A 57,671-nucleotide genomic window follows, 5' to 3' on the forward strand; every position below is an offset into this window, starting at 1 on the left:
GGCGAATCGCTCGTGGGACGTCTCCTCCTCGTGGACGCGCTCAACGCCACCTTCCGCACCGTCAAGCTTCGCAAGAATCCAAAATGCCCGGCGTGTGGCACGCGCGAAATCACCAAGCTGATTGACTACGAAGCGTTCTGTGGCATTCTACCGCCGGCACCGGTTTCCGACGAACTAGCGGAAATCACGCCAATTGAACTCGCCGATCGCCTGCGCGCTGGCACGGTGACGTTGATCGACGTCCGTGAGCCGTTTGAATGGGACATCGCACATATCAATGACGCGACGCTCATTCCGCTGGGACAGTTCCCCGCCGCCATTCCGACACTGGATCGGCACGCGTCGTACGTCATTCAGTGTAAGAGTGGCATGCGGAGCGCCAAGGCCGCTCGCCAGTTGCGTGAAGCGGGATTTGTGAACGTGGCAAATCTTACCGGCGGCATTCTGCGCTGGAGCGCAGACGTGGATCCGACCGTCGCGAAGTACTAGCCCCTTCTCTGCCCTGATCCGTTTACAAACGTCAGTTCCCTACGACCGAACGCTTACGCTCTCAACGCGCAAACAGATGACCGCAACCGCCACTCCATCCACGCTCCGCATTCTTCCGCAACGTTGCCGCTTGTGCGGCACGGAATTCGAAGCCGCTCCCATCGCGATTTGCGAGCAATGCCTCGGCCCGCTCGAGCCGCTCTACTCCAAGCATCGCGTGCTGCCGGATCGCGAAACCATCGAGCGTCGCGCCGCCAACCTCTGGCGGTATCGTGAGTGGTTGCCCTTCGAAGGTGAACCGGTGCACTCCCGGAACACCGGCTTCACGCCGCTGGTGGAAGTCCCGCGCCTCGCCGCCAAACTCGGCGTAGCTCGTGTATGGATCAAGAACGACTCGGTGTGTCAGCCCACACTCTCGTTCAAGGACCGTGTCGTTACGACGGCGATCAACGCCGCTCACGCGCTCGGCCTGAGTGCCGTTGGGTGTGCTAGCACGGGGAACCTCGCCAACGCTGTCGCCGCGCACGCGGCGCTCGCGGGGCTCGACGCGTGGATCTTTGTGCCGGAAGATCTTGAGCGCGAAAAGATTATCGCGACCTCCGTCTACAATCCGCATCTCGTGCGCGTGAAGGGACACTACGACGATGTCAATCGTCTGTGCGCGCAACTCGCCGACCGATTTGGCTGGGGCATGGTGAACGTGAACCTTCGCGGCTACTACGGCGAAGGTTCCAAGACTATGGGCTTTGAGATCGCCGAACAGCTGGGCTGGCGCTTGCCAACGGCCATTATTGCGCCGATGGCAGGTGGATCGCTCCTCACCAAACTCAAGAAAGCGTTCGGTGAATTTCAGAACGCTGAGCTCGTGCACGGCCCGTCGCCGCGGCTCTACGGTGCGCAGGCCAGTGGCTGCGCCCCGATCGTTCGCATGGTTGAGAGTGGGAGCACGCAGATTACGCCAGAGCTTCCGAACACCATCGCCCGTTCTATCGCGATCGGTAATCCGGCCGACGGCCCGTACGCCGCTAAGTCGATGATTGAATCTGGTGGATGGGGCGCCAAGGTCACCGACGAAGAACTCGTTGCCGGAATTCGCTTGCTCGCTGAGACGGCGGGCATCTTCACTGAGACTGCTGGCGGCGCCACAGTGGCCGGCGCCGTGCAGCTCGCACGCGAAGGCAAGCTCACGGCCGACGACGAACTCGTCATCTGCATCACAGGCAACGGACTCAAGACACCGGATGCCGTCGCGGGTTCCCTGCCGGAATCGCCGGTGGTGGAAGCCAAGGTGCGGGAGGTGGCTGCACTCGTGAAGTCACTCGGCGGCTGAGGACTCCGAGCATCACTTAACGCCAGATGAGGACAGCACGCTCATCTGGCGTGGTGCGTTCCGGTTATTGAATCCCGAGTACTCGGATCATCGTGACGGCGAGCACGATTAACACCACAAGCGAACCGCTCACCGCCATCACGACGGGGCGCCCCACGCGTCCGAGCACGCGGATGTCGACGCCGAGTCCGAGTCCGGCCATCGCCGCGACGGTGAGCCAGCCGGACAGCGTGCGGGTAGGATCCACCCACGTCGGCGGAATCATTCCCGCTGAGCGCACACCCGCCAGCACCAGGAATCCCACAATGAACCAGGGAAGCATTCGTGCGAGCTGCACGTGCGGCGCGGCGGTTGCCGCTCCGCGTTCACGGTGTGTCACGGCAAAGAACAGCACCACAGGCCCGAGCATCAGCACGCGCACGAGTTTTACGAGCGTTCCCACTTGCCCCGAGAGCAAACTCACAGGAAACGCCGCTGCCAACACCTGAGGCACCGCATACACGGTAAGCCCGGCCAGCACGCCGTACTGGTAGTGACTCAGGTCGAGCGGTCTAATCAACAATGGCAGGCCGAGTACCACCGCCACGCCGAGAATGGCCGTGAAGGCAATTGCAGACGCCACATGTTCGCGATTCGCGCGAATGACTGGCGCCACCGCGGCGATCGCCGAGTTGCCGCAGATGGAGTTGCCGCAGGCTACGAGAATCGCGAGTGGCTTCGGCAGTCCGAGTGCGCGGCAAATCGCGTAACTCGCCGCGAGCCCAAGCACCACAAGCAGTACGATGCCAATCGCCAGCGATGGCCCCGCGCGCAATAACAGGGGCAGGTCAACCGAAGCGCCGAGTAAGAACACAGCCACCTCAAGCACTTCGCGCGCGGTGAACTGAATGCCAGTTTCGAACCGCGCTCCGGGCGTCCACATCGTGCGTACGATTAAGCCGAGGAGAATCGCGACGACGAGCCCTTCGATGACCGGATGCCCGAGCCATCGCGTTTCGAGTGTGGCGACGCCGATGGACGCAATCGCCACCATCACACAGAGCAATACGCCGGGGCCGACCGCGCTGGCGCGGCGCACAATATTCATACTGATGCGCCTAGCGATCTGTCGGTGGACCGAGCGGACTCGGCGCACAGCCGGTGCGCTGGACCGTGTACGCAATGTGCGACACGCGCCATCCCTGCGGCGCGAGCTCGAGCGTAAAGGTATCTACGCCGCAGTGCGAGAACGTTCCGTCGATGTAAAAATCATACGGCGCGTAGACCAGTGCGATGGTGCCATTCACGTACGCCGTGGGTGCCCACATCCGTTCGAGGAGGCGATTCGGACGTGTCATGAGTCCGTTGAGAAACGCGGTGTCCGACTGAATCCGCGGCACGGCCGTGGGCGAAGCAGGGTCAGGAATGGAGGCCAGCGTGGCGCCCGGCACCATCACGCGCCGCGCGAGCGCGGTGTCGCGTGTCGAGATCGCCTGCAGCAACGCCTGTGCGGCGGCGATTGCGGCCGCGCCGGCTTTTGGTGAGTCCGGTGTCTGTGATGCAGCGCTCGTCGCCGTGAACAGGAGCAGCATGCAACAGGTGATCAGGGAACGCATGCGGCCTCGGTGGTTCTGGAGTGCGTCGCGTGTGCGACGAGCGCTTCGATTGAGCGTGGCTTACCCGCGCACCAACTTTTTGTACTTGATCCGATGCGGCTGATCCGCATCCGGTCCCTTCCGACGCTTCAAGTCCTCGATGTACGCCTGGAAGTTCCCCTCAAACCACACCACATCCGAATCACCCTCAAACGCCAGAATGTGCGTCGCCACGCGATCAAGGAACCAACGATCGTGCGAAATAATCACCGCACATCCGCCAAAATCGAGCACCGCTTCTTCCAGCGCGCGCAACGTATCGACGTCGAGATCGTTGGTCGGTTCGTCGAGCATCAACAGATTGCCACCCGTCAGCAACGTCTTGGCCAAGTGCAACCGATTCCGTTCGCCACCCGACAAGTTCGCGACCAGTTTTTGCTGATCGGGACCCTTGAAGCCGAACGACGACGCATACGCACGGGAGTTCATCTCTTTCTTCCCCACCGGCAGCAACTCGCGGCCGCCGGAGATCTCCTCCCATAACGTGCGCTTCCCTTCCAACGTTCGGTTCTGATCCTGATACGAGATGATGACCGTCTCGCCGACCTTGAGCGTGCCTTCATCCGCGGTTTCGTGCCCGTTGATCATGCGGAACAGCGTCGTCTTACCGGCGCCGTTCGGCCCGATAATCCCGACAATCCCCGCGCGCGGCAGGGAGAAGGTGAGGTTCTCAAAGAGCAGCTTGTCGCCGAACCCCTTCTTGAGCTTGTTCGCGACCACCACATCGTTGCCGAGTCGCGGCGCCGGCGGGATGACGATTTCATTCTGCACCACCTTTTCCTGCTGCGCCTCGCTCACCAGTTCTTCGTAGTTCTGCAAACGCGCCTTGTTCTTGGCCTGTCGCGCACGCGGCGCCAAGCGCACCCACTCGAGCTCACGGTCGAGTGTCTTTTGGCGCGTGCTCGCGACTTTTTCTTCCTGCGCCATACGCGCCGCCTTCTGCTCGAGCCAACCACTGTAGTTGCCTTCGTACGGCACACCACGTCCGCGATCGAGTTCAAGAATCCACTTGGCCACATTATCGAGGAAGTATCGATCGTGTGTGATCGCTACGACCGTGCCGGCAAAACTCTCGAGATGATGCTCAAGCCACGCCACCGACTCCGCGTCGAGGTGGTTGGTGGGTTCGTCGAGGAGCAACATGTCGGGCTCTTCGAGCAACACGCGACAGAGCGCCACGCGACGCTTCTCACCACCAGAGAGCGTGGTCACATCCGCATCCGGCGGCGGCAGGCGAAGCGCGTCCATTGCCACGTCGATCTTGTTGTCGAGATTCCACAGATCGTGGTGGTCAATGTACTCCTGCAGCTTCCCCTGCTTCACAAGCAAGGCGTCCATTGCCGCATCGTCCATTGGCTCGGCGAACTGCATCGCAATCGCATTGAACTCATTGAGCGCAGCACGCTGCTCTTGGAGCGCGAGTTCCACATTGCCGCGCACGTCGAGCGTGGGATCGAGTTCTGGCTCCTGCGAGAGGTAGCCGATCTTCGTTCCCTTATGCGCCCAGGCTTCGCCCTGAAATTCCTGGTCGATGCCGGCCATGATTTTGAGCAGCGACGACTTGCCCGACCCGTTTGGTCCGAGCACGCCGATCTTGGCGCCAGGGTAAAACGACAGCCAGATGTCGTCGAGAATGATGCGCGCGGGCGGAATCACCTTGCGCAGGCCCTTCATTACATAAATAAGCTGCGGCGCCATGCCCGATCAGTCCTTACACGTTGATGAATAATGACTTGCGGTGCGGATGGCCTAGCCGTATCGAGGGCTCCATCAGTACTTGGAGGACTCCATACTGCCGAGACCTTACGCTTCGCTATTTCCGAATGAAAGTTACCACACTGCGGAAGAATTGAGGATATTTGGGGTCTCTGAGGTTCCTCGGCTGGTAAGTGCCGGAATTCCCATCGCGTCGACGTCGTTCACGGAGTTTGCCAATGCCGTTCCGCCCGCTTCTTCGTGCCGCCGTGCGCAGTGCTCGGTTGGTGAGCTCCGTCGCATTGCTATTGTCTATCGCCGTCCCCGATCGGGCCGCCGCGCAGGGCACGCTCGCCGACTACAAACGCTCCGACGGGCTGCGCGCCGCCGTGACGGGGCTGGTGGTCGCGGCGCCGGAGCCAGCCAACTGGATCGAGCACACCAACACGTTTTGGTACCGCCGAGCCGTCCGTGGTGGCAGCGATTTTGTTCTCTACGACGTGGCGTCAGCGAAAAAACGGCCGGCGTTTGACCACGACAAACTGGCCGCGTCGCTCTCCCGCGTCATGAGTAAGCCGTACACGGGGCTCACACTTCCCTTTACCGCCTTTGCGTTTGCTGACAGCGGCCGCCGCATCGCCGTCCGGTTCGACAGCACAGCGTGGCTCTGCTCACTCGCCGATTACGCCTGTGCCAAAGATTCCACGGCTGCAGCAGGGCGCGGTGGCGGGGCAGCGCCAGGCTCCGGGACCGGCCCGAATGACCGGCCACGCCTCTCCCCGGACGGTCGGCTGGAAGCATTCGTCAGGAACTTCAACGTGGCGGTGCGCACGGTTGGATCTACCAAGGATTCGCTGCTCAGCACCGATGGCTCTGAGGGCAACGCGTATCGGATTCAAAGCATCGTGTGGGCTCCCGATTCCAAAAAACTCGCCGCCTTCCGCGTCAAGCCCGGCTACCAGCGCATGGTGCGCTACGTGGAATCGTCGCCAGCCGATCAGCTACAGCCCAAGACGTTTGAGCGATTCTATGCCAAGCCGGGCGACGTGCTCGACGTGCAACAGCCCGTCCTCTTCAATCTCTCCACCCACACCGAATCGGTCGTCGACGCGACACTGTTTCCGAATCCCTACAACCTCGCACGCCTCGCGTGGCGCAAGGACGGCCGCGCCGTGACGTTCGAGTACAACGAACGCGGTCATCAACTTTTCCGCGTGCTCGAAGCCGACGCCTCCACTGGGCGCGTGCGTGCCGTTATCGAAGAACGGATGCCCACGTTCTTTGAGTACTCGGCTAAGCTGTTCCGGTTCGACGTAGACGACGGAAAAGAAGTTGTTTGGATGTCGGAGCGAGACGGTTGGAATCACCTCTACCTGTACGACGGCATCTCGGGCCGCGTGAAACAACAAATCACCAAAGGCCGATGGGTGGTGCGTGGTGTGGATAGTGTGGACGTCACGCAACGGCAAATCTGGTTTCGCGCGAGTGGCATGGACGCCAAGCAGGATCCGTATTTCGTCCAGTACTATCGGATCAACTTCGACGGCACCGCACTCACCGCGCTGACGCAGGCCGATGGCAACCATGTGGTGCACTTCTCGGCCGATCACAGCATGTACGTCGACACCTGGTCGCGCGTGGACGTGCCGCCCGTCTCGCAGCTCCGTCGGACAAGCGATCAGGCGGTGCTACAAGAACTCGAGCGCGGCGACGCGAGCGCATTGCGCGCCACTGGATGGCAACCGCCGGAGCCCTTCGTCGCAAAAGCACGCGATGGTGTCACCGATATTTGGGGCGTCATCATCCGGCCCACGAACTTCGATGCGAGTCGACACTATCCGGTGGTTGAGAACATCTACGCCGGACCACAAGACTCATTCGTCCCCAAAACATTCGCGGCGTTCAATGCGATGCAAACGATCGCGGAGCTCGGATTCATTGTTGTGCAAATCGATGGTATGGGGACGTCGAATCGCTCCAAGGCGTTTCATGACGTCGCCTGGAAGAACCTCGGCGACGCGGGCTTTGCCGATCGTATTCTCTGGCACAAAGCGGTGGCGGCAAAGTACCCGTGGTACGACATCTCGCGCGTTGGAATTTACGGCACCTCAGCCGGCGGGCAGAACTCGCTCGGTGCCCTCCTGTTCCATCCGGAGTTCTATAAAGTCGCGTTCAGTGCCGCCGGTTGTCATGACAATCGGATGGACAAGATCTGGTGGAATGAACAGTGGATGGGATGGCCGCTTGGCCCGGAGTATGCAGCCTCATCCAATGTCGACCATGCGAAACAGTTGGAGGGAAAACTGTTACTGCTGGTCGGAGAACTCGACACGAACGTCGATCCCTCCAGCACGATGCAGGTCGTCAACGCCCTCATCAAGGCGGACAAGTTCTTTGACCTGTTGGTCATCCCGGGCGCGAATCACACGTCGGGCGGCCCGTACGGTGATCGCAAGCGCAATGACTTCTTCGTCCATCACCTACTCGGCGTCGAACCGCCGGACCGCAACGCGTTACCACTCAAGGCATCAGGTGATAACGATGATGCGGCGGCATCGTGGGATGCCATTTGGGCCGCCTGGGGGAAGGCGCGCGACTGATCGTCGCGCGCCTTGGTATGGCTTACGGCTTGGGCACTTTGTACAACGAGGCGATTGTCGCCGAGCCAAGCCGGAGCGAGAAGAGTTCACCTCGATCCGGCTTGGGGTCGTCCGCATACCGAAAATTCGTGATGAAGTAATCCGCTTCCTCGAGCGATTTTACGTATTGCAACCGTCGACGATCGCTCGGCACGAGCATCAGTGAGTTCGCCACGCCCGGATAGTTCTCGACGCGCACCTTGATGACCGCGGATGAGTCCATGCGCACCAACCGCTCCAACATCGGCCGGTACGACAGTCCCCAGTAGTCGAAGTCAAACCGACCGCGCGCGGTCGCAAGATCAGCGCCGGCCATCTGATTGAAATACAGATGCTCAAAGGGGTGACTCGTCGCCATGAAGTTCACCGAGGGCGCGAGACAAAGCGCCGCGCCGATCGCAGCGACTGCGGCGCGCCGACGCGCCGGCCATTCCGCAGTCCAGCGACGGCTCCACGCCCATATCGCGTCTGCACCGCACACGCTCAGATACAACAGCGCTGGATAGACGAAGTACAAATGCCGCCATCCGTCGTACAGAATCGGATGCAGGACAATCGTCATCAACAACGGCGCGGCAAACCAGCACACCACCACCAGATCCTGACTCGGTGCCTGCAGCACCTCACGCCACTCCGTGATGGCGCGACGCGCGACGACCGCCGCGCCAGCCACAAACAGCACGAGGTATGGAATCGGAATCGTGACCAGCATCCACGACGGGATGTAGTACCACGGCAACTGCTTCGGCGAGACAGACGCGCCCCACAACATCACCGACCGCGGGCTCAACGTGTTGCTACTCGCGTTCAGGACCGCCTGCGAAAACACGCCCCAGTAGTCAATCCGCAGCACAGGCCAGAACAGCGGCAGGAGCAGCGCGATCAACACGGCGTATGCGGCAAGGCGAATGAGCGCGGCGCGGTCACGGTGCCGAAGCAGTGTCAGTACGATCGTGAAGCCAACGGCCAGCAAGCCGAGGATGCGCGTACTCACCAACATCGACGTGAGCACCGCGTGACCGATCACGATCGGCCAGGAGGGTCGCTCCAACCACACGCACAACGTGAGCATCGTCGCCACGAACAGCGTGAGGAACGGGACGTCTTTCGTGTTGTAAAACGCGTGCGCAAAGAACAGCGGCGTCAACACGAGCATTCCAGAGGCAAAGAGCGAGAGTCCTGTTCCGAACCGGCGCCGGCAGAACGCATAGAACAGTGCAACGCCCAGCACGAACACGAGGAAGGTCGCGAAATGTCGCGCAAAGAATGCCGAGCGAATGTCGGAAAAGGCCGCGACGCGCTCCATAGTCGCCAGCCCGATTTCGAACACTGGGCCATGGCGCTCCCACGCAAATCCTTTTTCGGCGCGCAACGCTTCAAGCGCGTAGATGTCGGGAATCTGTTGCGCGACATACATCTGCCCAAACTCGCGTGTCGGTATCTCGTCCCACGAGATGCCGTAATCGCGGAACACGGACAACCCAATAATGAGTAGCGCGGAAAAGAACAGCGCGACCCACGGATTGACGCGAAATCGAGTAGAAGGAGCGGGCATTGAGCGCTAGGGAATCAGCCAGCCAGCGCGCACCAAGGCGCGCACGGATATTACGCTATTCCCAACGCCCGTGAAGGGGCGCGCCCCTCACCCCTTCTGAAAAACTGAGTCCGCCTGCCCCTGCCGACGCTCACGATCCCCATACGTCGCTTCGGGATCGAAGTGCTGCTCGTTCGTCGCGAGCTTGGCCGTCAGCTGGTTAATCGTCTCCGGATCGAGCGCCCGTACGAGCGAGTTGAACCGATCTTCCATGTCCGTCAACAGGCTCGCCGCATGCTTGATCTGCTGCGACGTGATGTCCTGAAACTGCACCTGATTGATCGCCGACATTAGCTCGTCCTTTATTCGTTCGCGCTTCTCCGCTTCCGCGGGGTTTGCGCCCCCGTCCATCTTCTCGAGTTCGTCTACCATCCCCAACGAACGATCGATGCCGTCCAGAATCCCGTGCGCGGCCTGTTCCGTTGCATGTGAGACTTTCTTGAGCTGTTGCATCGTCATGCGCAGTGTACTCACCGATTCCGCCTCCAGCTCACCACTCGTATCGCGCAACTGAGCAATGACCGAACTCACCTGCGCTTGCATCAGGCTCAAAATCGCCGGAAGCGATTCAATCCCCCGTACGCCATTTTGGAAAATGGCCTCTGGATCAGGGGGTGCTTGTGGCGCGTGGGGCGGAGCGGGCTGCGTCATCATGGTGGGTCTCCTTGCCTATCAGCTTCGGCCTGAGCCGGAACCGACTTGAACTATTGATCGTTCTGTCGTTGGTTAGCATATGAAAGCAGGACAACACCTTGTCTCAACCGGGGCTCCGTGGATATCACAAATATTGCTTCCAGACTCTCCGGCAACCCGCTAACGGCCATCCCCGTACTTTTCCTTGCCGGGGTCCTGACCAGCTTCACCCCGTGCGTCTATCCGATGATCCCCATCACCGCGGCGATCGTCGGCGGCACCTCCGTTGGGCGGCCAGGAAAGGCTCGAGCGCTGGCGCTCTCCCTCACGTATGTCGTTGGCCTGTCAGTAGTTTACGCCACGCTTGGACTGTTCGCAGGACTCAGCGGTTCGCTCTTTGGGTCGGTTAGCAGCAACCCTTGGCTCCTCTTTGTGATGGCCAATGTCCTCGTCTTGGCCGCCCTTTCGATGCTCGATGTGATCCCCGTTCGAGTCCCATCCGCCCTTCTCACCCGCGCCGCATCGGCAGGCGAGGGGGGGAGGTTCGCCGGCGCCCTCGTGATGGGAGCCATGAGCGGACTCGTCGCGGCCCCCTGCTCCGCCCCAGTTATGGCGGCGGTGCTCACCTGGGTCACCTCGACCAAGTCGGCCGCCCTCGGATTTGCCTATCTTTTTGCCTTCTCGCTGGGCATGTGCACGCTCCTCGTCGCGGTCGGGGTATCCAGCGGTAGCCTAGCTCGCCTCCCGCGCGCCGGCGCGTGGATGCTCTGGATCAAACGGGTGTTCGCCATCGTCATGCTCGGCGTTGCCGAGTACTACCTATTGAAGGCAGGCCAGCTGTGGATCTGATTCTCACGCACGGCGCTCGCACGCATCGCCTCGGACGTCTCTTGGGTTCCGCGCTCTTCGCGATGTTGCTCGCCGCGCTTCCGCTCGCCGCGCAGGAAAGTGGAATCGCCGTCGGCTCGGCCGCGCCATCTGCCACGGTCGAAACCCTCGACGGCAAGGCGAGCGACTTGTCGCAGTTGATCGGCAAGTCGCCAGTCGTCATTGAGTTCTGGGCCACCTGGTGCGAGAACTGCAAAGAACTCGAGCCAGTGTGGCTCGCGATGCAAAAGAAATACGTGGGCAAGGTGCAGTTCGCGAGCGTCGCTGTTGGCGTCAACCAAAGCGCAGAACTCGTGCGACGTTACGTTGACCGCCACAAACTCGGCGGCACGCAGTTCTACGATCGCACTGGCAAGGCAGTCGATGCGTACGACGTTCCCGCCACGAGCTACGTCGTGGTCATCAACAAGAATGGCAAAGTGGTCTACGGTGGCGTGGGTGGACGACAGGATCTCGACGCTGCCATCCGGAAGGCCTTCTAATGCATCCCGCACTGCGACGCGGTGGCATGTACGTGGGCGCCAGCGCGGTGCTGCTGTACATCGGCGCGATGGGGTACCTCAAGGTCAACGAAACAGACTTCGTGTATCACCCGAGCATTGAGCAGTACGAAAACGGCCGCATCAATCCGCCAGCGGACACACTCCAAGCGCGCCCCGTCACCTTTTCCAGTACGGATGGTGCCAAGCTCGCAGCATGGGTGATGCCTCCCATGCAAAATGATTCCACCGCGCTCTGGGTACTCATCAGTCACGGCAACGCCGGCAACATCACGCTCACCAAGCGACAGGACTTCTACACGCGTCTGCGTGCACTCGGCGTGGGCTTGTTCGCGTATGAGTACCGCGGTTTTGGCGCGAGCGAAAAACGTCCAATCACCGAAGCTGGTCTGTATAACGACGCGCAGGGTGCCTACGACTACTTGCGCAAAACACTCGGCGTTCCGTCGAACCGCATCATCATTTTCGGCCACTCGCTCGGTTCTGGCGTAGCGATCGAGCTCGCCACACACGCCGAAGCGGCCGGGTTGATTGTTGAGGGAGCGTACACCGGCGTGGATCGCGTGGCCGCCGAACGCTATCCGATTTTTCCGATCCGCGCGCTGATGGCAAATCATTTTCCATCGCTCGAACGCATCGATCGCGTGTCCATGCCCAAGCTCTTCCTCCACGCCAACAACGACGCGGTCATTCCTTTTGCGCACGGCCGCGCGCTCTACAACCGTGCGCGGGAACCGCGCGAGTTTGTGGAGACCGGCGGCGGACACGAAGATGCATATCGGTTGGACCCGCGCTACCTCGAATCCTTTGGCGCGTTTGTCCGTCGCGTCGCGCCGTCGCAGGGGCCGCAGGGCGAGTCACCACTGCGCCCACGCTAGCGCCGCACGTCAGCCTGTGAGCGTCACGTCAAAGAGATGTTTCGACGGCTGCGGGTCGCGGGTATGAAACACCCGCAAGGTGCGGAGCGTCCACGGTTCGCTCTCGCGCACCCGTAGCATCGCACGCAATGACTCGGGCGTGATGGTCGGGTAAAAACTGAGCGTGCAGTGCGGAGTGAATGGGTACCGCGCGGCCGAGTATCGAAGTCCGCTCTGCTTGAGTGCTTCGTGCAGTGCGCGCACTGGGCCGTGTGGATCGAGCGGCAGCGACACTATCTCGCGCTGCAGAAAACGCATGGGTGCGCCAAAGGTCAGCGTGAGTGGCGCTGTTGCCGCGGCAATGGGCTCGATCACGGCACGCAGTTCCGCTACGGTCGTATCGGGCGCGATCGGTCCTGCGCCACTCGATCCGAGAATCGTCACGTGCGGCGGCAGCTCAGCCGCGAGCTTTGGATCGAACCGTTCCTGCAGCGCGTGCACACGTTCGGCAATCGCGCCATCGAGTTCCGCAATAATAAAGATGCCGTTCATCGTGCGTGATCGAGGTGACGCGAGAGCAGCAACCCGCTGACGGTACCGATTCCCGCGCCAAAGAGCACGTCGCTCGCCCAATGCTTGTTGTCATACATCCGCGAAAATCCGGTGAGCGCCGCCGCCGAGTAGAGTACGGGGCCGAGCCACCGCGCGCGCGCTTCATCGCGACTCGCCACGCGCGCCGTGATGGCCGAGGCGAACGCGAACGCCGCGGACGTGTGGCCGGACGGAAAGGACTGATAGTCACTCCCGTCACGAAAGCCGCGTCCAAACGCGGTGTTGTGCGCATCAGCCGGACTCGCGTAGGGACGAGCGCGGCCCACGGCGCCTTTGATGAGATAGGTGATCGTGCCGCTCAACGCCACCGCTTCAAGGGCGCGCACTCCGTCGGTGCTCATGGTGGCATCACCACGGACTTGCCCTGCGGCCCAGAGCCCAGCGCTGAGCACAAGCGAGCCTGGATCACCAAAGAGTCGCGCGCCCGTGAGGACGTGGCCGGCGAGCGCACTTCGGTGCGCCGGCGCCTGTGTCCACTGCGCCATGCGCACATCCGAAGAAAGCAATGCCGCCGCCGCGGCGAGGCTTGCGCCAAAAATTATTGATTCACGCGCGGTGACCGCAGGTTCCGGTGGAGCGACGGCCGTCGTCGACTGTGCGCGCACGGAAGGCGACACTACCGCAAGCAACAGCAGTACGCGACGCAGCGTTCGTGCGATCATACTGTGGCGCTCCGCCCAGCAAGCGCACGGTCGAACGCCGAGTCGCCGTGCCGGAGGTGCCAACGCGTCAGCCACCAACTCACCGTCCCGCCAAGGAGGGCACCAAAGAGAACGTCCGTGGCCCAGTGTTGATCGGTGTACATCCGCGCGCATGCCACGAGCAGAGCGGACACCACCAAGAGGCCGCCGCTGATTGCCCGCGACCACCGTGAGGCACCTAGGGTCACCATGCAGACGGCAATCGCAAACGCGGTGGTGGCTGTGGTATGACCCGACGGTAAAGAGAAATAGTGGGCATCGGTCCAGCCGTTCAGCACACTGAACTGCCACGGCTCACCCGGCGCAACAAAGGGCCGCGCGCGGCCGGCCACACCTTTGATGATGCCGCTGATCGCACTCGCCACCGCGAGTGCTTCGAGCCCGCGCACGCCCACGAGTGCGAGTGCGCGTCGATTGGCCACGCGTGCCCCGATCCAGAGCAACACACCACAATAGATGACACCGTCCCCACCCCACCAGTTCAGGAGGCCGGCCATCCCTTGTAGCAATGCATCGTGCTGCAACGCCGGCGACTGCATCCAGGCCTGTACCGCACGGTCAAGGTCGCAGACGACGCCGACGACGTACGCACTCACCCCCACGCCCCGCGTTCTCCGCTGCGAGCGATCACACCGGCAAGGCGTTCGGCCGCGTTCTGCCAGTTCGCCTGCGCGGCGCGCTGGGCTTCGCTGGCATTGCCATCCCGAATCGCGCGGGCAATGCGATCGTGCTCCGTCACCGATGTGCTGAGCTCATTGGTCAAGAAACTCACATAGAGCCGCTCATAACGCTCTGCCTGCGGCTTCACGGCATCGTACAACAAGCGCAGTCGCGGGCCAGCCGCCGCGTGCACGTACGTGCGGTGAAAACTTTCGTCGAGCGCCACCAACGTGTGATGGTCTGGGCGGCGCGCTTTCGATGCGCTGCCCAGCGCGGTGTTGATGTCGCGCAGTTTGCGAAAGAGCGTGGCGCGTGCCTTGGTCGACAGTCCCGCCGCATCCCGTGCGCCCAGTCCGTCGAGCGCCGCCACAACGTGAAACAACTCGCGTGCATCTTCCCGCGTCATCGGCGACACCACCAGACGCGTCTGACGCGCCGTCGGTGTGCGAGTGACGTTGCCTTCTTGTTCCAATCGACGCAGCACTTCCCGCAGTGGTGTACGACTCACGCCAAAGTGTGCCGCAAGCTCTGCTTCTACCAACCGCGCGCCCGGAGCCAGTCGCCCCGACACAATCATATCCCGTATCTCGGCGTACACGGCATCGTTCTGACGCTCAACGGCAACGATCGGCGCAGCTTTGGGACGTGCGTTCGCCCGAGGTTTCCGAATAGCCGCGGTCACTTGGGGCTGCTCCAGCCGGTCCACGCGGCGCCACGCACCACTTGGCCAGGTTTGGCGCCGGTGTGTGCACCGTCGCGGATCACTTCAATACCGTTGACGAGCACGTATTGCATCCCCACGGAGAGTTGGTGCGGTTTTTCGAATGTGGCAATATCGCGAATCGTCGCGGCGTCAAAGACCACCACATCCGCGCGCATCCCTTCCTTCAACACGCCACGATCATGCAGTTGCAACCGCGTGGCCACCGCGGCCGACGCCTTGCGCACGGCATCTTCTAGCGGCACGACCTTCTCGTCGCGCACATACTTGCCGAACAGGCGCGGGTAGTTGCCGTACCCGCGCGGATGCGTCATCCCCTGCGCCGTGGCCGGATCTTCCGATCCCGCATCGGTGCCGAACTTCATCCAGGGCTGTGCAATCTGCATGCGGAGATTGTCTTCGCTCATTAAAAAGAGAATTTCGCCGAGGTTCGCCTTTTCGGCGATGTTGAGATCGATGATCACGTCGGCCCAATCCTTGTGCATGGCCGCCGAGATTTCCGATAGCCGCTTCCCTTCATACTGCTTGAGTTCGGGGCGCGTGAAGCCCGTCACCATGACGTTCTCTGGTCCGCCGGTGATGCAGAGGTTATCAAACCCCGGCATCTTGCGATGGAGATCGGCCTTGATCAGTTCGCGCGTGGCGGGATTGGCGAGGTTCTCGAGCAGCTTGCCATCTGCCGCGTACTTCGGTGCAATGCAGGCGTTGAAGCCATTACCACCGGCCACATAAAGATACATATCGGCCTGCACATCCTGACCCGCGCGGCGCGCGGAATCGATTTTCGCGATCGCCAGCGCCATCTTGGGCCAGTTGCCCGGACCGGCAGCCTTCAGGTGGTACACCTCCACCGGAACGCCGCCTTCCTTGCCAACGCGAATGGCTTCGTCGAGCGCTTCGAGAAACTCGTCGCCCTCGTTCCGCATGTGGGTGATATACAAACCGCCGTACGGCGCCATCGCCTTGGCGGTCTCAATGAGTTCGCGCGTGCTAGAGTAACTGTTGGGCGGGTATATCAGCGCACTGGCAATCCCAAAGGCACCGTCTTGCATGGCGTGGCGCACCATCGCGCGCATGGAGTCGAGTTCCGTGGCCGTGGCTTCGCCGGTCGCGAAGCCTTTTCCCCATTGCCGGACGGTACCGCTCCCCACAAACGACCCGACGTTTTGTGAGAGCCCGCGGTTGCCCATAAAGTCGAGCCAGCGACCAAAGCCGTGGTCGCCCGTGAACTGGGAGACCAGTTTGCGCTGCGTCGTGTCCGTCATACTGGCCAGCATCTTCGCATTGACCGGAGCCGGCGTATCCCCCTCACCGAGGATGGCCGTGGTAATCCCTTGGGTCACCATCGAGATGGCCTTGCCGTCCCCGACCATGAAGTTCTCGTAGGACTGCGCCTGGATGTCGATAAACCCCGGCGCCACCACCATCCCCTTGGCGTCGATGCGCCGGGTGGCTGGCACTGCCGCCAGGAGGCCGCGCGGTGCGATCCGGACAATGCGGCCGTTGGAGATGGCGAGATCCCCCCAGAACCACGACGCCCCGGTTCCGTCCACGATTTTGCCGTTCGCAATCACCACATCGTAGGGGGCACCCGCGGTCGCCAACGACGACCCGCGCACGAGGTTCGCCGTGCACCCTCCGAGCGGGGTGAGTGCGGCGGCGGCAAGAAACAAAGGGAGGAACTTGCGCATTTTGGGGCTCCGGAGACAATATTTGTATACAATCTTGTACATAAATTGTTCTCCTGTGACCATACCTGCAAGCCTTTCCGACGGTACGACCATCCGCGTTCTCTCCTCGCACGAGGACCGCGCGGCCGCTGTGCGCCTCCAAACGGAGACGTGGGGCGCCGACAATACAGAACGCGTGGCGGCAACTGTCCTGATGATCGCCGAGAAAATCGGCGGCGTGGCCAGTGGCGCTTTTGCGCCAGACGGCACCCTCTCCGGCTTCATCTTCGGCCTCACCGGCATCAAGGACGGCCATCTCGTCCATTGGTCCGATATGCTCGCCGTGCGACCTGAAGCGCGCGGCAATCGCCTCGGTGAAGCCCTAAAACAATACCAGCGCGAACGTTGCCGCGCCCTCGGTGTCGAAACCATGTTCTGGACATTCGACCCCCTCGTCGCCCGCAACGCGCATCTCAATCTCAACAAACTTGGTGCCGGTATCGCCGAGTTTGTCCCAGATATGTATGGCCACACCGGTAGTCATATCCACTCACTCGGCACCGACCGCTTTGTTGCGGCCTGGCCACTGCAACGAAATCCGGTCATGCTGTCGGATAACCCGCGCTTGCTCCAGGGTTCGCCGATCGTCGCCGACGGCAGTGGCACCCAGCTGCCGCTCCTAGATTCGCCAAATGTCGTCGTGGCGGTGCCGTACGACCTGCCCACGCTCGTCGCAGCCGACCGACCGCGCGCCCAGCAGTGGCAACTCGCGGTGCGCCGCGCCCTCTCGCACTACTTCACCGCGCGATACACCGTGACCGCGTTTGTTCCGGGCGCCGGTGGCGACGCCCATTATCTGTTCTCCAAACCCTGAGTTCAACCTCACGTGACTGACAACACTGCAAAAATGAGCCCGCGCGTCGGATCGACCGCGTCGGCACCCCTCTGCGTGGATCGCATCACGCTGCGGCAAATTGAGCTGCCGCTCAAGGAGCCCTTTCGAATTTCCTCCGGCGTCGTACACAATCGCCGCATCATGCTCCTCGAGCTGCATGACAGCTCCGGTGCCGTGGAATGGAGCGAGTGTGTGGCCGGGGAGTCGCCCAACTATTCGAGCGAGGCCATCGACACCGCGTGGCTCGCCGTCACTAAATGGGTCGCGCCGCGCGTCCTTGGGCGCACCTTCTCGCACCCGAGCGAAGTGCATCCGCTCCTTGAGCGAGACTTCCGCGGCCATGAAATGGCCAAGGCCGGCGTCGAAATGGGGATGTGGGGCCTCGCCGCCAAAATGGCGAACATGCCGCTCGCGCGATTCATCGGTGGCGTGCGTACAGAAATTGCCACTGGTATTTCACTCGGCATTCAAAAAGACCCTGCCACGCTCGTCGCGCGCGCCAGTGAGGCCCTCGCGGCGGGATATCGCAAGGTGAAAATCAAGATCGAACCTGGGAACGACATCGAATGGGTGCGCGCCGTGCGGAACGCCGTCGGGCCCGACGCCCACCTCATGGCCGACGCGAACAACGCCTATTCGCTCGAAGACGCCGACCATCTCGCCAAGCTCGACGACCTCGGCTTGATGATGATCGAGCAACCGCTCTCGCACAACGATTTGGTGCGGCATGCGGCGCTGCAACGCAAACTCCGCACGCCCATCTGCCTCGACGAAAGCATCACGTCGCTCGAACGTGCGCAAGACATGGTCACGCTCGGCAGCGGCCGCATCATCAACATCAAGGCCGGGCGCGTGGGTGGCTTCGCCAGTTCGCTCGCCATTCACGATTACTGCCTCGAACAGGGCGTGCCAGTCTGGTGCGGCGGTATGCTCGAGAGTGGCATTGGGCGTGCGTACAATGTGGCGCTCGCGTCGCTCCCGAACTTCGTCTTGCCCGGCGATCTGAGTCCGAGTGCGCGCTACTGGGCACAAGATGTGGTCACCCCAGAGTGGACGATGACCGACGGCATGGTGCGCGTCCCACTCGACGTGCCGGGCATCGGCGTGACGGTGGATCGTGCCCGCGTTGAGTCGATCACCACGCGAACCGAAGTGCTCTCCGCGTGAGCAACGCACTGCCGTTCACGGATGCCGAGATCGCGGCGCTCCGCGCGCTGCGTCGCGATCTGCACCAGCATCCGGAACTGTCGTGGCAAGAAACACGCACGCAAGACACGCTAGAGCGTTTCTTGCGTGCACACGGGGTGTCGCAGGTGGAGCGTATTGCGCGCACCGGTCTCGTGGCGCGCATTCCGGGGCTCAATCCCACCGCAGCGCCCATCGCGCTGCGCGGCGACATCGACGCACTCCCCATTCAGGAAGCCACCGGCTTGCCCTTTGCGTCCGAGCACGCCGGTGTGATGCACGCCTGCGGTCACGACGTGCACGCCTCGTGGGCGGCCGGCGCCGCAATTCTTCTAGCGCGGAATCCGGCGACGGCAGAAGTGCGCGTGATCTTTCAGCCTGCTGAAGAAGTGGGAGAGGGAGCGCGTGCCGTCATCGAAAGCGGCGCGCTTACCGGCGTCAGCGTCATCTACGGCGCGCATGTGGATCGGCGCTTTCCGGTTGGCGAAGTCGTGGCGCAAGCCGGACCACTCGCCGCCAGTACCGACTCCTTTTCCATTACACTGCATGGCTCTGGCGCGCACGGCGCGCGGCCGCAGGAATCCGCGGATCCCATCATTGGCGTGGGTGCATTGATTCTTGCGATACAGACGATTGTGTCGCGCCGTCTCGACCCTGCACTCCCGGGGGTCGTCACCGTCGGGTCGGTACAGGCCGGGCGCGCCGGGAATGTGATTCCGGAATCTGCGGAGCTCACCGGTACGATTCGCGCCACCACGCCAGCCTCGCGTCAGCTCCTCAACAGCGAGCTCGAGCGTATCGCGCACGCCGTGGCCGCGACGCACCGTCTGCGCGCCACCGTCACACTCACCGATGGTACGCCGCCTGTGGTCAACGACCCGCGCGCGGCTGACATCGCGGCCAACGCGGTGCGCGCAGTGCTCGGCGCGCAGGCGCTCATCCCGCTCGGCACCACCAATATGGGCGGCGAAGACTTCGCCTTCTATCAGGAACAGATTCCGGGGTGCTTTATGCGCGTTGGTGCGCGTGAGGCCGGCGGCGAGATGACGGCGGCACATTCGTCACGCTTTGTGGCCGACGAAGAATGTCTGTTCATCGGCGCAGCGGTGCTCAGTGAATGCGCACGCCTCAGCTGCGTCAGCGCCGCCGGATCTGCCGCGACCGCCTGAGATCGTCCTCGAACATCTGTTCGGCAGCAGCACCGACGACCGGGTCTTCGATCATCGCATCTAACTCATAGTTGATGGCCACGCCGAGTGGATTGAAGTCGGTGGAGCCCACGCGCGTCCAGCGACCATCAATCACGGCGGTTTTGGCGTGCATCATCTCGCCGCCCCATTCCCAGATGCGCACCTTGTTGCGCAACAACCGATCATAGTACCGGCGCGTCATGCCGTGAATCCACGGATGGTCATAGCGGCTCGGCACCAAGAGTCGCACGTCCACGCCATCGCGCGCCGCGCCGGCCAGCGCTTCGACCTCCGCAAACGACGGTACGAAATACGCGCTCGCAATCCAAATGGATCGCTGCGCCGCAGCCGCCTGCAGGTGCAACGCCCGCGCGACCCGCAACCGCCAGGGCTCCCCTTCAATTATTCCGACGAGTGAGGGAATCGCCGTCGCAGGATCGAGGTCTCCGCCGAACGCGCCGCGCACCAGCTTGCGCAGCTTCCGGCGCGGCTTTTTTTCACCACCGGCAATGGCCCATGTCCGGCGAAAAGCCGATTCGAGGTCGCGCGCAGCTGGGCCTTTGATGCGCACACAGGTGTCGCGCCACGGCTGCCGGTGGCGGCGGAGCAATCCGTACTGCCACTCTTCACCAATCCCGATGCCGCCCGTAAGCCCCACATGCCCATCGGCGACGAGCAGCTTCCGGTGATCCCGCGGCAGCAACCCAAACCACGACTTCCAGCCAGGGCGATTGAACACCCGTATGTCCACACCGCCACGGCGGAGCTCGTCAAAGAACTTGGCCGGTGTGCCGCGTCGTCCAAGCCAGTCCACCAGTAAGCGAACGTGCACCCCGCGTCGCGCCGCATCGAGCATCGCGCCGCTGAACCGTTTGCCCACCAGGTCGGCTTTGAAGATGTAGCTCTCCAGACTCACCGATTGCTGCGCGTGCTCAATGATGGCGATCATCGCGTCAAAGGTCCGCGTGCCATCAGAGTAGAGTTCCACGCGATTGCCCGGGGTCACCCGCGCCGACGCCAACCGCCAGAGGGCGCGCGCAAACGAAGGGCCGCCGCCCGCCGGTAACGCCGGTGGTGGCGGCGGCGGAACCGTGGGTTCCACCATCCGTCTCCGGCCAGGCCTCAAGGATCCGCTCATATGTGGAGATTGCCCATTCCCGCACCTGCGCGGAAGCCCCGTACCCACTTGCCTGCGCCACGCGCCTAGGTCATATCATTGTATGCTCAACATTGACCTTACGGGAAAGCGGGCGCTCGTTGCCGGAGTCGCCGATGATGGCGGGTTCGGATTCGCCATCGCCAAGAGCCTCGCCGAAGCGGGGGCCACCGTCTGTGTGGCCACCTGGCCGCCGGCGCTCAACATCTTTCTGAACCTCCTCGAGCGCGGCAAAATGGACGAGTCGCGTAAGCTCTCGGACGGCTCGCTCCTGCAGTTCGAACGCATTTATCCGCTCGACGCCGTCTTCGACACCCTTGCTGACGCGCCAGAGGATGTGCGCACGAACAAGCGGTATAAAGACATTGGCGACTTCTCCATTGACGGCCTGCGCCAGCGTCTGGTGGACGATTTTGGCGAACAGCCGCTGGATATTGTCGTGCACTCGCTCGCCAATGGGCCCGAAGTCAAAAAATCGCTCTTCGAAGTGAGCCGAGCCGGGTATCTGGCCGCGGTCAGCGCCAGCGCCTATTCGATGGTCTCACTCGTGCAACGACTTGGACCGATAACGCGGCGCGGCGGGGCCTTTGTATCGCTCTCGTACCTCGCCAGCCAGCGGGCGGTCCCGGGCTATGGCGGCGGCATGTCGTCCGCAAAGGCAGCGCTCGAAAGCGACACGCACCTCCTCTCGTACGAGGCTGGGCGTCGCTTTGGCGTGCGGGTGAACACGATCAGCGCGGGACCGCTGGCCTCGCGCGCGGCCAGCGCCATTGGGATCGTTGAGATTTTGGTGAACTACTACACCGCCAACTCGCCGCTCACCGATCCGCTCACCGCCGAAGAAGTGGCGTGGGCCGCCACCTTCCTCTGTTCACCGCTCGCAAACGGTATCACAGGTTCCACCGTCTACGTGGACAAGGGATTCCATGTGATGGGGATTGCCGTGGATCGCGGAACGCCAGGCACGCTGTAAGCACAGCGCGACCACGCTCGGTCGTAGGTCGCGCTTGGTCGCGCTAGGTCGCGCGCTCCATCATCGTCACGGCCTCGTGGCTGTCCGCGCTTTCGCGGATACCCACCTGCCGAAAGCCAACTTGTTCGTGAAACGCCGCCGACGCAGGGTTCGCTGGACGAAGGTTGACTTCGAGCACAATGCGTGGCCACTGCGCGCCGACCAGCGTCTGGAGGTCGTGGTAGATCGCCTGACCAACGCCCTGACCGCGAATCCGATCGGCAACGACCACCCGATCGAGATACAGAAAATCGTCGTACCGAGCGGAGAACCAGTGATAGTTCTCGCTCCAGTATTTTAGCCCACTTCGCAACGTGAGGACGAAGCCGGCAAGCCCGGCCTCGTCCTCACACACGCGAAAGTGTTCGGCGTGCTCCACCAGCCACGCAAACTTTACCGCAGACAGCGCATTCACGTGCGGTGTGGCGCTGTTGTTCAGCGCCAGCACCGCATCGTGATCGGCAGCGACAGCGTCGCGAATATGCCGCGTCACGCCGCCGTTTTGGGTTTCGGCTTCGTGTCGATCGCCGGCAACCCGTGCTTCTTCAACAACTCGTTGTACCGCGCGAGATCTTCGGCGTAGATCTTTCTCATCTTCTTCACCTGCACGTCAAGCTTCCCGTTGAGCTCGCCGAACACCGCTTGCGCCTGCGCCGTGGGACGCCCTGGTGCCGACGACACACTGCCCGTCAGCGCGGCGAGCTTGTTGTTCAGCTTGATTGGGAAGTTGAGCGGGTCCTGATTGCTCTGATTCTTGATCTGGTACACCTCGGCTTCAACGCCCGTGATGTTCCCCTTGAGCGGGTCGCCATTGGACGTCAGTTCGCTCTTCGCGGTGGCGTTCGGTGCCTGCTTGATGCGGGCTTCGACCTCACTCTTCACATGGCGCATCGAGAGCACGGCTTCGTTCGCTTCCGACACGCGATCACGCACCTTGAGCAAGAACTCGAACTGCGCCAACTGGTCTTCGGCACTCGCCGAGCTGCGCGGGTCGTTGACCAACTTGAACGTCTGGGTCTGCGCCTTGCCGCCAGCGATCAAGCGCACACTGAACGTGCCCGCCGGGGCGATCGGGCCACGCGTGTCGCCGGCCCACATAATCAGCCCTGGGAACGTGACGGCATCCGGAAAGCGAAGATTCCACGCAAAAACATTGAGTCCCACCTTATTGCCCGGACGGGGCGCCGGCGGAGTTGGACGACCACCGTCTTCCTCGTCACCGGTGATCGGCGCCGGCGCGGCCGCACTATCAGGCTTCGACGAGAACGACTTGATGAGCTTCCCTTTGGCGTCGAGGAAGTCGAGCGTCACATCCTGATTCGGCTGCGACAGCGTGTAGTACACGTTCACGCCACTCGGCGGATTTCCCGCCGCACCGCCACGTGCACCGCCGCCGCCACGACCGCCCCAGTCCACGCGGTACGTGTCGCGCGGCTTGTAGAGATGCGCTTCCTTGGCCACGGAGGCCGGCGTCACCTGACGGAGCGGCGAGAGGTCATCGAGCACCCAGAACGACCGACCGTGCGTCGCCGCAATCAAGTCCCCTTCCTTGATCGTCAGATCGTGCACGGGCACCATCGGCATGTTCATCCGCAGCAACTGCCACTTGGCGCCGTCATCGAATGACACCCACACGCCGCGCTCGGTGCCGGCATAAAGCAGTCCCTTACGCGTCGGATCTTCGCGAATCACGCGCGCAAAATCCGTAGCGCCAATGCCGGTCACGATCTTCGTCCACGTGGCGCCGTAATCGGTGGTCTTGAACAGCAATGGTTGAAAATCATCCTGCTGAAAACGGTTGGCGGCCACATACGCCGTGCCGGCATTGAAGTGACCCGCTTCAACCAACGAGATACGCGAGAAATCTCCAACGTCCTTTGGCGTCACATTCTTCCACGTCTTGCCGGCGTCGCGCGTGATATGGACAAGCCCGTCGTCGGTGCCAGCCCAGATCACACCCTTCACCAGCGGCGATTCGGCAATCGTGAACACCACGCCGTACGTCTCGACGCCCGTCTGATCCTTCGTAATCGGTCCGCCTGAGGCGCCGAGCGTCTTGGGATCATTGCGCGCCAGCGCCGGACTGATGATGGAGTAGCTCTGCCCTTCATCGCGCGTCATGAAGACGTTGCTGCCGCCCACGTACATCACGGTGGCATCGTGCGGCGAGAAAAGGATCGGGAAGGTCCACTGGAACTTGTACTTGATGTCTTCCGAGCTAATGCCCATCGGATTGTCGGGCCACGGATTCACGTCGCGCGTGAGACCGGTGCGCATGTCTTTGCGCGTCAGCAGGCCGCCGTAGCTGCCGGCAAAGATGATGTCCGGCTTCTTCGGGTTCGCGGCGATGTATCCCGACTCACCGCCGCCTGCTTCGACCCAGTCAGCAATCGAAATGCCGCCTGATTTGCGGCTTGGTCCGCACAGCGTCGAGTTGTCTTGCTGGGCGCCGCAAATCTTGTACGGAAATTCGTTGGTTGTTTCCACATGGTACATCTGCGCCGTGGCAAACGACTCAGCGGTCCAGGTGCGGCCATAGTTGACCGACACGTTCGCGCCACCGTCATTTGCCTCGATCATCCGATTCGGATCGTTCGGCGCAATCCACAGATCATGATTGTCGCCGTGCGGCACTTGAATGTTTTGCGGGAAAGTCTTGCCACCATCACGCGACCGGAACCACGACACGTTCAATGCGTACACCACGTTCGTGTCCTTCGGGTCGGCGTAGATCTTGGAGTAGTACCACGCGCGCTGCCGAAGTTTGCGCTCTTCGTTCACCTTGGCCCACGTCGCGCCGCCGTCGTCGGAGCGGTACACGCCACCCGCTTCCGCTTCGATCAACGCCCACAGGCGCGTGGACTTGGCCGGCGACACCGTAATGCCCACCTTGCCCCACAATCCCGTCGGTAGTCCGGCGTTCGTGGTCAGTTCGGTCCAGTTTTCACCGCCGTCGGTGGACTTGAAGAGTCCGCCACCTGGCCCGCCTGAGTTGAGCGACCAGGGCGTGCGGTACGCATGCCAGAACGCCGCGTAGAGCACGTTCGGGTCATTCGGATCCACAATAAGATCCGACACGCCGGTGCGGTCGTTGCGGTAGAGCACCTTCTTCCAGCTCTTTCCGCCATCCATCGTTTTGAACACGCCGCGCTGCTCATTCGCGCCAAAGGCGTGGCCGAGCACGCCAACCCAGACGATGTCCGGATTGGTCGGGTGAATACGAATGCGCGTCACATGATTCTTCACATCAAAGAACGTGATGCGCGTCCATGTTTTGGCAGCGTCCTTGCTGAGCCACACGCCATCGCCTGGCGCCGTGTTGCCGCGAATGTCGGTTTCGCCGCCGCCGACCCAGACGATGTCCGGATTCGAGGCCGCGACGCCAATCGAGCCGACCGTGCCACCGAAATACTTGTCGGTCACCGGCTGCCAGTTCATGCCACCGTCAGTGGTCTTGAACACGCCGCTGCCCGACGTCCCCATGTAGTACTCACTCGCGCGCGATGCAGAGCCGGCAACGGCCACCGATCGGCCACCACGAAAAGGCCCAATCTCGCGCCATCGCATCCCGGCAAAGGCCACGGTATCGATGGACTGCGCGGCGGCGGCGCCCGCGAAAGCGCTCAGGATGAGCGAAACTCGAGCGACGGCTTGAACGATGGACGGTACTCTCACGTCATTCCTCCGGATGGACTATGTCGATTGGAGCGCCGGCAGGTCGTTTGGACCGCCGGCGGACAATACATTTATAGCGTCTTCACCGGCTGGCCGCAGTACCCTTTGATTCTTTTCCGAGGTTTTCGTGCCCCGTTCCTTTTTGTTCGTCCTCCTCGCCCTCGTCGCCTGCCAGCACGGACCCGCTTCGTCCACGCCGGAAACCGCCACACTCGGCGTTGCTGGGCAGTTACCCACGGGCAGAACCCTCGATCCCGTCGGCACGGCGGTTGAGCTGGGCTCTATGCCGCTGGCATTGGTCGCCTCTCCGGACGGGCGGCAGATGGTGGCGCTGTTGAGCGGTTACCGCGAGCAAGGAATCCAGGTCATTGACCGCACCTCTGGGAAAATCACGCAAACCGTCGTCCAGCCGGCGGCCTTCCTTGGACTCGCCTTCTCCCCCGACGGCCGCACGTTGTACGCCTCGGGGGGCAATCAGGACGTGGTGTACCGGTATTCCTGGCGCGAGGGTCGCGCCACACTGATCGACAGCCTCGTCCTCGCCCCAAAAGCCGCGCGGGCCATCGGCGTGCGGTACCCAGGCGGGCTCGCCCCGTCGGCCGACGGACGGTTCCTCTACGTCGCCGAAAACCTCGCCGACTCGCTCGCTGTCATTGACCTCGCCAGCGCCAAGGTGGTGCAGCGTTTCGCCACGGAACGCTGGCCCTACGGCGTGGTGGTGGCCAAGAACGGCGCTGTTTTTGTATCGGCGTGGGGCGGCAACACCGTTTCCACGTTTTCCCCAACGGCCGACGGCTCGCTCACGGCAGGTCCGCGCATCCGCGTCGGACGCCACCCGTCCGCGATGCTCCTCAATGCCTCGGGCACGCGTCTCTTCGTCGCGTCCGGTAGCACGGATCGCGTCGCTGTGGTGGACGTCAAGCAACGGCGCGTGCTCAACGAGATCCTCGATACGCCGCCCGGCGGTCCAGGGGAAGGAAGCACCCCCAACGCCCTTGCCCTCTCCGCCGATGGTCGGCGGTTGTTCATCGCCGAAGCCGACAACAACGCCATCGCCATCGTGGCGTTGTCGACCGCATCCGCCGGCCTCGTCGCGGCCACGGGTGACGACCGCGTGATCGGACGCGTACCCACGCAGTGGTATCCGACCGCCGTTGTAGCGCGCGGCGACTCCCTTATGGTCCTCGCCGGCAAGGGCAAGGGAACCTTGCCCAATCGCGCCGGCCCGCAGCCAGGGCGCGGCCGCACCGATGATGGGTTCGACCCCGGGCAATACACCCTCGGCCAGACATCGGGAAGCCTCGTCACGTCGCTCACCGCAGCGGTGTCCGGCGCGGAACTCGACGCCCTCTCCGCGCGCGTGTCACGCGCCAATCGCTGGGGCGAGCCGCTCGTCACCGCCGCACTCCCCCCGTTCGAACACGTCATCTACATCATCAAAGAAAATCGTTCCTACGATCAAATACTCGGCGATCTCCCGCAGGCCGATGGCGATACGTCGCTAGTCTTTTTCGGCCGCGCGAACACGCCGAACCATCACGCCATCGCCGAACGGTTCGGAATTTTCGATCGCTTTTTTGTGAATGCCGAAGTGAGTCCTGATGGCCACAACTGGTCAACCGCTGCCTACACGACCGACTATCTCCAGAAGACGGTGCCGTCGAACTACTCCAGCCGTGGCCGTACATACGATTGGGAAGGCACAAACCGTGGCCGCCTCCCCGTGGACGATGACGACGTCAGCGAACCAGCAAACGGCTATCTCTGGAATCTCGTGCAACGCGCCGGCCTCACCTTCCGCAACTTTGGCGAGTTCGTGATGCCCGCCAACGCCGATCCTGACGATCCGCTTCCGGCTGGGTATCGCGGCACCAAACCGTTTTTGCGCGCACACACCAGTCCGGAATACCCAGCCTACGATCTCAATGTCCGCGATCAGCGCCGCGCCGACGTGTGGCTCGCCGAACTCGCACGCTACACCGCCAAGAACGAGATGCCGGCACTGCAGATCATGCGGCTGCCCAACGACCACACCTCCGGGGTCCGCGCCGGCGCACCCACGCCGCGCGCGCAAGTCGCCGACAACGATCTCGCGCTCGGTCGCATTCTCGCGGGACTCTCCACCTCCCCGTTCTGGAAGAGCACCGTCGTATTCGTGCTCGAAGACGACGCGCAGAACGGCCCCGATCACGTGGACTCGCACCGCTCACCGGTGTTGATCGCCTCGGCGTGGAACAAGCCTGGCGTCTATCATCGCTTTGCCAACACCACCGACGTGATTGCAACGATTGAACGCATTCTCAAGCTCGGAACGCTCTCGCAGTTCGATCACTTCGGCCGCCCCATCACTGAAGTATTTGGCACCACGCCCGACCTGCGTCCGTACACCGCGCTCACGCCAGCCATCAACCTCGGCGACGTGAACCCCGGCGGCACCCGCGGTGCGCGTGAATCCTCTCTCCTCGACCTGCGCATCGAAGATGCGGCCGATGAAGCGCTCTTCAATCAGATTCTGTGGCGGGCACTGAAGGGCGACCGTGTCCCATACCCCGGACCACGCCGCATCTCGACGCTCGATCTCACCCGCGCGCGGTGAGCATGGCGTGAGCCTCAAGCGTTGGCTCTTGGTGGCGGTGTCGTTCGCCGCTACCCTGAGCGTCTCCGCGTGGATTCTCTGGACGGGATGGGCCGTGGGTGGTGCGCCTTCCGTGATCCCGCTTGCGGCACACGGTCTCGCGTTCGCCGCCGTTCTCGCGGAAATCCTCACGCGCGCCGTAAAAATTCAATGGAGCGCAGCGGCGCTTCGCATTCCGCTGCGGCTGGGTACATCGCTCCGGGTCTGCCTCGGCGGTGACTTTGGCGCGGCCATCACCCCCGCGCGCTCCGGCGCTGAGCCCGCACGCTTCGTCGTGCTCTCCGATGCAGGCGTGGCATCCGCCGGCGCCGTGCTGATTCTTTTCACGGAACTGTTCCTTGAAATGACCTCGCTCGGCGTGCTCTGTGTCATCCTTGCGATTGTGTTTGAGGGTTCCGGCACCATCGTACGGCTCATGACCGGCATGGTGGGCGGGTATGCCACGTTTGTGCTGTCGATTGGCGCCGTCGGTGTGTTACTTGCGCGCCGCAATGCGCACGGCCCGCCGCCCGCGTGGGCGCGGATGATCGGCCTGCACGCCGGCCGGTGGCGCACCATTCAACGGTCACTGCGCTCACTACGCGAACACATTGCGGCGCTCCGCCATGCGCGCCCCCTTCCGTTGATCGCGGCGTTCTGTTCGTCGATGGTACATGTGTCGTTTCGATTGGCCGTGCTGCCAATCATCGCGCTGGCAATGTCGCCGTCGTTGCCACTCGCCAAACTTGTGCTCTGGCCCCTGATCCTGCTCTATGGCGGGGCCGTCGCGCCAGCGCCCGGCGGGGGCGGCGCGGTCGAGTACGCATTCAAGCTCGCATTCACCGACGTGATGACGCCCGCGGTCCTCGGCGGCGCGCTCGCCTGGTGGCGTTTCTACACCTTCTATTTGTATGTCGTCTTCGGTGCGGTGGCGGCAGGCGGCACCGCGCTGCGCGCAGTGCAGCAACGCGCACATGGCCGACTGCACCAGCGCACGGGCGCGAACAGTTAGGCCGCGCCGCTAGCGCACGGAGCGCGCGATCGCGCTACACCGTCGGATCAGTCGTCGGATCAAGCGGCGGCACCGGCCCTTCGGGCAAACGCGAACCTTCACGCTCCAATACGCGCACCGCCAGTAGGTTTTGGTCCGCGCGATGCATGGTCTGTTGCAGTGCCTCGCCATCCGAGCGCCACGCCCAGCCCAGAGAGAATGGCACCGGCGCAGTGCGCAACGCCGACAACTGCATACGACGCGCCACCATCTCCACGTGCAACTCCCCCGCGCCCTCCAACACAATCAGGAACTCATCGCCCCCCACGCGCACCACCGGTTCTTCGGCGCGCACCTGACGCATCAGAAACCGGCTCATCCGAATAAGCGTGTTGTCGCCCATCTGATGCCCGTGTTGGTCGTTGTACTGCTTGAAGTGATCGATGTCCACAAAGATGCAACTCCACGCACTGTCGCCTGGCGACAGGCGCGCGTCGAGCTCGGCGAGGTACCGGCGATTAAAACAGCCCGTGAGCGGATCGCGCTTGCTCTGTTCGCGCAGCGCATCTTCCGTCTGTTTGCGCGCCGTGATGTCAATGAACATCCCGTGGTAAAACACTTCACTCATCTTGGGATCGCGCACCGTGTACACCGTATCGAGCACCGTGCGCAATGAACCGTCGGGTCGCACAATCTGCATCTCGAATTCGCGCACCGACCCTTCGCGATCCAATTCCTCGAGTTGCAACAATCGCCGCGTCGGATCGACAATGATGTCGCCCAGGCCGAACACGTACAGATCTTCTACCCGCTGCACGCCGAGGAGTCGAAGAAACGCCGGATTGGCATCGACGATTTCGCCACGCGCGTTGGCAATGTAAATCCCCTCGCGCAGGTTATGCACGAGGGTGCGCAGGCTCGTCGCGTCGTCCAGTGAGGAAAACGGAGAGCGCGGTGCGGTCACGCGGACGATCCTGGCGTTGCCGTCGCGGGGGCCGCATCGGACGGCGCTGCAGCAGCCGCTACCGGCGCGTCCGGCGCTCCCTGCGGCGCCATGTGTGGTAGCGGCGTCTTGTCATCCACGACCGCCACGCGCCGCTCCCATTGCCGCATCATCTGAATGAACGACTGCGCGAGCTCCGCATCAAAGTCGGGACCGGCGCCCGACTCAATCTGCGCCAACACACGCTCCGACTCCCACGCTTCGCGATACGGACGCTTGGTACGCAATGCGTCGTACACGTCGCAGATGTGCACCAGCTTGCTCGCTTTGTGGCACTCCCGCTGAAAATGACGCCCGGGATAGCCGCCGCCGTTAATCATGATGTGGTGCTCGTACGCCACCGCAGACGCCAAGTCGAGCTGACGATCACTCTCGTAAATAATCTTCGCCCCATCCACTGGGTGGCGGCGCATGATCACCCACTCCTCATCCGTCAACTTGCCAGGCTTCGTCAACACTTCTTTCGGAATGCGTACCTTGCCGAGATCATGAAGCAAGCCGGCCACTCCAAAGGCGCGAACATCCTTTGGGCCGAGTTCAATAAACTCAGCGAGCGCCATCGCCAGCACGCAGACGTTGAGGGAGTGTGTCGTGGTGTACTGATCAAACTCCTTCAGCTGCAGCAAGGGAATCACGATATCTCGGTCGCCATGCATCGCTACGGCCAGCGAGCGCACCACACTTTCCGCCTCAATCAACGGCAACTCGCCGCGCGTCTGCACTTCATCGTGCAACCAGCGAATCGTGTCGGCCTCTTCTCCGAGCGAGTACCGAACCGTCGCCGTCGGCAGAATGTCCTCTGGGCGGAGGACGCCTTCGGACCCCTTCACGCCCACCGCGCCAAACTTGATGGTCGAGACCCGCTCCGAACTACGCGTGGCACTATCGATCGCACCTAACGTGAGGCGCGCCAGTACTTCGTCGAGAAATCCCTCGTACTCGTCGCGCTGCACCGATTCGGCAAACTCCAGTCGCTGCACACCGGCATTCGCGAGCCGCTGTCCCCAATCCCACTCCTTCAGTTCGCGAAGCGCGACTTGACCGTAAATCACGTCAAGGCCAAGGAACGAAAACTGAGGCCGGCGATCGAGCTCCTGCAACAGGCGCAGTTGCTCGTAGGACGCATCCACCACACGCTCCCGTGCGGGATGTCCATCGGCATACAGCGCCATCGTCGCCAATGCTTGCGCAAAAGAATTCAGGAACCGTGCGGCTTCCGCGCTCACGTGCTGCCTCCGCGACGCGCCACCGCGTCCGCAATTTCAGGGTCACTGCTCTGTGCGGCTGCCGCGATCACCGCCGCTGCCGAGGCGTCGGAGCTCCAGTGCAACGCGAGCCCAGCCAACGACGCCAGCATCTCCGGCGACTTTGAGGCCAGCGCCTGGCGGCGCAGGAATCGTTTTTTCCCCGCCGTTCGCTTGAGCAAAAACGCCACCGTCTCCGGTGATTTGCGCGACGACAGCGCCCGAATCCCCAACGCCCGCACGTCTGGCGAGAGCGCCGAATCGTCAGCCCGCGCCATCAACAAGGAGGCCGCGCCCGACGGACAGTTCGTCATCGCCGCCGCAATCGCCAGCCGCACGATGCGCTCATCGGTGTCGGCCAACGCCGTCACAATCGCCGCATCGCGAGTTTCCGGCGAACGCAACATCATGCGAATCGCCTCGCGCCGCACCAATCCATCGGGGTGTCGCACAAACTCCCGCACGGAAAAACCGGCTGGTGGATCGCCAAGTTTGCCCATGAGAACCAACAGTTGCCGCTGCAGCGTCCAGCGCGCACCCGCCAATCGCTGCACGAGATACGGCGCCACCTGCGGCCCAAGCGATGCAAGCAGGTCCAGTAACGACGCCCCCGTACGGTCATCCGCGCGCTCCAACCCATCAAGCAGCGGATCGATCGCCGACGCCTGCATCACTGTCACCAACCGCTGCACCACGCCAAACGAAATCGGCTCTCGCTCAAGCTGCGCATACAACCGATCCTGGTTCGCCACCTGCCGCCAGAGCGTCTCCTGCATCCAGCCCGTCGGCGCGGCGTCAAGCAGGTCGAGCAGCGGCGTGACGTCCGCACGTGTCGCAAGCTGTTCCAGCGAGCGCCACACCGGATCGCCGAGCACCTGAATCTCAATGCCCATGTGCAAGAGCCGCTCCGGCTCGCACGGATACGCGTCGTCTGTTGGATTAAAGTTCGGCGCCGACCGCGCCATCTTTTCCAGTGCCAGTCGGTACCCGTCAGGATTCGGGTCATCGAGATCCCATTCGCCGATCAACTGCTGTACTTGGTCTCGCAGCGCAACGTCCGCCGGACCGCGCGCCAGTGGCGCGCCTTCATCCGCGTGCACCGCCAGCTTCGACAGCATGCGCACCAGTGAATGCGAAATCGTCTGGCCAGAGCTATTCGCCGCTGCTTGAACGAGCTCCACCACGGCGTCCACCGCCATCCCCTGTGCGGCATCCGCGACAAACCGTTTGCGTTGACGGAAATCACCGCCCATCTCAAGCAGTCGACCCAGGGTCGCGGGCTGCAACGACGCCACGAGTCGCGAAATGCGCTTCTGTAACGCGGCCGCTTCTTTGCCGCTTTTTGACTTGAGCTCTTCGGCGATCTGCAGCAAATACCCAACGACCACCTGATCGTACGCCGCGTCCTTTTTGTGCTCGTCGATCGCCTTGGCCACCACGACCGGATCGGCGGATTCCGCATCGTCGAGCCGCTCGTCCGTTGTTTCCGCCGCCAAGGCGGCCCGTGCGAGCCCAATCCATAGCTGCGCCGACCGGCTACGGTCGCCGCGCATTTCTCCCTTGTCCTCCTGCTCCTCCGTATCCGGATCCTCGTCGAGCAACTGCAACTGCTCAAACGTGAGCGGGTACAGGCGGATGTGCTCCCAGCGCTGCAACGTGTCCGGCCCCTCAAGGCCCAAGGGCTGCGACCGACGACCGGCATCAACCGCCACGGTCGAGAGCACATCCTCAATTTCTGCTGGCGTCACACCCTTCGAGAACTTCACCGCGCCTAAATGGTGCCGGTGCAGGCGTTGCGCCAAATCACGGAGGACGGGGTTGTTCTCGTCCGTCGCCACCCCCTCGATGATCAACTGATGTCGCGCAACACCCAGCGACAACGTCGACCGCTCACTCAGGAGGCTGTCCAATCGACGCCCGATCCCCTGCGTGGCTCCTTCGAGCAACGGGTGGCCGGGCGGATAAATGGCGTTCTTGTGGAGTCCGATCGACAGTTCAATCATGAAGTCGGCCAGCTCGCGCGATAGCGCGGCCGAGGACTCCCCAACGGTCGTCAAGCGGCTCATGCTGGCAATTTGACCGTTTTCCACATCTACGGTAGAGGGCAGGCGACATTATTGCCGCGCCTAGCGTAAATTCCCTGCGCCGCGCGCATCCGCGCGACCCTGCCGCTTTACGCCCCGAGGACTCCCGACGTGGCCCACTCCGCCGACGCCGACCTGCAGCTTCTGGCCATCAATACCGTCCGCACGCTCGCTATGGACGCCGTCCAAGCCGCGGAATCCGGACACCCTGGCACCCCGATGGCGCTCGCGCCGCTCGCCTACGCGCTCTACGCCCAGCACGTACGCCATAACCCCGCCGATCCTCACTGGGCCAACCGCGACCGGGTCGTGCTCTCGGTGGGCCACGCCTCCATGTGGATGTATGCCTCCCTCTACCTCGCGGGTTACGGACTGACGCTCGACGACATCCGCCAGTTCCGTCAGTGGGAGAGCAAAACGCCGGGCCACCCAGAAGTTGGACACACCGCCGGGGTCGAAACCACCACCGGTCCGCTCGGACAGGGCGTCGCCAACGCCGTCGGCATGGCGGTCGCCGAAAAGCAACTCGCCGCCACGTTCAACCGCGACGGCCACGCCATTATCGACCACTACACCTGGTTCATCGCCGGCGACGGCTGTCTCATGGAAGGCATCTCCCACGAAGCGGCCTCGTTCGCTGGTCACCAACAACTCGGCAAGCTGATCGGTTTTTTCGACGACAACCGCATCACCATCGACGGCGGCACCGACATCTCCTGCTCCGACGATGTCGTCAAGCGTTTCGAATCGTACGGGTGGCAGGTGCTCCACATTGCCGACGTCAACGATCTCGCCCAAATCGACCGTGCGGTGACAGCCGCAAAGGCGGACACCGTCCGCCCCACGCTCATTGTCACGCGCACACACATCGGCTTTGGCAGCCCGAACAAAGTCGATACCTCCAAAGCCCACGGCGAACCACTCGGCAAAGACGAAATCCTTCTCACCAAGAAAGCGTTGGGGTGGCCGTCCACCGAACCGTTCCATGTGCCGGAAGCCGCGCTCGCCCATTGGCGCGAAGCGGCCGGACAAGGTGCGCAGACACAGGACGCATGGCGCAAGCAATTGATCGCCTACGCCAAAGCCCATCCCGACGACGCCAAAGAACTCGGCCGGCGCCTACACGGTGACTTGCCGGCTGCGTGGGAACAGGCAATCCCCACGTTTGACGCGAGCAACGGAAACGTCGCCAGCCGCGCCGCCTCCGGCGTTGTCCTCAACGCGATCGCTGGCAAAATCCCGGAACTCATCGGCGGCTCCGCTGATCTCGCGGGTTCGAATCTCACCACCGTCAAAGGCGCACCGCACTTCACCGCCGCAACGCCTGGTGGCCGCAACTTCTGGTTCGGCATTCGCGAACACGCCATGGGTGCCATCATGAATGGCATGTCGCTACATGGAGGCGTCATTCCCTACGGCGGCACCTTCTTGGTCTTCGCGGACTACATGCGCCCCGCGATTCGCCTCGCCGCGCTCATGAAGCAACAGGTCATTTACGTCTTCACGCACGACTCCATCGGACTCGGCGAAGACGGCCCCACACACCAGCCGGTGGAGCACCTCACCTCGCTTCGCTGTATCCCCAACCTGCTCGTGCTGCGTCCGGCCGATGCCAACGAAACCGCCGAAGCGTGGCGGATTGCCGTCAATCACCGCTCAGGACCAACCGCGCTCGTGCTCACGCGTCAAAAACTTCCGCTCATCGATCGCACCACGCATGGCGCGGTGACTGGCACGGCGCGCGGCGCCTACGTGCTCGTTGATGCCCCGAACGCGGCGCCGCACGTGGTGCTGCTGGCATCCGGCTCTGAAGTGGAAATCGCGCTCGCCGCGCGCACGCAGCTCGCCGCCGATGGCATTCATGCGCGTGTCGTTTCCGTACCATCGATGGAACGCTTTGCCGCCGAGTCCGCTGATTACCAGCGCTCGGTGTTGCCCGCGGGGATCAAGCGAGTCGCCATTGAAGCCGCGCATCCCATGAGCTGGTATCGATTGGTCGGCGGCGACGGTGCCGTTGTTGGCATCGAAACCTTCGGAGCCTCCGCACCGTTCCAGCGGCTCTATACTGAGTACGGAATCACCGCACAGCGACTCGTCGAAACGACAAAGGCGGTGCTCGCTAAATAAGGCGGCACCGCCCCAGACGCCCCACGTACACTGACCGCGCAGCACGTTCTCACGAACCCGCCGCGCGGTCAGTTCGTATTTAGTACCCGTCCTTCGTCCACACGAGCACCATACCGCAACGCTTATCCTGACCGCCAAACTGCATCGGCACGGTCGCTGGGCCTGAATAAATCTCCACGCCCGCCACATCACGCGGCGACGGCAACAATTCCATTGGAAATCCGCTCGGCAACGGCACACCGTCGAGCATAATCTGCATCGGACAGTAGCCGGCACCCGCGCCCACCAAGCTCCCGCCTTCGCGACGACTCAACGCCACGAGATGCCCACTCGTGTTGTCGTTCGTGATCGACATCGTCTTGGAAAATTTCAGAATGTCCGACAGTTGAATGGACGCGCGCTTGTCGATATCCGCCTGCGTGAGGAACTCTCCAACGCCCGCCTTGGCGCGCAGTTCAAAATCCATAAGCCGGAGCGAATGCCGCTGCTCCGTGATGGTCACGGCCCCAAGGGTCTGCGCCACACGGTCCAGTTGATACGCCAGGCGAATCGTGTCGCCCTGTGGCACATCGATAATCCCCGACAACGGCCGGTATCCTAAGCGTCGCACAATGATCAAATACTGCCCAGCCGGCACGCCAAGCAACTTAAATCGCCCACGATTGTCCGTGGCCACGCGCGCCGTCGTGCGCAACACCGTGACGTCGGCCATCGGAATCGGCACGAGATTGGTATCCGTCACCGTCCCGTCGATCATCCCAAGCGGCGCGCGCACCGGCCGCGGTGGAGGCGGAGCCGCCGGTCGCGTGCTCTTCTGCTGCGCGCCTGCCGACGCAACAGCCAGGAGCAGCGCTGGCACGACCAGCCGAATCGTTCGAAGTATGAATGCCATAGACATGAATTCTAGTGAGATCGTGGAAGAAGCGCGTGGGTCGTTTGACCGCATTCGGTGATACCGACTGCCCCTCTGGGGGTTCCGAGGCGCTGCTATGGTCGCGCCGTCAGCTGATCTACCCGCCGGAGGGCACGAAGCGCGGGCACCCGCCACGCGGTCACCACCACGACCACCAGCGTGGCCATGCCGCCGAGGACCACACTCGGCACCGTGCCCAACCACTGCGCGGTGACCCCCGACTCAAACATGCCAATCTCGTTTGAAGAGCCGACGAACACCGAGTTCACCGAACTCACCCGCCCCAGCATGTGCACCGGCGTCAGCGTCTGAATCAACGACGAGCGAATAAACACACTCACCATATCAGCCGCGCCACTCACCACGAGCACCGCCACCGAGAGCGCCACACTGCGTGACAAGCCAAACGCGATCATGCACATCCCAAACAGCGCAACAGCACGTAGCAGTACGCGCCCCGCGCGCGCCATCGGGCGACGGTGCGCCAACCACACCGACGTGACCACCGCCCCAATCGCCGGCGCGGCGCGCAACAACCCAAGTCCGCGCGGCCCCACATGGAGAATTTCCGCCGCAAAAACCGGCAGCAGTGCCGTGGCGCCACCAAAGAGCACCGAGAAGAGATCGAGCGACAGCGCCGCCAACAGCAATCGCTCCCGGAACACAAATCGCACACCAACCGCCAAGCTCGCAGCAATCCCTTCGTCGTTCTGTGGCGCCGGCGTCGACCGGTGACGGATGGCGCCCACTAACAGCGCCCCAATCACCGTCAGCGCCACATCAACCGCGTACGCCAGCGTCGTCCCGCCCATCGCGTAGAGCACGCCACCAAGCGCTGGCCCGATCACCGACGCCAGCTGCCACGTCCCGCTACGCCACGGAATGGAGTTGCCATACAGCTCGCGCGGCACAATCTCCGCCCCCAACGCCTGACGTGCCGGCTGCAGAAAACTCCGCGCCAGCCCGCTCAGCACAATCACCCCGTAAATCGATCGCACCACCAAGGCCGGTGCGTGCGGGTAGAGCGTTGGCAGCAACAGCAACAACACCGCACATGCCGTTAGTACACCCAGCCCCATCAGCGCAATCCGACGACGATCATGACGGTCGGCCACATGGCCGCCGTACAACGAGAGGGCAATGAATGGCAGCGCCTCCGCTAACCCAATCAACCCCAGCGCCAGCTTGTTGTGCGTGAGCTCGTAGATCTGCCAGCCCACCACCGTCCCCTGGATCTGGATCGCCATCGTAAACGCCAGCAAGCCGGCGATATACAGCCGGAAGTTGGGGATGCGCAGCGAGGCGTAGGGGCCGGACTCGGGATTCGTCACGCTCAATCGTAACTACCGCGCAGCTCCCCTTGCCACCGCGCCCCGCGCGCACCAAGCTCTCGCCAAGGGAATTCGCCACGGGACCTCTCCACCCATGCCCTACTCCAACCTCCGGTTCCGCCACCGCCTGCCGTGGGCCAACTGGTCCACCGAGCGCCTCCTGCAGCTTCGCCTGCGGGACCTCGGCCTTTCCATTGAAGGCACCTGGATCGAAGACTGCGTCAACGAGCTCTACGCCGAACTCGACGCGCGCGACATCAAGCTCCATCCGCATGTGTGGCTCTCGGACGAATGGTTCTCACCCGGCAATGTGCCAGGGTTTGCCATTCCCTTCTATCTCACGCACCCGCGCCTGATGAAACTCGAGCGGCAACAGTTGCTCGAGGTCGAGGGTGGAACGGTCGGCGAATGCATGCAGATCATGCGGCACGAGTGCGGCCACGCCGTGCAACACGCCTTCCAGTTGCATCGGCGGCGCGAGTGGCAGCGATTGTTCGGACGGTCGTCGACACCATATCCAGAGTCGTACCGCCCCAATCCCGCGAGCAAGAAATACGTCCAGCACCTCCGGCGCTGGTATGCACAGAGTCATCCAGACGAAGATTTTGCCGAAACATTCGCCGTCTGGCTCCGGCCGCGCAGCGATTGGCGCAAACGGTATGTGGGATGGCCAGCGCTGAAGAAACTCCAGTACGTGGACACGCTCATGCAGGAAATCGCCGATGTCACGCCCGCCATCCGCACACGCGCGCACATTGATTCAATCCGCTCCATGCCGCGCACGCTGTTCGAGCATTACACTTACCGCCGTGCGCTCTATTCGGTTGAGTACCCCAACACCTACGACGAAGACTTGCGCCGTCTCTTCTCGAATGCCCCGCGTCACCTCTCCTACGAGACCGCCGCAAGTTTCTTGCGGCGGCACCGTCGTGACATCCGACGCGTCGTGGCCAAATGGACCGGCGAGTATCAGTTCACACTCGACGCCGTCCTCGGCGACATGATCGGCCGCTGCCGCGAACTGCGCCTCCGCGCCGCTGGCCGCGATCGGCAACTGCTCATGGATTTCATGGTGCTGCTCACCGCGCGCACCATGGAATTCATTGCCAATCACGGTCGGCGCGACTGGATTGCCGTATGAAACGACTCCGCGTACTCACGCTGATGCACCCGCAGCTCGTGCCGCCGGATTCACTCGAAGGGCAGAGCGAAAAGGACATCAACACCTGGAAAACGGAGTTCGATGTCGTGCAAACACTGCGCGGCATTGGCCACGACGTGCGCGTCCTTGGGGTGCAATACGAACTGCTCCCTATTCGCGAGCAGGTGGAAACGTGGGAACCGCACGTGGTGTTCAATCTGCTCGAAGAATTCCACGGCGAGGTGCTCTTCGACCAGAACGTCGTGAGCTATCTCGAACTGCTCAAGGTGTCGTACACCGGCTGCAACCCGCGCGGCATGATTCTCTCGCGGGGCAAGGCGCTCTCCAAGAAACTGCTCTCGTATCATCGTATTCGCGTCCCGGAGTTCCACGTCTTTCCCATGGGGCGAAAAGCACGCCGCCCCCCTCGACTCAAGTTTCCCGTCATCATCAAGTCGCTCACCGAGCATTCGTCAGTTGGCATCGCGAAAGCGTCGGTCGTGGACACTGATGAAAAACTCGTCGAGCGCGTGCGCTTTATTCACGAGCGCGTGCACACCGATGCCATCGCGGAGCAGTTCATCGAAGGACGCGAACTGTATGTGAGTGTGATGGGAAACGAGCGACTCGTCGCCTTCCCTGCGTGGGAGCTCGTCGCCGAAAAGAAGCCCGAGAACGAACCGCTCATCGCCACCGCGCGGGTTAAGCACGATCTCGAATACCAGCAGCGCCACGGCATCGACATTCGGGCAGCAGAGCTCACCACGGAGCAGGCCGCGCTTCTCGCGCACGTAAGTAAGCGCATCTACAAAACGCTCGAACTCTCAGGCTATGCGCGGATCGACTTTCGGATGACCGCAGAGGGCCATTTCTACTTTCTTGAGGCCAACCCGAACCCCGAAATCGCGCAACGCGAGGAGTTCGCCTCGGCCGCGCGAGCGGGTGGGGTCGAGTACCCGGAGCTACTGCAGCGCATCCTCAGTCTTGGAATGAAACAAAGAAAGGTCGAGTAGTAAAACCTTACACAGTAAACTGTTAGCCAAGGCAAGTAAACGGATGTTTACTATTACAGCTTCTTTGCCTTCTTTGCTGGCGGTGGCTCAAACGCCTGCTTGGTCCAGACCAGAACCGTCCCGCAGATGCTGTCAAAGGGGAGGTATTTCCCTGGAACCTCGCCGGGCCGCATATAGACCTCCACCGCGGCAATCTGCTGCTTCGGTAGCCCAGAGAGCATCTGTGCGTCGGAGCGAAAGCCATCCAGATAAATGTTCGCGAGGCAGTGCCCCATCGTGTACGGCATGTAAATCTTGAACTCGCTCAGCGAGCGGCTGTTGTCGGCGTCGATTTGCAGCCCAGGAGCGCCCTGAAAGATGGAGCGCGTGTCCGCGCGGTTCTTGAACTGCAGGGAGTCCGTGAACCAGCCGAATCCGCGCTTCTTGCGTTCTTCGTATTCGCGGACCACCGGACCCTTATCGGCCACCGCATTGACCGTCACGTTCGGCAAGCGGGTAGAGCGCGTCATGCTGATCGCGATGTCCTCGTTGTCCTTCGCCAGCACATCCACCTGCTGGATGACCGGCGCATAGCCGAGCGCGCGCGCCAGAATGGTGCGCGTCCCGGTGGGAATCGCCGACAACGCAAATCGGCCCTGCGCATCGGACGTCCACGATCCCGGCAGCCCGTCCACTTCCACCATCACGTTGCCGAGCGGCTGGCTCCGCTGATCGCGTGCCGTTCCTCGGACAATCGCCGTCTGACCGGGTGGCCCAACAACCAGCTCCTGCTTCCGTAGCGGGAGTGAATCGGCCGCGAGCAACAGGGTCCCCGAACTGAATTCCGGCGAGTAGCTCACCACGTACACGTCAGCCAGCGGGGGCACGCCGCACGCCGCGTACGCACCGGTTTTGTCGGTGCGTGTTTCGATGACCCGAGGAAGTGTGGGATTTTTGAGCGTCGTTTCGTCTACGTCCCAGCTCACACGCACGCGTGCGCCTGCCACCCGTGTGCTGTTGTCGCTCGAACGTGCTGTGCCATGCACAATACCGCCACGGCCCTCAACAATCGTCGCGGCACCACACAGCGTCTTCCAGAGCGTCTGGAACGACGGTGTAGAAATCACAAACTGCGCGCGCGACGCCGACGGCCCGACCGTCACCGACAAACTGCCGATCCCCGTTCGCTCCAAGAGATGGTGATACACATTGAGACGCGCAATTTTCTGTGCACTGACCAACGAGTAGCGACCATCCTTGGCCGTCATCACCTGCTCGCCACCGGGACTGGCGATCACCGTCGCGTCCGCAATCGGCGCGTGCAATAGGCTATCGAACACAAATCCGCGGATCGTGTCAGCCGCGACCTCCCGACGCACGTCGGCACGGGCGGCGCGGGGCGCCCCGAGCGCACCCAAACCGCCGAGCGTGCTCAGGCAGAGCGCGAGTACCCATGGCGCGAGCGGCCATGGCGCGAGCGGCCATGGCGCGAGCGGCCATGGCGCGAGCGGCCATGGCGCGAGCGGCCATGGCGCAGCCAGGTGGCGCAGGAAACCCATCGCAAACGGCAATCGAATTACTGGTCGGCGCATGTCATGTCCTCCGGAAAACGGAATCTAGTGACGGGCGGCGGCGCGCACCTGTGGCAAAAGGCCGGGATCTGGGGTAGAAGGAAGTACTTGGCGAGATTGCCCTCCCCCCCGGGCGGTCGGCCGTGCACGCTTTACCTCGATACTGCGATGACGTCTCCGTCCCCCTCTCGTGCCCCTTCGCCGGGGGCACTTGGCACTCCCTCCGCACCGGCGACTTCTTCGGCGTCCCCAACCTCACCAGCCCCGGCGTACGCCGCGCCAATTCCTGAGCCGCTGCAGACACTGTTCCGTGCCCTAGCCGCCAAGAACGAGAACGCCATCGCCGCACTCCTGCACCCCGACGTGCAAATCGATATTGTCGGGCCGAGTGACGTGCCCCTCTTCGGCTACACCGCCGATGTCAGCACGGCCATCGAACGGTTGAGGTGGTGGCACGAGCACATACATCTCGATCGGCTGGAGTGGTTTCGCGTCGCAGCAGAGGCTCCGTGCGTCGTCGTGTCTGGCATCATCCAGTTTCGCGTTCGACACACCCAATGTGCGGTTCAGACGCCATGGATGCTCGCCATCTCCTACAGCGGCGAGATCGTATCCCACATCGTCGCGTACGTGGACTCCGCTGCGGTGCAGGCAGGGTTCTTCCCACCCTATGTCCCGCTGTCCCATAAGCTCCTCAAAACCAGAACGCGGCGCCGAGGTTAATCTCGGCACCGCGTTCTGTTCGCGAAGAACTCAACCCGCGCGATTACGGCTGCGTCCGCACCGCTGGTAGCGGCTTGGAGTGGTCTTCGTATGGGCGCAGGAGCCAATCAAAGAAGGCCCACGTCCGGTTCCACGAGTCAATCTGCGCCGGCGAATCCACGCGCTCGAGCGTCGTACGGTCCACCCGCCGACTGAAGGCGTGTCCCACACTCGCCCCCCATCCCGCCGGATCAACGTAAATCTTCGTTTCCGCCAACTCCGGTTTAAGGGCACGGAGTTTCCAGACGAGTTGCTGGTCTTCCACATAGTTCACGTCAAGATCATTCGTCGACACATGCACCAGCAACGGAATGTTCAAATCTTCCACGTGGTACAGCGGTGACCGTTTGATATACTCGTCCGTTTTTTCGAACGGTAATCCGCGAATCGTCGATTCCGCCGCGTAGTCGCGCTGGTACGTCGGCCCCTTGAACGACAACCGAAACAAAAGGTTCGTGACCGGCACGATCGCCGCCGCCGCCTTCAGTGGCGTTCCTGGTGTCATCGCATTGAGGGCGGTGATGAAGCCCCCGTGGCTCCACCCCATCATCCCAATGCGATCCATATCCACATACGATTGCGTCTTCAGAAAATCGAGCGCCGAGAGCACATCAATCACTTCATTGCCACCGTAGTCGATGGCCATATGGAGCTGCTCACCGTGCCCGGTACTGCCGCGATAATCCGGTGTCACAATCACATAGCCACGCTCGACTGCTTCTTTCACAAACGGCAGCATGTTTTCGTCCCAGTTGCCATGCACGCCACCGTGCACCCAAATCATTGCCGCGTGCCCTTTTGCTCCGCGATGATTGAGCGGCACAAAGAGGTAGGCCGGAATCTCCATCCCGTCGGCCTTGCTCTTGTATGTGATCTTACGGAACTCCGCGATCCCCTTGAATCGCGCGGCGTAGATGCTGTCAGTGCGCGTCTTGGCTACGACCGCCGCGTCAAAATTGGCGCGGGGTAGGTCTTTGGGATCGTTGCTCACATAAAGCAGCCGTGCGCGCGCGGAGTCCATGGTGCCGGCAAATCCGCGGTCCCGTGGCGTCCCGCGATCGCGCGCGACGGGTGCGCCGGGCGTACCGGGCGGCGTACCGCCCTGGCGCGCGCCGGAAGCGGCGGCTGGCGCGGTGCTGGCCGCTGTCGGCGCGGCGGCCGGCCCAGTGCCGACGGTGGACGCCGGCGGTGCAACCGTCGCACACCCCGCCACCGCGAGCATGGTGAAGGTCAACAGGAAGCGGGCGGGCATGATCGACGTTGTCATGACGAGTTTCCGGACTGGAGTGAATCGAAGGCAAGGCCGTGGTGCGATTCCGTTCACACCACTACCCGTAAACGCAGGCAATACCACGGGACGTTGAAGCGCGCCCTTCCAACGGTAGCCACGTCGGGCGCTCCTCGCTATCAACGATCCCGTTCAGCGACTGTCGTGCGTCGCGCGTTGCTTACCCAGACACACCAGCGCCAACTACAACAGGCACCCCCTGGCAACGGCGCGTCCGTCGGTGATGGGGTCAACTGTCAGCACAGTTGTCCACCCTTTAGCTTTCGCCCCTCACCATTTACCACCCCCGCCATGGCCACCAAGCTCAAACCCGCCCACGCCGTGCCGGGCAGCGACGATCTCGTTCCCGCGCAGACGGTCACGCGTGAAATTGGAAAATATCTCGTCACACTCACAATCGAAGGACTAGTGATTCGCGAAAAAGGCCGCCGTCTCGATGTCGGCCCCCTGTCATACGAAGTCCTGTACACCGACGCGCTGCAACGGCAGGCGGGGTTCTCTCCCATCAAGGCACGCACCGGTAGCACCAAGAAGGTTTCCCGCGGACTCCTCAGCACCGAACGCGGCCGCTGACGTCCGTGAGCACCACGCGACGCCGAACCACCGCAACTCGTATGGTGGTTGGTGCGGTGGTAGCAGACACAAACCCAGCCGCATAGCCTTCAGTCGTGCACGTTTCTCTGTTCGAAATCTTCGGCATCTCCATCGATGCCCTGCGCGCCAACAAAATGCGCTCGCTGCTGACCATGCTCGGCATTGTCATCGGCATTGCGGCGGTGATCGCTATGGTGGCACTTGGCAACGGTGCGCAGAAGGCGATTAAAGATCGCATTGCGCGTCTTGGCACCACCGTGCTGCAAATCAATCCGCAGCGGGTACAGCAAGCCGGGGTGGCCTCCGCCACAACCGTCAAGCTGACGACGAAAGACGTGGACATGATCAGCGCCCGGTCGCCCAACGTGGTCGCGGTCAACTGGCAGCAGGATCGGTCGCTGCAGGTGGTCTGGAAGAATCGCAACACCAACGTGCAGATCACGGGAACGCCACCGAACTTCTTGGCGGTGCGTGGTTTCAAAATCGCCGCTGGCCGCATGTTCGGGAATCTCGAGGATGTGGCGCGTCGCCGCGTCGCGGTGCTCGGTGCTGACGTTCTGCCACTCCTGAAGATTGACGACCCCGAAACCATCATCGGCGAACAGATTCGCATCGCGAGTCGCGCGTTCACCGTTATTGGCGTACTCGAGGGAAAAGGCACCACCGGCTTTGGCGACGGCGATCAGCAAATTCTCATTCCGTTTCAGACCGGTCGGTTCGAGATTTTTGGCACCGATCGGATCAACGACATCTGGACGTTAGTCGGCTCGGAAGATTCCATCAGTGCGGCGATGGCGGAAATTCAGTCCGCCATCCGGCGGTCGCATAAACTGCGCGCGGGACGGCCGGACGACTTTTCCATTCGCGATCAAGCCGACCTGCTCGCAACAGTCGGCGAGACCACCAAGACCTTCACGCTGCTGCTCGCTGGTATCGCTGCGGTGAGTCTTCTTGTTGGCGGCATCGGCATCATGAACATCATGCTCGTGTCGGTCACCGAGCGCACACGCGAAATCGGCGTGCGCAAAGCCCTTGGCGCCACCCGCAACAACATTCTGTTGCAGTTTCTCACGGAAGCGGTCATTCTCTGTGTGCTCGGCGGCATCCTTGGAATTCTCGCCGGCACCATAGGGGCGTCGCAGCTCAGCTCCGCCATGGGGTGGGAGACAGCCGTGGATGTGCGCTCCATCCTGATTGCCTTCGCGTTCGCGAGCGGCATTGGGGTCGCGTTCGGCGTGTGGCCCGCACGGCGCGCCTCCACGCTCGATCCTATTGAAGCGTTGCGATACGAGTAGAGATCGTTCGGTGTCGTCGCGTTGGTGCGTTGGGATGTTGCTCCACCTCCGCGCCACCACATCCGGCGCGCGTCTACAGCGCTTCGATCACACCCTGCTCAACGTTGAACACCGGCAATCCCTTGATGGCCGCGAGCCGCTCTTCGCCAGCAAGAAACGTGAACGCACCCTCCGCGTTTACGCTTTCCCGGTACAACGACGGTGCGTACGCCTGCTCGGCCGTCAGTGCTTCGACGCGCGCGTTGAGTAAGTCGTTCCGCACAAAAAAGGCGTTGTTCCGAGCGGTGTTCGTTCCAACCAGCGAATAGCCTCGCTTGTTCGCGAGATGCGTCATCGCCGCGAGCGAGGCCCCCCAGTACAGGTTCGAAAAATGCGCGGTGGTGCGATCGAACGACGGATCGTACGGCACGCTGATCTTTCGCGTGGCCCCAAACACCGCGTTGTACTCGCAAATCAAAATTCGCGGCGTAAACGTGTCGATCGCATCGAGCACGTAGTAATCGTTCCCATCCAGATCCACCGAGAGAATGCCAACATCGGCCGCAAACTGACTCTGCGCGAGCAGTGCATTGATGTTGTCTTTGGTAATAAATGCATCAACGGCCATGAGGTGATGCTTCCAGTAAAAACTCGATCGCTTCAACTGTGCCATGTTGGCCGCTGACCCGTCAATCACCAGACCGCGCCAGTTGTCCTTCGTCATCAGGAATCGGCAATTCGATTCAAAAAAGTTTCCGACGCCGAACTCAAGAAACGTTTTGTGTTCCATCGGGATCACGCGCGTCAGGTACTGCAGGATCCCATCTTCGCCCCACTGCGAGAACACCTTAAACTCATAATCCTGAATGCGCGGAGACGTTCGGTTCTCGTGGAGACTCGCGAGCACCAGCCCCTGCGCAAAGCGCATTTCATCCATGCGCTCGTTCAGTTGGTCGCTGAGCGCCACAAACCGCGCGTCGACCCTGGAGAGGGCGCCGAGGCTGCGCTTCAGTTTGGCAAAATTCGCGGTGAGAAAATTCATGGTTTCGGGGGAAGCCGGGGGTGGCGCTCGCGCGCCTTTCGGGGGAGGCTGGCCAGGACCGCTGCCCAGTATCCGAACGATCGCCTGAACACCCGTAAAATGAACGCGCCCCCACGGTTTCCGCAGGGGCGCGCCCAAATACCTGAGTGGCTAGGGAGGGAATTGAACCCCCGACACGCGGATTTTCAGTCCGCTGCTCTACCAACTGAGCTACCTAGCCGTAGCCTACAAAGGTAGTCGCCACCGGACACATCGCCAACCCCACGCCCGGAATAGACTTACACCCTCCTTCCTTCCCCGTTCTCCCCTCTCTAATGTAGGCTGTACTGGCGCACCCCCACCTCACACTTGCGCCCTAAACCGGACCCCGTCTATGTCCCTGCTACGACGTCTCTTCGCCACCGGTATGCTCGCCCTCGTGCCTGCCATCGCCGGCGCACAGGCCAAGAAACTGAGCGTACCCTTCGTCCTCGACACCCTCCCGAACGGGCTCACGCTCATCGTGCACGAGGACCACTCCACCCCGGTGGTCACCACCAATGTCTGGTTCCACGTCGGCTCTGGGGACGAAAAGCCGGGGCGCACAGGCTTTGCCCACCTGTTTGAGCACCTGATGTTCATGGGCTCCAAGAACGCGGAATACCCGCAGTTCGACCGCCTCCTCGAAGCGGCCGGAGCCAACAACAACGGGTCCACCACCGAAGACCGCACCAACTACTACGAAAGCGGTCCGAGCTCGTCGTTGCCCCTCATGATTTGGCTCGAAGCCGACCGCATGGGCTGGCTTCTGCCAACCATGGACAAGCCAAAAGTCGATCTGCAGCGCGACGTCGTAAAGAATGAACGCCGGCAAAGCTACGAAAACCAACCCTATGGTTTAGTCGCCGACTTCGAGCCCAAGCTCATGTATCCGGCCACGCATCCGTACAGCTGGCCCGTCATTGGATCCATGGCCGACCTCTCCGCCGCGTCGGTGGACGACGTCAAGGCATTTTTCCGTCAGTACTACGCGCCCAACAACGCTACGCTCGTGGTGGCCGGGGATGTGAACGCCGTCGAAGTCAAAGCGCTCGTCCGCAAGTATTTCACGGAGATTCCGCGCGGCCCCAATATCGAACGCCCCGCGCCGACGCCGTTCACGGTCCACGACACCGTGCTCACACTCGAAGACCGTGTGCAGCTTCCGCGTCTCTATCTGGAGTGGCACACCGTCAAGGGTTGGCACGGCGACGATGCCGCACTCCAGATCGCCGCTACAGTACTCGCGGGATCGCGCACCGCACGCCTCACCCAAGCGCTGGTGTACAACGGCGAACTCGCCACGAATGTCTTCGCCCGCCAAGACGGTAAACGTCTCGACGGTGATTTTTCGATCGTCGCCACCGCGCGGCCAGGCAAGGGACTCGACACCCTGCGAACGGTCGTGGACGCCGAAGTGCGAAAACTCGCCAGTGACGGCCCCTCCGCCCGCGAGCTCGAGCAAGCCAAGAACGCCATCGAAGCCAACTTCCTCCGCAGCATTGAATCCGTAGGCGGCAAGGCCGATCAGCTCAATGAGTACTACTACCAGACCGGCAAGCCCGATTCCTTCCAGGCCGATCTTGATCGCTACCGCAACGTGACGGCCGCTGACGTCCAGCGCGTCCTCAAGAAATATTTGCAAACCAATCGGGTGATGATTTCTGTCGTCCCGCAGGGAAAACCGGAACTCGCCGCGAAGAAGGGGGTGGCTCAGTGATCCGCCGCACGCTGTTTTTTTTCGCCGTGCTTCCGGTCATCGCCGGCGCACAAACCAAGAACGCGCCGGTCCTCGACCGCACCATTGTTCCCGCGCTCGGCAAAACACCCACGCTACACCTGCCGTCCGTCCAGAAATCGTCGCTCGCAAACGGCGTCGCTATCCAGCTCGTCGGCCAACACGAAGTTCCACTCGTGCAGCTCTCGCTGGTCATCACCGGCGGATCGCGACTCGATCACGACGCACCAGGCATGGCGGCATTCACCTCGCGCATGCTCACCGAAGGTGCGGGAAGCCGTGACGCGAATGCGCTACAAAGCGAACTCGCTTTCCTCGGCGCCCAACTCAATGCGTCCGCTGGAACTGATTACTTCAGCATCACGCTCAACGTTCCCAAGCGATCGCTCGCCTCCGCCCTCGATCTCATGGCAGATGTGGCGCTGCGCCCGGCGTTCCGCGCCAACGACGTACGCAAGCAGCGCGACTTGCTACTCGCGCAGATTCTCCAACGCAAAGACCAGCCCACGCAGGTGGCCGCGCTGGCGTTCGATAAACTGATGTATCCAGCCGGACATCCGTATCACGCACCGGCCTCCGGTGATTCCGCCACGGTCGCCTCTCTCGACAGCGCCAAGGTTCGCACCTTCTACGCGGCGGCGTTTATTCCGTCACGGGCGTCATTCACGGTCGTTGGAGATATCGCGTCCGCTGAACTCACGCCGCTCCTCGCCGCACGGTTCGGCGCTTGGAAGGGCGGGGCGGCCACACTCGACATCACGCCGGTTACCACGACCGCCGTGACCAACGACAAGGTCAAGATCTATCTCATCGACAAACCTGGCGCCGCCCAATCGGTGATCTACGTTGGCGCCCCTGGTGTCGATCGCCACAGCCCAGACTATCCGGCGCTGACGGTCATGAACACCATCCTCGGCGGCTCCTTCTCGTCGCGCCTCAACTCCAATCTTCGCGAAACGAAGGGATATACGTACGGCATTAGTTCAAACTTCCGGTGGGCGCCCATTCCCGGGCCGTTCGCCGTGTCGTCCTCCGTGCGCACGAATGTCACCGACAGTTCGTTGGTGGAGATCTTCAACGAACTGCGCGCCATTCGCGATACGCCGCTCGACGCGACGGAGCTGAGTCGCGCCAAGAACTATGTGGCGCTCGCGCTTCCGGCGCGCTTCGAAACCAACGCGCAAATCGCCGGACAGTTGGTGAGCCTCGCCTCGTTTGGGCTTCCCTTGGCGTCCGTCTCCGAGCTCGGCCCCAGGCTACTCGCGGTCACGTCTGCCGATGTGCAACGCGTCGCGCGGCAGTATGTGCCCATCGACCGTTTCACCATTGTCATCGTCGGAGATCTCGCCAAAGTGCGCCCTGGGATCGACGCGCTACACCTTGGTGAGGTGACAGTACTCGACGTTGCCGCTGTGTTGCGATAGGCTTACACATGTCCACACCGGTTCGCATCGCATTTCAGGGGGAGCTAGGGGCCTTTAGTGAGGAGGCCATTCTCCAGTTGTGGGGCAGCGATGTTGAACCGGTGCCGCAGCGGGAATTTCGTGACGTGGTCAGCGCTCTTCGCAGCGGAAGCGTCGACCGCGCCATCCTCCCGCTTGAAAATACCATTGTCGGCTCCGTACAGGCGAGCCACGACGCCATTGACGCGCATGACGATCTTTTTGCGATCGCCGAGACGGTGGTCGCGGTCCATCACTGCCTGCTCGGACCACCCGGCGCGCGCTTTGAACAAGTTACCAACGTCTTCAGTCATCCCGTTGCGCTTGCGCAATGCGGCGGGTTCTTCGCACAACACTCACGGCTCGATGTGCATGCCGTGTACGACACGGCCGGAGCGGCGCTCGATGTGTCGAACCTTGCGGATCCCACTTTTGCGGCGGTGGCCAGTCGCAACTCCGCAGAGCGCTATCATCTGGATATTTTGAAGGCCGATATCGAAGACCGGCACGATAATCAGACGCGCTTTATTGCGTTCGCGCGCGAACCGTTGCCCCTGCCGCCGTTGACGCCGGCGCGCACGATGCTCCTGCTCACGACCACCGATGTTCCGGGGGCGCTGCTACAGGCGCTGGCGCCGCTCGCCTCACACGGCATCAATATGCGGCGCATCGAAACGCGCCCCACCGGTAATCCGTGGAGTTATCGATTCTTTGTCGAGTTCGACCATCAGGTCGGCGACGAAGACGTCAACGCCGTTATTGGTGAGATTGCCGACCACGCGCGCGCCGTCCGCGTGGTGGGCACATACCCGCGCTGGGAAGCAGGTCGGCGCGGCAGCATAGGCTGGAAGTCCGGGGATCTCCCCCCAGACGTCAGCGACTCCGCCAGCGACGCTTAGCGCGCGCGGCGCTTCGGCGCGCGGTACGTCGCGGTGATCACGGACTTGATCCCGCCGCGCACGTTGAAATCGCCAACCACGGTCATCTGTTTCGGCTTCACGGCCACCGAGAGGTCGTCGAGAATGCGATTGACAACACGTTCGTAAAAGATACCGTCGTTGCGGAAACTCCATAGATACAACTTCAGGCTCTTGAGCTCCACGCAGACGCGAGCGGGCGTGTAGGTGATGTTGATCGTCGCAAAATCCGGCGCGCCACCTTCCAACAACTCCAACTCCTTGGCATCACTCTCAATGCCGCCCATCGGGCAGAGCGACGTAAACTCCGGGCACGTCATAAAGATTTCGTAATCCCGCTTGGGATACGGATTGGGAAACGTTTCGAGCAGCTCGGGCTTGGGCATGGAGACTCAGTTGCTGTTTGGAGATTGACGATCAGGGCGCCCGTCACGGGCACCACCATCGCGAAGTTTACGCGCGGCCTCATCGAGCCACGCGCGCTCGACGGACGAGAGACTCTCGAGACCTTGTCTTGCAATTTTGTCGAGGAGCCGGTCCAGCGTCTCCGGCACGGTCTGCGGAGACGGTCCCATCGAACGCGGTTCCGGGTGCGTCGCCTGCTCCGACTGTTCGTTCGGCGGCCTGTCATCCCGTGCCGAACGCGCGCGCGGCGGAACTCGACGTGACTGCCTCGGTACCGCGCGCGGCATATCCTCGTCCGCGTCATCTGGTAGGGCACTCACACTCTGCCGCAGACGTTCGATCACCGCCGGTGCCACGGCGCGAAGCGCAATCCACGCCGCCGCCGCGCCACCAGCGTGCGCCAGATATCCGAGACCGGTTCCAACCTCCGTCGAGGAAACCCCGTCCAGGAGCAGAATGCCGCCCATCAACGCTGCCAACCACCGAACTGTGGTCGGTACCATGCCAAACAGGTGCGTGGGCTCACGCCCCCAAAAATGGGAATACGCCACCATCACACCTAACGTCGGAGCGGTGGATCCAATCAATGTGGCCGTAGCAGAGCCGCCGACGAGATGGGTAAACCATCCGCCGAGCGCGGCGATGATATAGAAGCGTGTGAACGCCCACGCCCCCCACCGTGCTTCCAATCTCGGCCCAAACAACCAGAGCACGTACCCGTTGAGGATAAGGTGCCAGGCGCCGGTGTGCACGAGCGTGAAGGTGAGAATGGTCCACCACTGCGCGGCGAAGGTCGACGCCGAAAACCCGAGCACCCGCTGCACGTCCGCAGGCGCGAGAATCGTGTCCTGTAACACGACCACCGCGGTGGCCGCGAGCAGGAACAGCTGCACCGCCGTCGTCATGCGCGGGACTGGCATCACATCCGGCACGACGCGCTCCGCGTCCGGCAGATCGGTCATCGCAGTCCCGTGGGCGGCGGCAAGCGCAGAGCCAGTGCACTGTTCGCGTGTGTGGCCATCGCCTGCTCAAGGAGGGTCCCCCATCGGCGATCGAGCGAGAGGGATTCTCCAATCGTCATCGTCGGGTGAATCGTCACGTGCGCGCTGGCACTGGCCGCGTGTGCACGTTCGATGAGCCGAAGGAGTTGACCATCGCTCGTGTCGTCGCGCGGGCAGAGCACCAACGCATGTGCGCAACCGGCGGCCGCGGCGGCCGCGATGGTCGCCAGCGCACTGGTAAGTGCCGCATCGGATCCACTGAAATCAACCGTGACCTGCGTCATCGCGAGGTGCGGCGCGAGCACTGTGAGCGCCTCCGGGCGTTGACCGTCTGTATCGAGCATCACTGGCACGGCGGGTTTCATCGCCCCAAAGGCCGTCAACAAAAACTGGACGTTGCCGAGCGTATCACGACCACCAATGGCGATGGAATGAAAGCTGGAACGGCTCAGTTGCCGCTCCAGCTCTCGCACGAGCGCCTGGGCGGTATACATCGTCGCCGTCTCCGCTTCGCCAGCGAATCGCACGAACAGCTGACGACGGCCCACCCACACTCCCTGGGACTGCACGCCAGCCGGGACACCGGCGAGGGCGGCTGAGTTCATCGGCATGTTGGTCATTGCACATCTCCGGTTCGGCGTCGCAGCGCGAGTTGCACGATTCGGTCACACAACGCGGGAAAGGACACGCCAGCCGCTGCCGCGGCCTGTGGAATCAGACTCAACTCGGTCATCCCGGGCAGCGTGTTCGCTTCCAGGCAATAGAACATTCCGTCCGCCATCATCCGGAAGTCAATGCGTGCATACCCCGACAGCTTCAGCGCCCGAAACGCTCGCACGGCCAATTCCTGAACCGTGTGTGATTCGTCCGGCTTAAGCGCTGCTGGAAATTCTTCGCGGGCCATGCCGGCCGTGTATTTGCATTCGTAATCGTAAATTTCGTGCGCCGGAATGATCTCGCCCACCGGCAACGCGAGATCCCCAAGAATACCGACGGTCAGTTCACGCCCAGGAATAAACCGCTCAATCATCACTTCATCATCATAGAGTCGCGCTTCGGCGATCGCCGGCTGCAGCGCGGCACGCTCCTTCACCAGCGTCAACCCAACGGTCGAGCCCTGTTTGGAGGGCTTTACAATCACCGGCAATCCGAGCGTGGCAAGGATCGCATCATCCGTCGCCGGCGCCATGAGCCAGTCGGCCGTCGGGACGTCATGCTGACGAAACAGATGCTTCGTGAGATCCTTATCCATCGCAAGCGCGCTGGCCAGATGACCACTTCCAGTGTATGGCACGCCGGTTAAGTCGAGGAGCGCCTGAATCGTCCCATCCTCGCCTTGCCCGCCGTGCAATCCGAGAAACACCACGTCGGCATCGCTCGGCGCCGGAAGGCGACCGACAACGGCCGGCAGTGCTTCAACGGAAAGTTTTGCGAGTGCTTCGAGCTCTGGCGGCAGGGTCTTCATCACACCGCCAGACAGCATGGCGGCTTCCTCCGCCATGCTCAATACACCGCTCGCGGTGTCCACCGCGGTCACCGTGTGCCCACACGACCGCAACGCCTGCGCCACGCGAAGACCGGACGCCAACGACACGTCGCGCTCCGATGATGTGCCGCCCAACAACACGGTGATCCGCACGTTAGCGCGCCATGAGGTGATGGAGCATGTCGCTGCGGGTCACGATGCCCACTATCTGTGCGTCGCGCCGGACGAGAACCGCAGGATTCGATTTCGACAGCAGCTTCACGACCGCATCCAACGGTTGATCGGCGCCGACGACCGGGAACGGGGAATCCATCGCGTCGCTCACCGGCTCGTCGAGCAGCTTCACATCTTCGAGGGCCTTGGCACTGAGCGCGCTTTCACTCACCGACCCAACGCAGTTGGCCCCTTCCATCACCGGAAGCTGGCTCACGTTGTGCAGGCTCATCATGCGCATGGCTTGCCGCACCGTCGCGGTTGGCGCAACACCGACCACGGTCCCTGGTGCTCCATCCTGCTTTCCTTCAACCAGCTGCGACAGCGTCACGCGCTCTGGTTCAAGCATCTGATTTTCGCGCAGCCATTCGTCGTTGTACACCTTCGACAAATACCGCTCGCCCGTATCGCACAGAATGGTCACTACGAGGGCGTTCGGGTCATTCACGCGGCGCGCAACATTCAGCGCAGCGTGCGCAATCAGCCCCGCCGATCCACCGACGAACAATCCTTCTTCGCGCGTGAGACGGCGCGCCATCGCAAAGGCATCGCGGTCGCTCACGGTTTGAAATTCATCAATCAGCGACATATCCAACGTGCCGGGAATCTTGTCCTGGCCTATCCCTTCAACCTTGTACGGCGCGCCCTCGGGCTTGCTCGTGCCCTGGCTCCGCCAATACTCCGTCAAAATCGATCCGGTGGGGTCCGCGCCGACAATCTGAATCTTCGGATTTTTCGATTTGAGATAACGCCCCACGCCTGTGAGTGTGCCGCCCGTTCCGGCGCCTCCCACAAAGTGCGTGATCTTCCCTTCCGTCTGCTCCCACAACTCTGGCCCCGTCGTCGCAAAATGCGCGTCCGGGTTGGCTTGATTGTAGAACTGGTTCGCGAGAATCGCATTGGGTGTTTCCGCCGCGATCCGCTTCGCCATCATCGTGTAGCTATCCGGATGATCCGGCGGCACCGCCGTCGGCGTAATGATCACCTCGGCGCCAAACGCCTTGAGCAGGCGCACTTTTTCTTGCGACATTTTGTCGGGCATCGTGAAGATGCACTTGTATCCCTTGAGCACGGCGGCGATGGCCAGGCCAACGCCGGTGTTCCCACTCGTGCCTTCCACAATCGTACCGCCCGGCTTCAGCGATCCGTCACGTTCGGCCGCCTCAATGATCGGCAGTCCAATTCGATCTTTGACCGATCCGCCCGGATTGAAGAACTCCGCTTTGCCGAACACGGGCGTGGCAATCCCTTTGGTCACGCGGTTCAGCCGAATCAGCGGCGTCCATCCGACGGTCTCAAGGACCGTGTCGTACACTTTAAGATCGTGGCGAGTCATGGGAGGCGTGGGTCGGGGAGACCGGAAAGTTACGACGGAAGTTCCTGTTTCGCTTCGGCGCTCAGCTGGGCCAACAGGGCGAGCGCCTCCAGCGGGGTCATGCTATTCACTTCGAGAAGCCGTAGCCGGTCCACCACCGGATGCGGCGCCCCGCCAAACAGTCCCAGTTGTGCCGTAGCAGGCGCCGGTGCGCCGGCGCGCGGACTGGCCGGTACGGGCGTGGCACCACGCCCCGCGAGGGCCGCCGCTAATTGCTCACTTTCAAGGAGCTTCAGCAACGTGCGAGCCCGCGCAATGACGGCATCCGGCAGTCCGGCGAGCCGTCCGACCTCAATGCCATAGGAGCGATCCGCCCCGCCCGGCAGCAGTCGATGCAGAAAGAGGATCTGGTCCCCTACTTCTTTGACAGCCACGTTATAGTTGCGAACTGATACGAATTCATCGGCGAGCTGCGTCAACTCGTGATAATGCGTCGCGAACACCGTCTTGCACCCAATGCGTTCGTGCAGATGCTCGCTCACGGCCCACGCGATACTCACCCCGTCCCACGTGCTCGTCCCGCGGCCGATTTCATCGAGGAGCACCAAACTCCGAACGGTGGCGGTGTGGAGAATGGCACTGGTCTCACTCATCTCCACCATAAACGTCGACTGACCGCGCACCAGATTATCACTCGCCCCAACGCGCGTGAAGACGCGATCGGCCACCCCCACCGACGCGCGCGTCGCGGGGACATAGCTCCCCATCTGCGCCATTAAGACAATCAGTCCAATTTGTCGCAATATGGTACTTTTTCCGGCCATGTTCGGACCGGTCAAAATGATCATCCGCGCATCAGGCGTCAGTGTCACGTCGTTGGGAATAAACTGATCCCGTGGCATCATGCGCTCTACCACCGGATGCCGACCGCCGACAATCTCCAGCGCCGGCCCGTCATGCACCGCAGGTCGCACATACCCTTCACGCGCCGCCACATCGGCCAGCCCGGCCAGCGCATCGAGCTGCGAAAGCGCGCCTGCGACGCCCTGCAACCGACCGATCGCCTGCCCCAGCCGGCTCCGCAACGCCTCAAACAGCTGCCGCTCGAGCGCTTCAATCCGCTCCGTCGCGTGCAGCACCTTCTCCTCAAACTCCTTGAGCGCCGGCGTCACATACCGCTCGGCGCCCGTCAGCGTCTGCCGGCGCTGATAGTCGTCCGGCACGAGATGACTGTTGGCGTTTGTGACTTCAATGAAATAGCCAAACACGCGATTGTAACCCACCTTCAGCGACGAAATACCGGTGCGCTCGCGCTCCGCCGCCTGTAACGCCGCAATCGCATCTTTGCCGCCCGTCGCTACCGCGCGTAACTCATCAAGCGCTGCGTCCACACCAGCGGCAATCGTTTCGCCTCCGTCACCAATGGCGATGGGAGGCCGTTCGGCCAGTGTGCGCTGCACCGCCGACGCGAGCTCCTCGCAGGAATCCCAGTCCGCGGAAATGCGCTGCAGCGCCCCGGCGACCGAGGTGCGACGGAGCGCCACCGCCACATCAGGCAAACGCGCCAGTGAATCTCCGAGCGCGCGAAGATCGCGCGGGGTCGCGCGATTCGCGGCGGCCTTGCCCGCCAGTCGCTCCACATCACGCACGCCATCCAACGCATCGCGCAACGCCGCACGGGCCATCGCGTCATCCACAAAGGCCGTCACCGCATCCAGGCGCTGCGTGATGGCATCAACATCAGTGAGCGGCGAGAGAATCCACTGCCGCAACCGGCGTGCACCCATCGGTGTCTGCGTGCGATCCAGTACGCTGAGCAACGTGCCGGCCGTGTCACCGCCGCGCAGCGACTCAGTGAGTTCAAGATTACGGCGCGTCATTTCATCCAGCGGCATCACGCCGCCCGGCCGTTCAATCACGGGCCGTGCGAGATGGGGAACACCGGATGGCTGCAGTTCCCGCAAATACCGGAGCAACGCCCCCGCTGCACCAACCGCGGCATCGTCGGCCGCACCAAACCCAAACCCTTCGAGCGACTGCACCCCGTAATGCGCGGCGAGGGCATCTGCCGCGAGCGCCGCATCGAATTCCCACCCTTCCCGCACTGTCACCAATGCGTCAAACGCGTGGGCCGCGCGCGCTGCGTCGTCTTGCCCAGACGGGAGGATGACTTCCCGCGGCATCAGTCGCGCCAGCGCAGCTTCCGCATCCGTCGCTGACGTTACCACCAGTCGCAGTTCACCCGTCGACAGATCCACCGCCGCAAGGCCGACCGATGACGACGTCCATTGCATCGCGCACAAATAGTTATTGCGCCCACCGTCGAGCAGGTCATCGCTATAGGCCGCCCCAGGCGTCACCGTCTCCACCACCTCACGACGCACAATACCCTTGGCGAGCTTCGGATCTTCCACCTGCTCGCAAATCGA

Annotated in this window: 48 protein-coding genes and 1 tRNA gene (2 of these 49 running past the window's edge); 20 read left to right on the forward strand and 29 right to left on the reverse strand. The window is 62.4% G+C overall.

The genetic code is table 11. The features are described from left to right. Positions 1-489, forward strand: partial view of a molybdopterin-synthase adenylyltransferase MoeB gene (moeB, locus tag NTZ43_15125; GenBank protein ID MCX5768550.1) — the 3' portion only. 690 nt of this gene lie to the left of the window's left edge; the window shows 489 of its 1,179 coding nt (coding positions 691-1,179); its start codon lies off the left edge, out of view; the stop codon is at positions 487-489. A 76-nt stretch (positions 490-565) separates the two neighbouring features. Continuing rightward, a complete protein-coding gene (thrC, locus tag NTZ43_15130) occupies positions 566-1,819 on the forward strand; it encodes a threonine synthase (GenBank protein ID MCX5768551.1) in 1,254 nt (417 codons plus the stop codon). A 64-nt stretch (positions 1,820-1,883) separates the two neighbouring features. Here the strand turns inward: thrC and NTZ43_15135 are convergent, their stop codons facing one another. From NTZ43_15135 to ettA, 3 genes are read right to left on the reverse strand one after another with little or no spacing between them, the layout of a single operon-like run. After that, on the reverse strand, positions 1,884-2,906 hold the full coding sequence (locus tag NTZ43_15135) for a putative sulfate exporter family transporter (GenBank protein ID MCX5768552.1): 1,023 nt from the start codon (positions 2,904-2,906) through the stop codon (positions 1,884-1,886). A 10-nt stretch (positions 2,907-2,916) separates the two neighbouring features. After that, positions 2,917-3,414, reverse strand: coding sequence for a hypothetical protein (locus NTZ43_15140; protein ID MCX5768553.1), 498 nt, complete (start codon positions 3,412-3,414; stop codon positions 2,917-2,919). A 60-nt stretch (positions 3,415-3,474) separates the two neighbouring features. Beyond that, positions 3,475-5,151 carry an energy-dependent translational throttle protein EttA gene (gene ettA, locus NTZ43_15145; protein MCX5768554.1) on the reverse strand — a complete coding sequence of 559 codons (1,677 nt, stop codon included), beginning with the start codon at positions 5,149-5,151 and terminating at the stop codon, positions 3,475-3,477. 236 nt (positions 5,152-5,387) lie between these two features. Between ettA and NTZ43_15150 the strand changes: the two genes are divergently transcribed. Next, the gene (locus NTZ43_15150) at positions 5,388-7,748 is read left to right on the forward strand and encodes a DPP IV N-terminal domain-containing protein (GenBank protein ID MCX5768555.1); all 2,361 of its coding nucleotides are present in this window, start codon (positions 5,388-5,390) and stop codon (positions 7,746-7,748) included. A gap of 22 nt (positions 7,749-7,770) precedes the next feature. On the opposite strand, the gene NTZ43_15155 is transcribed toward NTZ43_15150, so the two are convergent. Together NTZ43_15155 and NTZ43_15160 are read right to left on the reverse strand one after the other, a co-directional pair. Then, positions 7,771-9,342, reverse strand: a complete 1,572-nt coding sequence (locus NTZ43_15155; GenBank protein ID MCX5768556.1) for a glycosyltransferase family 39 protein — start codon at positions 9,340-9,342, stop codon at positions 7,771-7,773. An 87-nt stretch (positions 9,343-9,429) separates the two neighbouring features. Beyond that, on the reverse strand, positions 9,430-10,035 hold the full coding sequence (locus tag NTZ43_15160) for a hypothetical protein (GenBank protein MCX5768557.1): 606 nt from the start codon (positions 10,033-10,035) through the stop codon (positions 9,430-9,432). A gap of 117 nt (positions 10,036-10,152) precedes the next feature. Between NTZ43_15160 and NTZ43_15165 the strand changes: the two genes are divergently transcribed. From NTZ43_15165 to NTZ43_15175, 3 genes are read left to right on the forward strand one after another with little or no spacing between them, the layout of a single operon-like run. After that, a complete protein-coding gene (locus tag NTZ43_15165; protein ID MCX5768558.1) occupies positions 10,153-10,863 on the forward strand; it encodes a sulfite exporter TauE/SafE family protein in 711 nt (236 codons plus the stop codon). Then, a complete protein-coding gene (locus NTZ43_15170) occupies positions 10,854-11,384 on the forward strand; it encodes a TlpA disulfide reductase family protein (GenBank protein ID MCX5768559.1) in 531 nt (176 codons plus the stop codon). Before NTZ43_15165 ends, NTZ43_15170 begins: the two co-directional genes overlap by 10 nt. Continuing rightward, positions 11,384-12,280: an alpha/beta hydrolase gene (locus NTZ43_15175; GenBank protein ID MCX5768560.1), complete on the forward strand. Its 897-nt coding sequence runs from the start codon at positions 11,384-11,386 to the stop codon at positions 12,278-12,280. Before NTZ43_15170 ends, NTZ43_15175 begins: the two co-directional genes overlap by 1 nt. A 9-nt stretch (positions 12,281-12,289) precedes the next feature. Here the strand turns inward: NTZ43_15175 and NTZ43_15180 are convergent, their stop codons facing one another. From NTZ43_15180 to NTZ43_15200, 5 genes are read right to left on the reverse strand one after another with little or no spacing between them, the layout of a single operon-like run. Beyond that, positions 12,290-12,811, reverse strand: coding sequence for a 2'-5' RNA ligase family protein (locus NTZ43_15180; GenBank protein ID MCX5768561.1), 522 nt, complete (start codon positions 12,809-12,811; stop codon positions 12,290-12,292). Then, positions 12,808-13,533, reverse strand: a complete 726-nt coding sequence (locus NTZ43_15185; protein MCX5768562.1) for a phosphatase PAP2 family protein — start codon at positions 13,531-13,533, stop codon at positions 12,808-12,810. Before NTZ43_15185 ends, NTZ43_15180 begins: the two co-directional genes overlap by 4 nt. Continuing rightward, positions 13,530-14,168 carry a phosphatase PAP2 family protein gene (locus tag NTZ43_15190; protein ID MCX5768563.1) on the reverse strand — a complete coding sequence of 213 codons (639 nt, stop codon included), beginning with the start codon at positions 14,166-14,168 and terminating at the stop codon, positions 13,530-13,532. The genes NTZ43_15185 and NTZ43_15190 overlap by 4 nt, the downstream gene beginning before the upstream one ends. Beyond that, positions 14,165-14,914, reverse strand: coding sequence for a GntR family transcriptional regulator (locus NTZ43_15195; GenBank protein MCX5768564.1), 750 nt, complete (start codon positions 14,912-14,914; stop codon positions 14,165-14,167). Before NTZ43_15195 ends, NTZ43_15190 begins: the two co-directional genes overlap by 4 nt. Then, entirely contained in the window at positions 14,911-16,644 is a 1,734-nt protein-coding gene (locus NTZ43_15200) for a D-aminoacylase (GenBank protein MCX5768565.1), read from the reverse strand. Before NTZ43_15200 ends, NTZ43_15195 begins: the two co-directional genes overlap by 4 nt. Before the next feature lie 55 nt (positions 16,645-16,699). Between NTZ43_15200 and NTZ43_15205 the strand changes: the two genes are divergently transcribed. From NTZ43_15205 to NTZ43_15215, 3 genes are read left to right on the forward strand one after another with little or no spacing between them, the layout of a single operon-like run. Beyond that, the gene (locus NTZ43_15205; GenBank protein MCX5768566.1) at positions 16,700-17,497 is read left to right on the forward strand and encodes a hypothetical protein; all 798 of its coding nucleotides are present in this window, start codon (positions 16,700-16,702) and stop codon (positions 17,495-17,497) included. 12 nt (positions 17,498-17,509) lie between these two features. Beyond that, positions 17,510-18,685: an o-succinylbenzoate synthase gene (gene menC / locus NTZ43_15210; GenBank protein ID MCX5768567.1), complete on the forward strand. Its 1,176-nt coding sequence runs from the start codon at positions 17,510-17,512 to the stop codon at positions 18,683-18,685. Further along, positions 18,682-19,872, forward strand: a complete 1,191-nt coding sequence (locus NTZ43_15215) for a M20 family metallopeptidase (GenBank protein ID MCX5768568.1) — start codon at positions 18,682-18,684, stop codon at positions 19,870-19,872. The genes menC and NTZ43_15215 overlap by 4 nt, the downstream gene beginning before the upstream one ends. Here the strand turns inward: NTZ43_15215 and NTZ43_15220 are convergent. After that, positions 19,841-20,995 (reverse strand): phosphatidylserine/phosphatidylglycerophosphate/cardiolipin synthase family protein, encoded by a 1,155-nt coding sequence (locus tag NTZ43_15220; GenBank protein ID MCX5768569.1) that lies wholly within the window; start codon positions 20,993-20,995, stop codon positions 19,841-19,843. The two genes, NTZ43_15215 and NTZ43_15220, sit on opposite strands and share 32 nt — an antisense overlap. 118 nt (positions 20,996-21,113) lie before the next feature. Here NTZ43_15220 and NTZ43_15225 point away from each other — a divergent pair, with 118 nt between their 5' ends. Further along, entirely contained in the window at positions 21,114-22,022 is a 909-nt protein-coding gene (locus NTZ43_15225) for an enoyl-[acyl-carrier-protein] reductase (protein ID MCX5768570.1), read from the forward strand. 43 nt (positions 22,023-22,065) lie between these two features. Here the strand turns inward: NTZ43_15225 and NTZ43_15230 are convergent, their stop codons facing one another. Both NTZ43_15230 and NTZ43_15235 read right to left on the reverse strand, forming a co-directional pair. Continuing rightward, entirely contained in the window at positions 22,066-22,554 is a 489-nt protein-coding gene (locus NTZ43_15230; protein MCX5768571.1) for a GNAT family N-acetyltransferase, read from the reverse strand. After that, entirely contained in the window at positions 22,551-25,736 is a 3,186-nt protein-coding gene (locus tag NTZ43_15235; protein ID MCX5768572.1) for a glycosyl hydrolase, read from the reverse strand. The genes NTZ43_15230 and NTZ43_15235 overlap by 4 nt, the downstream gene beginning before the upstream one ends. A 127-nt stretch (positions 25,737-25,863) precedes the next feature. Here NTZ43_15235 and NTZ43_15240 point away from each other — a divergent pair, with 127 nt between their 5' ends. Both NTZ43_15240 and NTZ43_15245 read left to right on the forward strand, forming a co-directional pair. Continuing rightward, positions 25,864-28,332 (forward strand): bifunctional YncE family protein/alkaline phosphatase family protein, encoded by a 2,469-nt coding sequence (locus tag NTZ43_15240; protein MCX5768573.1) that lies wholly within the window; start codon positions 25,864-25,866, stop codon positions 28,330-28,332. A 7-nt stretch (positions 28,333-28,339) separates the two neighbouring features. Beyond that, positions 28,340-29,362: a lysylphosphatidylglycerol synthase transmembrane domain-containing protein gene (locus tag NTZ43_15245; protein ID MCX5768574.1), complete on the forward strand. Its 1,023-nt coding sequence runs from the start codon at positions 28,340-28,342 to the stop codon at positions 29,360-29,362. A 34-nt stretch (positions 29,363-29,396) separates the two neighbouring features. Here the strand turns inward: NTZ43_15245 and NTZ43_15250 are convergent, their stop codons facing one another. From NTZ43_15250 to NTZ43_15260, 3 genes are read right to left on the reverse strand one after another with little or no spacing between them, the layout of a single operon-like run. Next, on the reverse strand, positions 29,397-30,305 hold the full coding sequence (locus NTZ43_15250; GenBank protein ID MCX5768575.1) for a sensor domain-containing diguanylate cyclase: 909 nt from the start codon (positions 30,303-30,305) through the stop codon (positions 29,397-29,399). After that, complete coding sequence (locus NTZ43_15255) at positions 30,302-31,570, reverse strand: HD domain-containing protein (protein ID MCX5768576.1); 1,269 nt, start codon at positions 31,568-31,570, stop codon at positions 30,302-30,304. The genes NTZ43_15250 and NTZ43_15255 overlap by 4 nt, the downstream gene beginning before the upstream one ends. Further along, positions 31,567-33,654, reverse strand: coding sequence for a HEAT repeat domain-containing protein (locus tag NTZ43_15260; protein MCX5768577.1), 2,088 nt, complete (start codon positions 33,652-33,654; stop codon positions 31,567-31,569). The genes NTZ43_15255 and NTZ43_15260 overlap by 4 nt, the downstream gene beginning before the upstream one ends. A 129-nt stretch (positions 33,655-33,783) precedes the next feature. Here NTZ43_15260 and tkt point away from each other — a divergent pair, with 129 nt between their 5' ends. Further along, positions 33,784-35,799, forward strand: coding sequence for a transketolase (gene tkt / locus NTZ43_15265; GenBank protein MCX5768578.1), 2,016 nt, complete (start codon positions 33,784-33,786; stop codon positions 35,797-35,799). Between the two features lie 79 nt (positions 35,800-35,878). On the opposite strand, the gene NTZ43_15270 is transcribed toward tkt, so the two are convergent. Next, the gene (locus NTZ43_15270) at positions 35,879-36,691 is read right to left on the reverse strand and encodes a carboxypeptidase regulatory-like domain-containing protein (protein MCX5768579.1); all 813 of its coding nucleotides are present in this window, start codon (positions 36,689-36,691) and stop codon (positions 35,879-35,881) included. 95 nt (positions 36,692-36,786) lie between these two features. After that, positions 36,787-38,043, reverse strand: coding sequence for an MFS transporter (locus NTZ43_15275; GenBank protein MCX5768580.1), 1,257 nt, complete (start codon positions 38,041-38,043; stop codon positions 36,787-36,789). 94 nt (positions 38,044-38,137) lie between these two features. On the opposite strand from NTZ43_15275, the gene NTZ43_15280 reads away from it, so the two are divergent. Both NTZ43_15280 and NTZ43_15285 read left to right on the forward strand, forming a co-directional pair. Continuing rightward, the gene (locus NTZ43_15280; GenBank protein ID MCX5768581.1) at positions 38,138-39,184 is read left to right on the forward strand and encodes a putative zinc-binding metallopeptidase; all 1,047 of its coding nucleotides are present in this window, start codon (positions 38,138-38,140) and stop codon (positions 39,182-39,184) included. Next, a complete protein-coding gene (locus NTZ43_15285; GenBank protein ID MCX5768582.1) occupies positions 39,181-40,197 on the forward strand; it encodes an ATP-grasp domain-containing protein in 1,017 nt (338 codons plus the stop codon). The genes NTZ43_15280 and NTZ43_15285 overlap by 4 nt, the downstream gene beginning before the upstream one ends. A 53-nt stretch (positions 40,198-40,250) precedes the next feature. Here the strand turns inward: NTZ43_15285 and NTZ43_15290 are convergent, their stop codons facing one another. The 3 genes from NTZ43_15290 to NTZ43_15300 form a co-directional block, all read right to left on the reverse strand. Then, positions 40,251-41,768, reverse strand: coding sequence for a carboxypeptidase-like regulatory domain-containing protein (locus NTZ43_15290; GenBank protein ID MCX5768583.1), 1,518 nt, complete (start codon positions 41,766-41,768; stop codon positions 40,251-40,253). 294 nt (positions 41,769-42,062) lie between these two features. Beyond that, the gene (locus NTZ43_15295; GenBank protein ID MCX5768584.1) at positions 42,063-42,365 is read right to left on the reverse strand and encodes a hypothetical protein; all 303 of its coding nucleotides are present in this window, start codon (positions 42,363-42,365) and stop codon (positions 42,063-42,065) included. 148 nt (positions 42,366-42,513) lie between these two features. Continuing rightward, complete coding sequence (locus NTZ43_15300) at positions 42,514-43,776, reverse strand: prolyl oligopeptidase family serine peptidase (GenBank protein MCX5768585.1); 1,263 nt, start codon at positions 43,774-43,776, stop codon at positions 42,514-42,516. Between the two features lie 312 nt (positions 43,777-44,088). On the opposite strand from NTZ43_15300, the gene NTZ43_15305 reads away from it, so the two are divergent. Together NTZ43_15305 and NTZ43_15310 are read left to right on the forward strand one after the other, a co-directional pair. Next, entirely contained in the window at positions 44,089-44,370 is a 282-nt protein-coding gene (locus NTZ43_15305) for a hypothetical protein (GenBank protein MCX5768586.1), read from the forward strand. Positions 44,371-44,465: 95 nt separating this feature from the next. Beyond that, on the forward strand, positions 44,466-45,686 hold the full coding sequence (locus NTZ43_15310) for an ABC transporter permease (GenBank protein ID MCX5768587.1): 1,221 nt from the start codon (positions 44,466-44,468) through the stop codon (positions 45,684-45,686). A 73-nt stretch (positions 45,687-45,759) separates the two neighbouring features. On the opposite strand, the gene NTZ43_15315 is transcribed toward NTZ43_15310, so the two are convergent. Together NTZ43_15315 and NTZ43_15320 are read right to left on the reverse strand one after the other, a co-directional pair. Next, positions 45,760-46,707 carry a hypothetical protein gene (locus tag NTZ43_15315; GenBank protein MCX5768588.1) on the reverse strand — a complete coding sequence of 316 codons (948 nt, stop codon included), beginning with the start codon at positions 46,705-46,707 and terminating at the stop codon, positions 45,760-45,762. A 147-nt stretch (positions 46,708-46,854) separates the two neighbouring features. Continuing rightward, positions 46,855-46,927: transfer RNA gene (locus tag NTZ43_15320), tRNA-Phe, on the reverse strand. Positions 46,928-47,080: 153 nt separating this feature from the next. Here NTZ43_15320 and NTZ43_15325 point away from each other — a divergent pair. From NTZ43_15325 to NTZ43_15335, 3 genes are read left to right on the forward strand one after another with little or no spacing between them, the layout of a single operon-like run. Next, entirely contained in the window at positions 47,081-48,445 is a 1,365-nt protein-coding gene (locus tag NTZ43_15325) for a pitrilysin family protein (GenBank protein MCX5768589.1), read from the forward strand. 26 nt (positions 48,446-48,471) lie between these two features. Then, positions 48,472-49,887: a pitrilysin family protein gene (locus NTZ43_15330; protein MCX5768590.1), complete on the forward strand. Its 1,416-nt coding sequence runs from the start codon at positions 48,472-48,474 to the stop codon at positions 49,885-49,887. An 8-nt stretch (positions 49,888-49,895) separates the two neighbouring features. Then, positions 49,896-50,804: an ACT domain-containing protein gene (locus tag NTZ43_15335; protein MCX5768591.1), complete on the forward strand. Its 909-nt coding sequence runs from the start codon at positions 49,896-49,898 to the stop codon at positions 50,802-50,804. On the opposite strand, the gene queF is transcribed toward NTZ43_15335, so the two are convergent. The 6 genes in view from queF to mutS are tightly spaced (at most 29 nt apart) and all read right to left on the reverse strand, a layout consistent with a single transcriptional unit that may run on beyond the window. Beyond that, positions 50,801-51,208 (reverse strand): preQ(1) synthase, encoded by a 408-nt coding sequence (queF, locus tag NTZ43_15340; GenBank protein MCX5768592.1) that lies wholly within the window; start codon positions 51,206-51,208, stop codon positions 50,801-50,803. The two genes, NTZ43_15335 and queF, sit on opposite strands and share 4 nt — an antisense overlap. A 6-nt stretch (positions 51,209-51,214) precedes the next feature. Further along, positions 51,215-52,189, reverse strand: coding sequence for a rhomboid family intramembrane serine protease (locus NTZ43_15345; GenBank protein ID MCX5768593.1), 975 nt, complete (start codon positions 52,187-52,189; stop codon positions 51,215-51,217). Beyond that, positions 52,186-52,848 carry a hypothetical protein gene (locus NTZ43_15350; GenBank protein MCX5768594.1) on the reverse strand — a complete coding sequence of 221 codons (663 nt, stop codon included), beginning with the start codon at positions 52,846-52,848 and terminating at the stop codon, positions 52,186-52,188. The genes NTZ43_15345 and NTZ43_15350 overlap by 4 nt, the downstream gene beginning before the upstream one ends. Then, positions 52,845-53,867 carry a D-alanine--D-alanine ligase gene (locus NTZ43_15355; protein ID MCX5768595.1) on the reverse strand — a complete coding sequence of 341 codons (1,023 nt, stop codon included), beginning with the start codon at positions 53,865-53,867 and terminating at the stop codon, positions 52,845-52,847. The genes NTZ43_15350 and NTZ43_15355 overlap by 4 nt, the downstream gene beginning before the upstream one ends. Before the next feature lies 1 nt (position 53,868). Beyond that, positions 53,869-55,263 (reverse strand): pyridoxal-phosphate dependent enzyme, encoded by a 1,395-nt coding sequence (locus tag NTZ43_15360; protein MCX5768596.1) that lies wholly within the window; start codon positions 55,261-55,263, stop codon positions 53,869-53,871. Between the two features lie 29 nt (positions 55,264-55,292). Next, a protein-coding gene (gene mutS / locus NTZ43_15365; protein MCX5768597.1) for a DNA mismatch repair protein MutS crosses the window boundary here: on the reverse strand, positions 55,293-57,671 show its 3' portion. The gene runs 258 nt beyond the window's last position; the window shows 2,379 of its 2,637 coding nt (coding positions 259-2,637); its start codon lies off the right edge, out of view; its stop codon occupies positions 55,293-55,295.

Source organism: Gemmatimonadota bacterium, from assembly GCA_026387915.1.
Lineage (GTDB): Bacteria > Gemmatimonadota > Gemmatimonadetes > Gemmatimonadales > Gemmatimonadaceae > Fen-1231.

What these genes read in the sequence shown, in the direction of transcription:
- thrC (MCX5768551.1), top strand. Translation starts at nt 566, where the DNA reads ATGACCGCAACCGCCACTCCATCCACGCTCCGCATTCTTCCGCAACGT.
- NTZ43_15135 (MCX5768552.1), bottom strand. Translation starts at nt 2,906, where the DNA reads ATGAATATTGTGCGCCGCGCCAGCGCGGTCGGCCCCGGCGTATTGCTC.
- NTZ43_15140 (MCX5768553.1), bottom strand. Translation starts at nt 3,414, where the DNA reads ATGCGTTCCCTGATCACCTGTTGCATGCTGCTCCTGTTCACGGCGACG.
- ettA (MCX5768554.1), bottom strand. Translation starts at nt 5,151, where the DNA reads ATGGCGCCGCAGCTTATTTATGTAATGAAGGGCCTGCGCAAGGTGATT.
- NTZ43_15150 (MCX5768555.1), top strand. Translation starts at nt 5,388, where the DNA reads ATGCCGTTCCGCCCGCTTCTTCGTGCCGCCGTGCGCAGTGCTCGGTTG.
- NTZ43_15155 (MCX5768556.1), bottom strand. Translation starts at nt 9,342, where the DNA reads ATGCCCGCTCCTTCTACTCGATTTCGCGTCAATCCGTGGGTCGCGCTG.
- NTZ43_15160 (MCX5768557.1), bottom strand. Translation starts at nt 10,035, where the DNA reads ATGATGACGCAGCCCGCTCCGCCCCACGCGCCACAAGCACCCCCTGAT.
- NTZ43_15175 (MCX5768560.1), top strand. Translation starts at nt 11,384, where the DNA reads ATGCATCCCGCACTGCGACGCGGTGGCATGTACGTGGGCGCCAGCGCG.
- NTZ43_15180 (MCX5768561.1), bottom strand. Translation starts at nt 12,811, where the DNA reads ATGAACGGCATCTTTATTATTGCGGAACTCGATGGCGCGATTGCCGAA.
- NTZ43_15185 (MCX5768562.1), bottom strand. Translation starts at nt 13,533, where the DNA reads ATGATCGCACGAACGCTGCGTCGCGTACTGCTGTTGCTTGCGGTAGTG.
- NTZ43_15200 (MCX5768565.1), bottom strand. Translation starts at nt 16,644, where the DNA reads ATGCGCAAGTTCCTCCCTTTGTTTCTTGCCGCCGCCGCACTCACCCCG.
- NTZ43_15225 (MCX5768570.1), top strand. Translation starts at nt 21,114, where the DNA reads ATGCTCAACATTGACCTTACGGGAAAGCGGGCGCTCGTTGCCGGAGTC.
- NTZ43_15260 (MCX5768577.1), bottom strand. Translation starts at nt 33,654, where the DNA reads ATGAGCCGCTTGACGACCGTTGGGGAGTCCTCGGCCGCGCTATCGCGC.
- NTZ43_15270 (MCX5768579.1), bottom strand. Translation starts at nt 36,691, where the DNA reads ATGGCATTCATACTTCGAACGATTCGGCTGGTCGTGCCAGCGCTGCTC.
- NTZ43_15280 (MCX5768581.1), top strand. Translation starts at nt 38,138, where the DNA reads ATGCCCTACTCCAACCTCCGGTTCCGCCACCGCCTGCCGTGGGCCAAC.
- NTZ43_15285 (MCX5768582.1), top strand. Translation starts at nt 39,181, where the DNA reads ATGAAACGACTCCGCGTACTCACGCTGATGCACCCGCAGCTCGTGCCG.
- NTZ43_15290 (MCX5768583.1), bottom strand. Translation starts at nt 41,768, where the DNA reads ATGCGCCGACCAGTAATTCGATTGCCGTTTGCGATGGGTTTCCTGCGC.
- NTZ43_15300 (MCX5768585.1), bottom strand. Translation starts at nt 43,776, where the DNA reads ATGACAACGTCGATCATGCCCGCCCGCTTCCTGTTGACCTTCACCATG.
- NTZ43_15305 (MCX5768586.1), top strand. Translation starts at nt 44,089, where the DNA reads ATGGCCACCAAGCTCAAACCCGCCCACGCCGTGCCGGGCAGCGACGAT.
- NTZ43_15315 (MCX5768588.1), bottom strand. Translation starts at nt 46,707, where the DNA reads ATGAATTTTCTCACCGCGAATTTTGCCAAACTGAAGCGCAGCCTCGGC.
- NTZ43_15325 (MCX5768589.1), top strand. Translation starts at nt 47,081, where the DNA reads ATGTCCCTGCTACGACGTCTCTTCGCCACCGGTATGCTCGCCCTCGTG.
- NTZ43_15335 (MCX5768591.1), top strand. Translation starts at nt 49,896, where the DNA reads ATGTCCACACCGGTTCGCATCGCATTTCAGGGGGAGCTAGGGGCCTTT.
- queF (MCX5768592.1), bottom strand. Translation starts at nt 51,208, where the DNA reads ATGCCCAAGCCCGAGCTGCTCGAAACGTTTCCCAATCCGTATCCCAAG.
- NTZ43_15345 (MCX5768593.1), bottom strand. Translation starts at nt 52,189, where the DNA reads ATGACCGATCTGCCGGACGCGGAGCGCGTCGTGCCGGATGTGATGCCA.
- NTZ43_15350 (MCX5768594.1), bottom strand. Translation starts at nt 52,848, where the DNA reads ATGACCAACATGCCGATGAACTCAGCCGCCCTCGCCGGTGTCCCGGCT.
- NTZ43_15360 (MCX5768596.1), bottom strand. Translation starts at nt 55,263, where the DNA reads ATGACTCGCCACGATCTTAAAGTGTACGACACGGTCCTTGAGACCGTC.